Source organism: Micromonospora aridisoli, assembly GCF_056150025.1.
The window spans coordinates 1-56,879 of sequence record NZ_JAXCFK010000013.1; the positions used below are offsets into that span (position 1 = coordinate 1).

Sequence of the window (56,879 nt, forward strand, 5' to 3'; positions counted from 1 at the left end):
GTCGATCGCTGTCCTATCGGGAGCCTCAACCCGACCCACCAGCGGGGCACCCGAACCCACCCTCTACCAACGCAAACCCAGTTGGAAAACGCTCACTGATCAACTTGCCGAAATAGTCTTTTTAAGATCAAGGCACCGCGCTCCGCGCGGTGCGGGGCGGCAAGCCCGGCCGGCGGCAAGCCGCCCCGGCCGCCTACGGCGCCGGGGCGGTGAGCCACCGACAGCCGCCGGGACGCCGCCCCACAGTCGGATCTCAGCCCAGCGCGAGTTCGTCCGGGAAGCGCTCGTGAAGCCCAGCGACCGCATGCCGCAGGCAGTAATCGAGGCTGTGGCCGTCGACCCTGATCGACACGCCATCGAGCCGCTGACCCGAGATCACCACGGTCCAGGGCTTACGCTCCCGTTCCCCGTCAATCTTGACCAGGCCGACCAGGCCCATCTCCCCCAGGTGCTCCAGCAGCTCCGGCACGCACTCGTCCCACCTCATCCACGAATGGGATCACCAAGACCGCTACGGAAGCCAGCGGGTCGGCCTGGTCGTGCGTCGGGGCTTCCGGCTGCCGCGCCAGTCCAAACCCAGGACTGGCTTGCCGCCGAGTCACCGGGGCGCGGCGCCTGCTCCACCGCCAGGACGTGCCCGACCCTCCCCACAGCCGGCGGCCCCGCTTCGGAACGATCGAGCGCCGGCCCCTCAGACGGCCCACAGCGGCACAGCCAGCCCGACCCGAGGAGAGGTCAAATGAGCCAGGGCTCAGGGCGTCTCCAGGGCGTCAGGGCGTCGTCAGGGCGTCGAACGCCGGCCAAAGTTGACCAACGACGACCATCGACACCCGGACATAGAACCAGCTCAGAGCCTTGATCGAGGCTCTGAGCTGGTGGGCGACGGACGAGTCGACCTGTACGCCGGATTCTGTGCGCGACGCGTACCCAGGGGTACGCGTCGGCGGCGGTCATCCATCTCGGCCTGCCGTCGCCGACAGGCTCGTGCGGCCTACCCGCAGACATCGGGCGGGCCGCCCTCAAGCGTCTGCGCGGGCGTCATCATGCGATGGCGCCCTTTCTTGGCCTTGCTCCGGGTGGGGTTTACCTAGCCACCCCGGTCACCCGAGGTGCTGGTGGGCTCTTACCCCACCGTTTCACCCTTACCGTCCCCGATGGGGTCGGCGGTCTGTTTTCTGTGGCACTGTCCCGCGGGTCGCCCCGGGTTGCCGTTAGCAACCACCCTGCCCTGTGGAGTCCGGACGTTCCTCGGCGGCGGGCAGCGGCCCGCCGACGCGACCGCCCGGTCGACTCGTCCGTCGCGCACTCATCCTAACGACACCGGGTCCGCGACTATTGCGCGCCGGTACCGGGGCCGGCGGGCGCGCGGCTCGCGCGTAGGTCACGCGGGCAGCCAGGACCCCGCGGCCTGGACTGGTCGACGAGCAGCCGGCGATCCGTGGCAGTGGAGGTGGCCGACACGCCGGCCAGGAACCACCTCCACTGCCACGGATCGCGCGCACCACGATCGCGGACGCCGTGCGGGGCGCGGCAGCGGGGGCCGCACGGCGGGTACGCGACGGCTCAGGGACGTACGGATAATGGGTTGGTGACGATGCCAGCGTTCCCCGAGCCGACGGCGCCGGCCGACGGGCGGGCCGAGGTGTTCCTGCGCTACCTCGACTACTTCCGGGAAGGCGTGCTGGCGAAGGTGGCCGGGCTGGCCGAGGAGGAGCGGCGGCACAGCCGGCTGCCGTCCGGCTGGGCTCCGTTGGAGTTGCTCAAGCATCTCCGTTACGTGGAGTTTCGCTGGATCGAGTGGGGGTTCCAGGGACGCGACGTCGCAGACCCGTGGGGTGACTGGCGGGACGGCCGGTGGCACGTCACGCCGGAGGAGAGCTTCGCGGAGCTGACGGCCGCGCTGCGGGCGCAGGGTGCGCATACCCGGACGGTGGTCGAGGGCAGCGACCTGGCGGCGCTCGGGGCGCCGGGGCCGCGGTGGGACGGCAAGGATCCGGCTTCGCTGGAGCGGGTTCTGTTCCATCTGGTGCAGGAGTACGCCCGGCACCTAGGGCACCTCGACATCGTGGTCGAGTTGGCCGGTGGCCCGGTCGGCGAGTAGCCCCGGCGAGGGCCGGGCAGCGGCGCGCGTGCCGTCCGGCTAGCCTCCGGATCATGGAATTCGCCGAAGCCGCGTTACTGCTCGCCGCCGGTCTCGCCGCCGGCACGGTCAACGCGGTGGCCGGCGGTGGTTCGCTGATCACGTTCCCGGCGTTGCTCGCGATCGGGCTGCCGCCGGTGCCGGCGAACGTCACCAACTCGCTGTCGGTCGCTCCCGGGTATCTCGCCGCCGTGGCGGGCAGCCGGGTGGATCTGCCCCGGTCTCGGTTGCTGGCCGCGTTGGTGCCGACCACCGTCGTGGGTGCGTTGGTCGGTGCCGGGCTGCTGCTGGTCACGCCGGCGCGGGCGTTCGAGCTGGTCGTACCCTTCCTGGTGCTGGGGGCTACCTCGCTGCTGGCGTTTCAGGATCCGCTGCGCCGGCTGGTCGGTCACCCGCGTGACCTGTCGCCGCGCCGCCGGGCGGTGACGGTCCAGGTCGTGGTGACGCTGGCCGCGGTGTACGGCGGCTACTTCGGCGCGGCCGTCGGGGTGATGCTGGTGGCCGGTCTGGCCCTGGTGCTGGACGCGACCCTGGCCAGGGTGAGCGCGATCAAGAATCTGCTCTCCGCCGTGATCGGTCTGACCACCGTGGTCGTCTTCGCCATCGCCGGCCCGGTGAACTGGGCCGGTGTCGCGGTGGTCGCCCCGGCCACGCTGGTCGGCGGGTACGTCGGTGCCCGCCTGGTCCGCCGCCTGCCCTCGGTGGTCCTGAAGACCGTCATCGTCGCCTTCGGCACGCTGATCGGCGGCTACCTGCTCTGGCGCGCCCTCGCCTGACCACACCGATCTTGCGCTTGGCGTTCCCGCACGATGGGCCAGACGCCGATAGCGGCGACCACAAGTGCAGGATGGTCAGAGCGCGGCCAGGTGGGCGGTCTCGTTGACCGAGCGGACGGCGACACCACCGTCGGGCCAGCGGTCCACCACCGAGACGCCGGCCGCGTCGAGGTAGAGGCGGTGCAGGAAGGCGTCGGTGGCACCGAGCGCGTCGCGCAGCATCAGCTTGATCGGCGAGACGTGCGAGACCACCACGACGGTCTGACCGGGGTACGCGTCGAGCAGTCGCCGCACCACCCGGGCACACCGCCCGGCGACCGCGGCGAACGACTCACCGTCCGGCGGGGCGACCCGGGTGGAGGCGAGCCAGGCGTCGAGTTCCCCGGCCCAGCCTTCGCGCACCTCGGCGAAGGTGCGTCCCTCCCAGGCGCCGAAGTCGCATTCGATGAGCTCGTCGTCGCGACGTACCGGCAGGTCGCCGACGGCCGCGGCGATCGCCTCGGCGGTGGCCGTGCAGCGGGACAGCGGTGAGCTGATCACGGCCGCGGCGTCCGGGGCGAGCGCGGCCACCCGGGCGGCGGTGGCCCGCACCTGGGCCCGACCCTTGTCGCTGAGCGGGATGTCACCGCGACCGGAGTAGCGGCCCTGCTCGGTGTATTCGGTCTCGCCGTGCCGGACCAGGATGAGCCGGGTGGCGGTGAAACTGGGCCGGGGCTCCCACGAGACCGGCGCGCTGGTCAGGTCCGCGCCCGGCGATTCGGCCCGGGCGGCGACCGCCTCCGCTCCGCCGCCGGCGGGCTCCGGGCCACCGAGGCGGCGCGGCGACTCGACCACGCGGGGCGGCTCGACGGTGGGGGTGGCGACGCCGGAGGTGGCCGCGGCGTCCATGGCGGCGTTGGCGAGGGCGTCGGCGTGGGTGTTGCGGTCCCGGGGGATCCAGTTGAACCGTACGGCGGCGAACCGACCGACCAGTTGGGCGGCCTCGGCGGCCAGCGGGCGCAGACCGGGGTGCTTGATCTGCCAGCGGCCGCACATCTGCTCGACCACCAGTTTGGAGTCCATCCGGACCTCGACCTCGTCGGCGCCCAGTTCGGCGGCGGCGGCCAGGCCGGCGATCAGTCCCCGGTACTCGGCGACGTTGTTGGTGGCGGCGCCGATCGCCTCGCTCCGCTCGGCCAGCACCTCGCCGGTCGCCGCGTCGCGGATCACCGCGCCGTACCCGGCCGGACCGGGGTTGCCCCGGGAACCACCGTCGGCCTCGACGAGGACCGTACGCGGGGCCACCGGCTACAGCCCCGACTCGTTGGTGCGGACCATGATCCGCCGGCACTCCTCGCAGCGGACCACGTCGTCGGGGTCGGCCTTGCGGATACGGGCCAGGTCGGCGCCGGACAGGTCCAGCCGGCACCCGCCGCAGCGGCCGGCGGTCAGCAGCGCCGCGCCGAGCCCGGTGTCGGTCCGGATCCGGTCGTAGAGCTGCACCAGATCGGCGGGCAGGTCGTTGGCGAGGGGTTGCCGGGCGGAGCGCTTGAACTCCTCCTCCCGGCCGATCTCGGCGAGACTGTCGTCCCGCCGCTGCTCGGTGGCGGCCCGCCGCTCACGCATCTCGGCGAGTCGCTGTTCCACCCCGTCCAGCACCGACTGGGCGGTCTCCCGCTGCTCCATCAGCTCCAGCTCGGCGTCCTCCAGGTCGCTCTGCCGGCGGTTGAGGGAGGCAAGCTCGTGCTGGAGCGCCTCCAGTTCGCGGGCCGGGCCGGTGCCGGCGGCCAGCCGGTCCTCGTCCTTCTTCTTGCGTGCCCGGACCTGGTCCACGTCCTTCTCCAGTCGAGCGATGTCCCGGTCCAGGTCGTCGACCGCGACCTGGGCCCGGACCCGCTCGTCCTCCAGGGCGGACAGCTCGCGGGCGAGGGACTCCAGTTCGGTCCGCTCGGGCAGCGACCGACGCCGGTGGGCGAGCTGGGCGAGGGCGGTGTCGATCGCCTGGAGGTCGAGCAGGCGGCGCTGGACCTGGGGGTCAGCCTTCACGGTCGGGCTCCTTGTCGTCCGCTGCGGGTGCGGGTTCGTCCGGGTGCGGTGAGGCGGCGTGCACGGTCCACGGGTCGGTGTCCAGGTCGGACACCAGGGTCTCGACGCCGGGCTCGGCCCGCAGTATCGCGGCGAGGTCGTCCAGCCAGGGCCGTTCGGTGGCCCAGTGGGTGGCGTCGAGCAACGCCGGTCCTCCGGTGGCGAGGTGCTCGCCGGCCGGATGGTGGCGCAGGTCCGAGGTGAGGTAGGCGTCCACCCCGGCGGCGGCCGCGTCGGCCAGGAAGCCGTCCCCGGCGCCGCCGCAGACCGCCAGGGTACGCACCACCCGGTCGGGGTCGCCGGCCGCGCGTACCCCGGCGGCGGTGGCGGGCAGCGCGGCGGCGGCCTGGCGGGTCAGCTCGGCCAGGGTCAGCGGCTGCGGCAACCGGCCGATCCGGCCGGCTCCCCGCCCCTGCCCGGCGGCCGGGCTGCCCGGGCGGGCCGGGTGCAGCGGGCGCAGGTCGAGCAGGCCGAGCCGGGCGGCGAGGGCGTCGGACACGCCGGGCACGGCCACGTCGGCGTTGGTGTGTGCGACGTACAGGGCGACGTCGGCCTTGATCAGTTGGTGGACGATCCGGCCCTTGTACGTCGTGGGTGCCACCGAGGACACCCCGCGCAGCAGCAGCGGGTGGTGCGCGATGATCATGTCGACGTCCGCGTCGAGCGCCTCCGCGACCGTCTCGGGTACCACGTCCACGACGCAGAGGACCCGGCGTACCGGGGCGGACGGCTCACCGAGCACCAGACCGACCCGATCCCACTCCTCGGCCCAGGCCGGTGGGTAGTGCCGCTCCACCTCGGCCACCACCTCGGCGACGGTCGGCACGGCTGCGGTTGTGCTCACGGCCGGTGAGCTTACCGGCGTCAGCGCGTCTACCGGACGTCACCCGGCCGCACCGGGCGTTCGTCCGGAGCCGGTGGCCGGGGCGTTCGTCCCGAGACCGTGGCCGCGTCGTCGCAGCCGCCGCCCCGGCCACGGGTACGCCGCGACCGGGGCGGCGGTCCCCGGCGGGACCGGGCGCCGAGGGGACAACTACCGCTCAACCGGTCCGGCAGAGGCGGTCGCGGACGGCGGTCAGCGGCAGCGCCCACGGAAAGGCGTGCTGGTGCCGCTCACCCGTTCCGGGGGCGTGCAGCGGGAAGACGTCCTCGCCGAAGAGCACGCCCACCCCCCATTCGGAGAGCCGGGCGAGGCCGGCCCGGAAGGCCGGGTGGGCGGCCATCGCCGCGTTGGTGTACGGCACCGCCACCAGCGGTATCCCTCGACCCTGCGCCTCCACCAGCAACCCCAGCGCGAGCGTGTCCGCGATGCCGGCCACCCACTTGTTGACGGTGTTGACCGTGGCCGGACACACGATCATGGCATCGGCCGTGGGCAGCACGTCCGGGTCGCCCGGGTTCTTGTAGTGCGTGCGTACCGGGTGGCCGGTCTGGCGGGCCAGCGCGGTCCGGTCGACGAACTTGGCGCCGTCTGGCGTGGTGATCACACAGACGTCCCAGCCGTCCTGCTGGGCCAGGTCGACGAGCCGGCCCACGTCTCGGGCCAGCGGCGAGCCACAGGCGATGATGTAGAGCACCTGGCGGTGCCCGTCATGGCGGTGCGAACCGGTCATGCCGGCTCCGAGGTCATACTCCTACTCCCATGTGCTCAGCCAACTCCGCGATCGGAGAAGGCGGCGCACCACGTGTGCGACGTAGGACGTCCGACATCACCTCGTGGGCGATCGGGCGACAGCGGATCTCCGACGGTGCCAGGCGGTCACTGCGCAGCAGCATCTCGCCGGCGTTGGCCACGTCGCCGATCTGAGCGAACCCGCGGGCCAGGTCGAGCAGGTGGTGCGCCCGGCGTTCGGGCAGCAAGGCGTCGAACGGTGCCGCCTCGATCTTCTGGCGGTGCACCTCGACGGCCCGCCCGCCGTCGCCCAGTTCGACCGCGGCCGCCGCCCGGTGCAGCTCCACGTTGGTCGGACCGAACGAGGTCCAGTAGTGGTTCTGGTCGCCGCCGAGTTCGACTGCCGCTGCGTGGGCCCCGTCGAGCAGATCCTCCACGGTGGCGGTGTCACCGATCCGGGAGGCGGCCATCGCGCCTTGCAGCAGCAGCATCCCGTAGACGGAGAGGCGCTCGGGCCGGCTGTCGTTACCGCCGCCCGGAGCGAGCTGGTTGGCGATCCGCACGTTCAGCTCCAGTGCCGGTCGGGGGCGACCCATCGCCACCAGGGCGTTGCAGACCCGGGTGGTGGCGACCCCGGCGAGCAGCAGGTCGTCGGCGCGTTGGGCGACGGCGATGGAACGGTCGGCGGCGAGCCAGGCGAGGTCGCACTCCCCCAGCTTGCGCAGCACCGAGGAGGCGATCTGGTAGACCTGCCCGAGCAGGTGGGCGGCGCGCTGGGCCTGGTCGCCGTCGTAGGCGGCGTCGGCCGCCTGGGCGTCGCGCAGTAGTTTCGGCAGGGCCCGGGTCAGCATTCCGTAGCGGCCGTACTGGTAGGTCAGCCAGGCGTGGGTGACCGCCTTGCCCATGTCGGCCAGTGGCGGCGGGCTCGGCGCCGCGTCGAAGTACGCGCTGATCGAGTCGTAGCGCTCCAGGGCGGCCCGGATCTCCTCGACCTCGAACTGGTCGATGCAGTTGAGCGCGTCGGTACGGCGCTCAGGGTCCTTGCCGAGCAGCAGTTGCACGTCCACCTGGAGGATGTCGGCGATCTCGTACAGCACGGAGAACTTGTCCAGCCGCCGCACGCCTCGCTCGATCTTGTCGACCCAGCTCTTCGATTTGCCTAACCGGTCGGCGAAGACCTGCTGCGACATTTTTCGCCGGCCACGCCAGTAGGCCACCCGCCGCCCTATGGGTAGCTCGTCCATCTCCCCAGTCCTCCCCTTGCTGGAGCCCTGGCCGGGGGCCGGGGGCCGTTCCGTGGGCGCGGCGATCCGTCCGTATCTCAGGTTTCCGCTGGTCGCACAGGAAGTGCGTCAGCCGTCTGGCCGAACCTCGTACTTTTCGTGCAAGTTGCATCGGCCACTTTGTCAATCCAACGAGGGTGAGCTACGGCAGTGACGGTTCTCGACGTACGAGCTGGCGCCGCTCGGGCGCGGCGAAGGGAGATGGCACCTATGTGGGGGAATGTCGGACCGCAGGTGGCACGTCTGTCGCCGCTGGAACGGGTGCGGCTACGCCGGGTCGCGGTGCGTTACGCCATGCACGGCTGGGAGGTGACCCCGGGTGCCTGCCTGGCGCGGAGCCGCTTCGTCTGCGGGCGGGCCGGCTGCCCGACGGTCGGCTGCCACCCGGCCCTGGAGGACTGGGAGCACGCGGCCAGCGCCGACCCGGCGCGGGTGGCGACATGGTGGCGGTCCCGGCCGCACGGCGTACTGCTGCCCACCGGTCGATCCTTCGACGTGCTGGAGGTGCCCGCGCACCTGGGCAGGTGGGTCCTGGACGCGGTGCGCGCCCATCCGGTCGGTCCGGGGGTACGCGGACCGGTGCTGGTCACTCCGACCGGACGGTGGATGTTCCTGGTGCGCCCGGGCGACCCGCTGCGTCCGGAACTCGAACACTGTTTCCACGTGGTCCTGCACGGGCCCGGTTCGTGGGTACCGGCACCACCGACCCGGCTGCCCGAGGGGCAGGTGCGTTGGGCGGTGGCACCGGAGCAGGCCCGCTGGCGGCTGCCGGACGCGTACCTGGTGCAGAACTCCCTGGTCGACGCGCTGCGCGCGACGGGCGTCACGCTGGCTCCGGCGCTGGTCCCCGGCCACCTGCCGCTGCCCCGCCGAGGTCGCTGACCGGGCGGTGCGACGCGCCGGCAGCGAGACCCCGGACGACCGGCGCTCGTTGGAACCTTCGACGGCGCGCCCGCGCCGGGAGCGGGGATGTGATGTCCACCGACGACACCAGGCACCACCCGGGCGGGGCAGAGCCGCCCCGGCGACACCGACCCGGCCGGCGGTGGGCGGCCACCCGGCCCCCGGGCGCCCGACCCGGCCGTCCCAGGCCGACCGGATCACGCCCGGCGATCACCCACCGGCCGACCCGCTGGCCCTGAACCCGGACGGGCTCCCACCCGCGATCGAGGCGCGGGGAGGGCCCGGGCGGTGGAGGTGGTTGCTGGCCGGCGTGTCGACCAGCCCGGCTGCCACGGATCGATCGATCTCCTCGTGGTCAGTCGACGGGCTCGTCGACCAACGGCAGGTCGACGGAGTACAGGCACCGCGCGTCGTCGGTGACCACCGCGTGCCGGTGCGCGGGCAACCGGTCCAGCCAGCCGATGCCGGCCACGCCCATGGCCACGGCGGCGGTGGCGTACGCGTCGGCCAGTCCGAGGTCGTGGCCGAGCACGGTCACCGAGCGCAGGCCCCGTGCCGGGGCACCGCGCCGCGGATCACGCACGTGGTGGCCGCGTTCGTAGACGCCCGACGTGGCGACCGCCAGGTCGGTCCCGGTGAGCACCAGGCAGACCGCCTGCGGGTTCCACGGGTGCCGCACGCCGATCCGCCACGGCAGTCCCGTCGACGAATGGCCCCGGACCCGGACGTCACCACCGGCGTTCAGGCAGTGGTTGCCGACGCCGGCGGCACGCAACCGGTCCGAGGCGACCTGGACGGCCCAGCCCTTGACGTACCCGGACGGGTCGAGCCCGCCGGTGGCGTACGCGTCGAAGAACCCGTCGGTGGCACCCCACAGGTCGGCGCAGCGTTCCAGCACCCGACGCAGGTCCGCCGACGCCTCGGAGAGCAGCAGCTCGCCCCGGTCGAAGCGGCACACCTCGCTGTCCGGTCGGTACGTGCTGAACCGCGCGTCCACCTCACGCAGCCAGCCGAACACCTGGTCGGCCAGCTCAGCCAGCTCGGTGGCGGGCCGGTCGTCGGCGATGTCGAGACTGATCGGCGTACCCATGACGTGCTCGACGCGGCGCAACCCGGGCCGGCTCAAGGTCCGCACACTCACCGGGCCTGGTCGATCGCTGCCTGCAACGACCGCCGGTAGGAGTCGCTGGTCGCGGTCGCGCCCGAGACGGTGTCCAGGTCGGCGCCCTGCCGCTCCACCACCATTCCGGCCGCACCGCTGTACCGGCTGTCGACCTGGTCGCTGCGCTGGTCGGACTGTGCCGTCTTGCGCGGCAGTTGCAGCGCCGCCGCGTTGACGATCTGGTTGCCGTCGAGGGTGATGCGGACCTGCACGTCGCCGAACTCGTTGGACACCACCGGCCCGGTGACCGTGCGGGTGGCGGCGGCACCGCTCCGGGCAGCGGCGGGGGTCTTCGTGGCCCCGCCCGAGCCGGACCGGCTGGTGCCGGACGCGCTGCGCGTCGGCTTCGGCGACTTGCTGGCCGCCGCCTTCGATTTTTCCGGGCCTCCCGGCTCGGGCCCGTCGGAGGCGGAGGGCGCCGGGGCGGGTACCTCCTGAGCGAGCTGGCCGGTGCCCGGGGCGGCCTTGAACACCACCAGCGCGGTGGTGCTGGCGGCCAGGCCGGTGATCGCGAGGAGCGCGCGGCGCATGCGGTGGGACCTCTCAGAGCTCGAAGGTGGCGAGGTGGATCTGGCGGCGGCGCACGCCGGCCTGGCGGAGCACCCGCTGGCACTGCTCGATCAGTCCGGGCGGGCCGCACAGGTACACGTCGCGCCGGGCCACGTCGGGAACCAGCTCGCGCAGTCCGTCCGGGGTCATCGCCTGCCGTGGACCGGGGTCGTCGCGCGAGCCGAGGACGTACCAGACCCGCAGCCCGCGATTGCGGGCCAACCAGTCCAGTTCCTCCTGCAACACCACGTCGGCGGGGGTCCGGGCCCGGTAGATCAGTGCGGCACCGGGCGGCAGCTCCTCCAGCATCGCCCGAAGTGGAGTGATGCCACTGCCGCCGGCGATCAGCAGCGCCCGTTCGCGGGTGCGATGGGCCGCGGTGAAGGTGCCCGACGGGCCGACCGCCCAGACCCGCACGCCCGGGTCGAGGTTACGCAGATCCTGGGTGTGTCGCCCGACCACCTTGACGGTCAGGCGCAGCCAGCGGTCGTTGGCGGCGGCGGAGACCGAGAACGGGTGCGACTGCCACCAGCAGCCCCGGGTCAGGAAACGCCAGCGGAAGAACTGCCCGCCCAGCATCTCCAGCCGATCGAGGCGTACGCCGGTCAGGTAGATCGAGACGGTGTCCGGGCTCTCGGTGACCACGTCGGCCACCCGCAGCCGGTGCCGCAGGTTGAACACCAGCGGGGCGATCACCCGCCCCCACAGCCACGCGGCGATCACCAGCACGTACAGGGCGATCCATCCGGTACGCGCCGGGCCGGGCCGGAACAGCTGGGAGCCGTTGCTGAACTGGTGTGCGTAGCCGAGCAGCAGCACGGGGTACGCGACCAGATGGGTGGCGTGCCACAGCTCGTACGGCAACACCCGGCGGACCGCCCGCACGCTGGCCAGCCCGACCAGCACCAGCAGCCCGGCGGCGGCGAACGCGGAGACCATGTCCTGGTACTCGCGCAGCATCACATCGGCCTGGCCGAGCAGCGAGCGGCCCTCCAGTCCGGCGTAGCCGACCAGGATCAGGGCGGTGTGTGCGAGCACCGCGACCAGCAGGGTGGCGCCGACGTCGCGGTGCCAACGGGCGATCCGCTCGCCGCCGGCCCACCGTTCGAGGGCCGGTAGGCGGCTCATCATCAACACCTGCACCAGCAGCAGGTAGCCGGCGACCAGTCCGGTGATCTGGCCGGCGGCGGTGGTCATCGCGGTGGCCCCGGCCAGCGAGCCGGCCGGGGTGTCCCGCCACCACGGCAGCACGCTGGCGACGAGACCACCCAGGAACAGCACGACCAGCAGTCGCCGACCACCGGCGCCACGCCGCGGCACGGCCGGCGACGGCGCGGGGGGAGGTGAGCCGCGCCCGGGTCGGAGGTCGGGCCGGGGGTTGGCGTACGGGCGGGGATAGGTCGTCACGCCCGGCCACCGCACTCGTCGAGCTGGTCGGCCATACACCGTTTCCGATTCCTGCCGGTCGTCGACCCAGGACGTGACCGGTCTCCCGAGAGTGCGACGACTGATGCCTGAGGGGGTTTGCCCGGGCAAGGTAGCCAGTGGCGGCCACTCCGACAAGTGGGTCGACGGTCCCGTACGGAGGTACTTAAGGCGGAGTTTCCTCCCGAACCGGCGTCGGGTGCCTTCCGGCCGATCGGGTACCGCACGAGCGCAAGCAGGGCGTTCGCCGGGTGCCGGCGTTCGGAGGGCGATTTCGCGCCGCCCGCAGCCGCCTCCGGGTCCGGCCGGCCGCACAGGCAAATTTAAGGCCCGGATAAGGGGCGGCTCAGCGGGCCACAGCCGCTCTCCCGCGCCGCCCGAGCCAAAGTAGCAGCAGGGAGAGCGCGTGATCCGTCACCGCAGCGGGTATTCCGCCGCACCGTTGCTGAACGCGTGAGGGGAAGGCACATGCTCAGCAAAGAGGATCAGCGCAGGTTCGAACAGATCACCCGCCACCTGCGGGAGAGTGACCCGGCGTTCTTCGCCCGGCTCGACAACCGGGCTCGGGGGCGGCGGGGCCGGTGGCTGCTGTTGTTGACCATCGTGCTCTGGGCGGCGCTGCCGGCCACCACCGTGCTCGCCGGGCGGCTGGCCGGGGCGATCTTCGCAGTGGTGCTGCTGACCAACGCGGCGCTGATGTGGCGGTTCCGCCAACGCTGGCTATGACGGGCACGGTCGCGCTCAATCCAGGATCGAGTGCCCTCGCACCTCAGCGGAAGCCATTCGATCCGGGATCGAGCGTGACCATTCCGCCTGTGGGGAGTGCTAATCGCCCAACTGGCGGTAGGCGTGGCGGAGGCGCTCGACGAGTCCCGGCCCGCCGATGGCCGGCGCGGGCGCGCCCAGTTGCCGCAGGAGCAGGTCCGGCCGGGCGGTCAGGCTCGGTGGGCGGTCCGGCAGCGGCACGGGCGGCAGCCAGAACCGGTCGACCGCCTCGGCCAGCGGCGTGACGGGCAGGTCGTCCAGCACCCGGCCGGCGCCTGCGGCGGGAACCTCCGCCTCGCGGTCACCGGGCCTGCTTCGGTCGACATCGCCCGGCCCGGTCTGCCGCGCGGGCGACGGGCCACTGTGCCCGGTCGCGGCGACGTCACGCTCCGCCGCCGCGCCGGCACGGGCCGCCGCGTCGTCGCCGTGGGCCGACGGCCCGGTGGCCGGGTCGACGGCCGGTGCGCCGGCACGCAACTGCCGCAGCCGGGCGAGCAGCTCCGACCGGCTGCGGCCACGCCAGTGCAGCAGGGTGAACGGGTCCGCGTCGAACGCCTCGGCGAGCAGGTAGAAGGTGGCGGCGAGGTGTTTGCAGGGCACCGCGACGTCCGGACACGAGCAGCGCTGGTCCAGTTCGGTCACCACGGCCGGAAACAGTGGCGCCTCGGCCGCGGCGAACAGTTCCTCCAGTTCGGCCGGTAGGTCGCCGGCGAGCAGCCGGGCGCTGAAGAACGCCTGGGCGGCCAACTCCTCCTCGATCCGTGCCCAGAGCCGCGCCGGAAACGGTGGTAGCGCGACGGTGACCTGGTACGGCTTGACCCGGGAGCCCTGCACCACGGCCGTCACCACCCCGGGGGCGACGTCGAGGCGGAGCACCTGACCGGCACGGGCGTACGACCGGCCCCGGGTCAGCCGGGTGCCGAGCGCGAAGGACTCCAGCACCTCCAGGAACCGGCGGGACCACCAGGAGACCCCGATGACGCCCCGGGCACTGCGGGCCCGCAGACCCCCGTCGACCCGGCGTGGGGGGCCGTACTCGGCGAACCTTCCTGGACCGTCGGCGCTCACTCGGCCACCGCCCCCGCCTCCAGGGTGAACAACTCGCGCAGCTGGGCGGTGGACAGCTCGGTGACCCACTGCTCACCGGTGCCGACCACCGAGGCCGCCAGGTCACGCTTGTCGGCGATCAGCGCGGCCACCTTCTCCTCCACCGTGCCGGCGCAGACGAACTTGCGTACCTGTACCCGTCGGCGCTGTCCGATCCGGAACGCCCGATCGGTGGCCTGGTCCTCCACCGCCGGGTTCCACCACCGGTCGACGTGCACCACGTGGTTGGCGGCGGTCAGGGTCAGCCCGGTCCCGCCGGCCTTGAGGGAGAGCAGGAACAACGAGGGCCCTCCGGCGGACTGGAAGCGGGCCACCATCGCGTCCCGGTCGGCCTTGCCGACGCCGCCGTGCAGGAACAGCACCTCCCGCCCGAACCGCGCCGACAGGTGCCCACGCAGCATGCCACCGAACTCCGCGTACTGGGTGAACAGCAGGGCCTTCTCCCCCGCCGCCAGGACCTCGTCGAGGATCTCCTCCAGCCGTGCCAGCTTGCCGGAGCGTCCGTCCAGCGGTGAACCGTCGCGCAGCAGCTGCGCGGGATGGTTGCAGACCTGCTTCAGGCGGGTCATGGTGGCCAGCACCAGGCCCCGCCGCTCGATGCCGTCGCTGGACTCGATGCGGGCCAGCATGTCGTCGACGACCACCCGGTAGAGCGCCGCCTGCTCGGCGGTCAGGTTGCAGAAGACGTCCATCTCCAGCTTCTCCGGCAGATCGGAGATGATCGACGAATCGGTCTTGAGCCGGCGCAGCACGAACGGGCCGGTGATCCGCCGCAGCCGTTCGGCGGTCTCGGTGTCGCCGTGCCGCTCGATCGGCTCGGCGAACCGTTTCCGGAACGTCGCGGCCGGCCCGAGCAGGCCCGGGTTGGCGAACTGCATGATGGACCAGAGGTCGGCCAGCCGGTTCTCCACCGGCGTACCGGTCACCGCGATGCGATGCCGGGCGGGCAGCAGCCGGACCGCCTCGGCCTGCCGGGTGGCGGCGTTCTTGATGGCCTGGGCCTCGTCCACCACCACCCGGTGCCAGTCGACGCCGGCCAGTTCCGCCGCGTCCCGGGCGGCCACCGAATACGTGGTGAGGACCAGGTCCGCGGCGTGCACGGCGGCGGTGAACTCCGCGCCCCGGGTCCGCTGCGCGCCGTGGTGCACGTGTACGCGTTTGTCCGGCGTGAAGCGGGCGGCCTCCCGCTGCCAGTTGCCGACCAGCGACATCGGGCAGATCAGCAGGGTCGGACCGGCCTGCGGTGGGTCGGCCGCCAACAGCGCCAGCAGCTGCACCGTCTTGCCCAGCCCCATGTCGTCGGCGAGGATCCCGCCGAGCCCCAGCGACTGGAGGAAGGCCAGCCAGGCCAACCCTCGCCGCTGGTACGGCCGCAGCGTGCCCTGGAACGACGGCGGCTCCTCCAGTGGCGCGAGGCGGCGCTCCACGGCCCCGGCGAGCAGGTCGCCGAGCGCACCGTCGGCGCTCACCTCGAGCACCGGCAACGCGTCCGGCTGCTCGGCTTCGGACAGGCCGAGGCGCAGCAGGTCGGCCACGGTCAGCTCGCCGGTGGCCCGCAGCAGTCGCAGACCGGCGGCGAGCCGCTTCGGATCCAGCTCGACCCAGCGGCCCCGCAGCCGTACCAGCGGGGTCTTCAGCTCGGCCAGGCGGGTCAGCTCGTCCTCGGTCAGCGGCTGGTCGCCCAGGGCCAGCTCCCAGCGGTAGTCGACCAGCGCCTCCAGGCCGACCCGGTCACCCGGGCCGGTGACCGCGCCGGGAGCACTGCGGGAGCGGGCCCGCAGCCGGGCACCGAGCCGCGACGCGGGCCGCCGCCACCACGATGGCAGCAGCACCGTGAAGCCCGCCGCGTGCAGCGTCGGCGCGCCATCGCGCAGGAACCGGTGCGCGCCCTCGGTGTCCAGTTCCAGCGCCTCCGGTCGGGCGGTACGCAGGGCGGCGTCCAGCTCCGGCCACAGCCGGCTGGCCCGGCCGAGTTCGGCCAGCAGGACCTCCTGCGGATGGTCACCGGCGACCGTCCCGCCCTCGCCCCGCCACACCTGCCCGGCGTCGACGTGCAGGCCCGGTTCGTCGCTGGCGCGCAGCCCGAACTCCAGCCGCCACCCGCCGGTCGTGGCGACGACGGCCCCGGGGTCGGCCGGCACCACGGTCACCGGCTCGGTGATCTCGTCTGCCGGTGGCTCGATCAGCCGGAAGCTGGCCCGTACCGCGCCGCCGGCGGCGTCCCGTTGCCACTCGTCCAGTTCGGACCGGAGCGTACGCAGGGCCGCCGCCTCGGCGGTGAACTCGCGGACCGGTCCGGTCAACGCGCCGAGCCAGGCCGACACGGCACCGTTCGGTCGCACCCCCCGGGCCAGGGTGGCCGGCGGCAGCACGGCGCGTACGGCGGCGTCGGTGAGCGCGTCCAGTGCCTCGGCGACCAGCGGCCCAGGGGCGTCGACCGCGTCGCTCGACGCGCCCGACGAACCGGTGCGGGGCCGCCGCCCGGGGGCGTGCGGCAGCCGACCGGGGGCCTCCGGCCGGTCGGCTGGCCGATGCCCGGACCGCCCGTCGGGCGTCATCGCCGCCAACTCCGCCTCGACCACGGCTCGGGCGGCCGGTGGCAGTGCCAGTGCCAGCGAACGGGCCCAGGCCGCGTCCGTGCCGGTCAACAGGGGCCGCCACACCGCCCAGCCCGGCACCTCCTCGACGGGATCGCCCTGCTCAGCTCGTACCCCCCGGCTCCCGGCCCGACCACCACGGCGCTGTCGGCCGTCGACGGCGGTGCGGTCGACGAACGTCGGGACGTCCGACGGGGGCGGATCGGCGAGGCTGGGCAGGACGCGGCCACGGGCGGCCAGGTCGGTGGCGAAGGCGGCCAGCTCGGCCAGGTGCCGCAGGCTCGCGCCGTGCGCGGCGGCCAGCCCGTCGACGGTACGCAGCAGCGGCAACGCGGCGTCCGGGGCGTACGCCAGCACCGGGACCTGCCACCCGGCGAGGGTGACCGGGCCACGGAGCGGTTCCACGACGGTGGTCCGGACCAGCTCCGGCGAGTCCAGAGGCGAGCCGGCCCGGGTGGGCAGCCGCAGCAGCGCCGTGCCGAGGTCGTCCGGTTCGGCGGCCTCCGCCAGCAGCGCGACCAGCGTGCCGTGCCCGGCGGCGAACGGGTGCGGGCGGGAGCGTGGCGCGCGGCCGGGACGGCGCGGAGCGTGTGGTGGCAACGTGCTGTCCTCGGCCCAGACCGCCAGCCCTCGACCGGGCAGCCACATCCCGTGGACGACCAGCACGCACTCCCCCTCGCCCGGTAGGGCCGGTCAGTCCTGGTGGCTGCCCGGGCCCCGTCGACACCCGGGCCAGGATAGGCGGCGCTGACCCACTACCGTCGGCGCCATGTACGACCTGCTGGTGATCGGTGGCCTCGGCGTCGACGTTCGGGTACGGGTGCCCGGGTTACCGCTGCCGGTGGTCGACTCCGTCACCGTCGACCCGATCGAGCTGCGGGTCGGCAACACCGGAGCCGGCGTGGTGCTCGCCGCACGGGCGCTCGGGCTGCGGGTGGCGGTGATCGACACCATCGGCGCCGACCCGGCCGGTGACGTCGTTCGGGCCGCGCTGGAGCGCACCGACGTGCGGGCGGTGCTGGCCGACGATCCGGCCGGCACCCGGCGGTCGGTGAACCTGGTCGATCCCGACGGCCGGCGGATGTCCCTGTACGACCCCCGGGCGTCGGACGGTCCGCGGCCGTTCCCGGTGGCCCAACTGGCGGAGCTGATCGGGAGCAGCACCCACGTGCACCTGTCGATCATGGGGTGGGTGCGAGAGCTGCTGCCCGACCTCGGTGCGGTGCTCGGCGAGGGGGTCGGCACATCGACCGATCTGCACGACTGGGACGGGCGCAACCCCTACCATCGCCCCTTCGCCGAGGTGGCCGAGCTGGTGCTGGTCAGCGGCGCGGCGCTCGGCGACCGGGCGGCGGCGGTGGCCGGCACGCTGGCACCACGCCCGGTGCTGGTGACCCGGGGCGCGGAGGGCGCCGACCTGTTCCTGGGCGGCGGCGTCAGCCGGATCCCGGCGGCTGTGCCGCCCGGCCCGGTGATCGACACCAACGGCGCCGGGGACGCCTTCGCGGCGGGCGTCATCGCGGCCCGGTCACGCGGCGCGACCTGGGCGGAGGCCGCCGGGTACGCGTCCCGGGTCGCCGCCGCGGCCGGCACCCACGACGGCATGGAGTATCCACCTGGACTGCTGCCCGGCGACTGACCGACGGGCTGTTCCTGCCCGCCGATCCGCACGAGTCGCCGACTGCGGGTCGGCGGGTTGACAGGCCACTCCGTAAGTCATAACTTACGGTTCGTGGCCACTTACCAGACGGATGACGGATGGGACGCCCTTGGCGATCCCACCCGTCGCGCCATCGTCGCGCGCCTCGCGGAGCGCCCGCGCGCCGTCGGCGAACTCGCCCGGGAGCTACCGATCAGCCGACCCGCGGTGTCCCAGCACCTGAGGGTGCTCAAGGACGCCGGCCTGGTCGTCGACCGCACGGCCGGCACCCGACGGGTCTACCGGCTCAACCCGGCAGGTGTGGCCGCCTTACGCGATCAACTCGACACGTTCTGGAACCGCGCGCTGGACGGTTACCAGGAGGTGGTCGAGCAGCCCACCGAGGAGGACTCATGACCCAGGCAGCAGATGTGGTGGTACGCCGCCAGATCATCGTCAACGTACCGATCGAGAAGGCGTTCACCACGTTCACCGCGCGGTTCGGCGACTTCAAGCCGCCGGAACACAACCTGCTCAGTGCCGCGATCGCCGAGACGGTGTTCGAGCCGAGGGTCGGTGGCCACATCTACGACCGTGGCGTCGACGGCACCGAGTGCCGCTGGGCGCGGGTGCTCGCCTACGACCCACCGGACCGGGTCGTGTTCAGCTGGGATATCAGCCCGCGGTGGCGGGTCGAGACCGAGCCCGACAACACCAGCGAGGTTGAGGTCCGGTTCGTCGCCGAAACCCCGCAGCGGACCCGGGTGGAGCTGGAACACCGCCACCTCGACCGGCACGGCCCCGGCTGGGAGTCCGTCCGCGACGGCGTCGCAGACGACGGAGGTTGGCCGCTCTACCTGGCCCGTTACGCCACCCTGTGCGCCGTGCAGGAGTGATTCCGTCCAGGGCCCGGTGCCGGCACACCGGCGGAGGCTGGTTACCGGCACCGGGCCCGTCGGCGAGCTGCCGTCGGTGGGGTCAGCCGGCTCGCCCGACGGAGACGACGCCCGATACTCGGTCGGGGCGGGATCGTATGGCTTCACCCTGCGGGAGTGCGGTACGCGGGGCAGGATGGGCGCATGGCATCCACGGTTGAGATCCCGCTGGTGGGCGGCACGGCTGACGGGGAACACGTCACCGTCGAGCTGGACCCGAACGACCGGCCCCCGCTGACCCACCATCACCTGGGCCCGGAAGGGCTGGCAGCGGCGGAGATCTACGAGTTGGAGTCCGTCGACGCCGACCGCCAGCAGTGGCGCTACTGCTGGCGGGGACCGGCGGTCTGAGTCGACACCACTCAGGCGCCGACCTCGACCAGGGAGCGGTTGCGCAGGCTCTCCAGCACCGCCCGGGTGACCTGAGAGGTGCCCCGGGCCTCGTCACACACCTGCGCGACCCGCTGGGCGGTGACCTCCGCCCGCTGGTCACGTTCGTCCCACAACTGGTCCACCTCCGCCAGCAGGGGACCCTCCACCTCCCGCTCCACGCCACGCAGCGCCGGCACCCCCAGGCGCTGCGCGAGGTCGAAGACCTTGCCGGCGTACGGCAGGGGCAGGAACGGCGTACCCATCATCGCGGCGAAGATCAGGAAGTGCAGGCGCATGCCGACCGCCAGGTCGAAGTGGCGCATCAACCCGAGCACCTGCTGCGGCGAGTAGGTGCCGTGCAGAATCCGTCCCCGCTCTGCGGCGATCATGTGCGACAGCACCCCGTGCGAGTGCCGGATGTCGTCGCGTTCCATCGGCACGAACAGCACGTGCGCGTCTATCCGGTGCACCAGGAAGTCACCGATCTGCGCCAGCAGCCGGTGGTACCCGTCCACGTCCAGCCGTTCCGCCGCCCGACCCGGCTCCCGTACGCTCATCCCGACCAGCCGTTTGCCGGCCGGCACGCCCTCCTCGCGGAGGAACTGCGCGGGAAAGTCGTCGGGTTCCAGCAGGAACGCCGGGTCGCCGGTGACGGTGATCGGGTTGAGCAGGCCCGCCTCCTCCAGCACCATCCGCGACTCCTGGTCGCGGACGGTCACCTGGACAGCACTGGCCAGCGTCTCCCGGACCATGCCGGTGTCCACCATCTCGCTGAGTGGCCCGACGCCCACGGCGTACGTCAGCAGCGGCAGTCCCCGCTCCTGCGCCACCCGGACCACCCGCAGGTAGCGGCGGGCCTCCTTGTCGTAGAGGATGCCTCCGCCGCCCAGGATGAGCAGGTCGAGCTGGGAGAGCACGAGGGCCGAGTCGGTCCGGCTGACCCCCTCCCAGGGCACCGCCTCCACGTCCGGGTGGGCGACCGCGGTGTGTGCCGGATTCCGCGAGAACACGATGATCCGCGCGTTCGGCTCCTGCTGACGCAGGTCGTTCAGCAGCCCGGTGAGGATCGCCTCGTCGCCCAGGTTGCGCCCACCGTACGAGCCGAGCACACCGATGGTCAGTCCGGCACGCGTCATCCGTCGCTCCTCCCCAGGTGCGTCCGCTTCGACGTTTCCCCGCTGCACGGACGAACAGTCCTCGCGGCCGGCCGGCGCGCACACCGGCGGGAAACGGCTTGCCCGCCCGGGTGCCCGACACGCAGCGTGAACGGCATGGAGACGGGCAGGAGAAATCGGCTGCGGTGGGAGCACTTGCCCCCGATGTCCGATCCGCAGTCGAGAAGATCCTCGCCGACCAGGTGGTCGAGGCGGTGTCGCAGCCGGGCGGCTACTCCCCCGGCACGGCCGACCGGGTACGCACGGGCAGCGGCCGGCGCGCGGCATCCCCACCCTCCGGGCCTTCCAGCACGCTCAGGCCGAAGCCCTGCTCACCTGGCTGGCCGACCGCCTGCGCAGCTGACGTCGGCGGGCCCTGGGGCAGCGACGGTCGAGGCAGCAACTTCCCCGAAGTTGCTGCGGGCTGTGGCGGTCGAGGCAGCAACTTCCCCGAAGTTGCTGGGGGCTGCGGTGGTCGAGGCAGCAACATCCCCGAAGTTGCTGCCTCAGGGCGGGTCGGGTGGCGGTGGGAGGGCCGTCAGGTGGGTGAGGTGGCCGGGTGGGTGAGGAAGGGGAGTACCGCCGCGGGCAGGGCGGGTGAGTCGACGATGTCGTAGTGGGTGAGGCCGGGCAGAACGGCGAGGCGGGCCGCCGGGCGGTCGCTGCCGTCCCAGCCGGCGTCCCGGTGGCCGCCGCCGAGCAGGCCGAAGAACTCCACCATGTGCGCCGGGCGGATCGAGTCGGCGTCGGCGAAGACCAGCATCGTCGGTGTGGTGATCGCGGCGACCTCCGGCGACCAGTCGTACTCGTGGCGCAGCAGCTCGCCCGTCCTGGCCCACAGTCGTGGCCAGTCCTGCGGACGGGGGGCGACGCGTCGATAGAGCTGCTCGGCGGGAGTACCGCGCATCCGTTCGGCGGCCGCCTCGTCGGGCTCGGGCATGCCGGCTAGCACCTCGGGGAACCAGCCCTGCCGACGGCACGGTGCGGAGACCACCACCAACCGGCGGAGCAGCCGCCGGTGCTGGACCGCCAACCGCAGGGCCACCCCACCTCCGAGGGAGAAGCCCAGCACCTCGGCCTCGACCAGCTTGAGGTGGACGATCAGCGCCGCCACGTCGTCGGCCATCGACTCGTAGCGCAGTGGTCGGTCCACGTCCGCGGTGCGGCCGTGACCCGGCAGGTCGACGCTGACCACCAGGCGACGCCGCGCCAGCGCGGGCCGGATCGCGGCGAAGGTCTCCACCGCGCCGAACCCGCCGTGCAGCAGCACCAGCGGTCGACCGGCACCGTGCGTCTCGTACCAGAACCGGACGCCGTTCACCTCGGCAAATGCCACCGGGGCCCCTTCCGATCGGGTTGCGGCCCGGTGGACATCGGCCGCAACTGCACAGGTGGAAGGGGACTGGTGGGCGCGGCAGGTTTCGAACCTGCGACCCCTCGCTTGTAAGGCGAGTGCTCTCCCGCTGAGCTACGCGCCCGGAACGCCGTACGGCGGGCCGGCGGTTGGCAAGCTTACCCTGCCTCCCGCCGGCCCGGACGGACGCCTCGCGCCCGACGACGGGTCAGGCCATGGCCTCCGCCAGGGCCTTGCGCCAGCCCTGCTGGTCGCGGGGATCGCCGGGCATGTTCATCTCGGCGAAGCGGACCACGCCGGACCGGTCGATGACGAAGGTCCCCCGGTTGGCGATGCCGGCGGTGTCGTTGAAGACGCCGTACGCCTGGGCGACGGCACCGTGCGGCCAGAAGTCGGACAGCAGCGGGAACTGGTAGCCCTCGCGGTCCGCCCAGATCTTGTGGGCGAAGACCGAGTCGACGCTGACGGTCAGCACCTGGACGTCGTCGTTGACGTACTCGTTGAGGTTGTCCTGCACCTCGCACAGCTCACCCTGGCACACACCGGTGAACGCCAGCGGGTAGAAGACCAGCAGGACGGTACGCCGGCCGCGGAAGTCGGAGAGTCGGACCTGCTGGTTGTTCTGGTCCTTCAACACGAAGTCGGGCGCCTCAGCGCCAACCTCGATGGGCATGCGGACTCCTCGGATCGGTTCGGGGACGGCCTCGGCACTCGCCGCGGGGCTACTTCTTGCCCTTGGCGCCGCGACGGAGCACGAGACGGGCACCGCTCCAGTCCTTGCCGGCGTTGACCGTGGAGGTCTGCTGGAGGCCGGCGGTGGGCGCCGACTCGGCGATCTCGCTCGGCTCGACGTGTCCCTCGCGGCCGGCCTTGGGCGTCAACAGCCACACGACCCCGTTGTCGGCCAGCGGGCCGAGGGCGTCGACGAGCAACTCGAAGAGATCACCGTCGCCGTCCCGGTACCACACCAGCACCGCGTCGACCACCTCGTCGGTGTCCTCGTCGACCAGATCTCCACAACGGTCGGTCAGGGCGTCCCGGAGATCCTGGTCGACGTCTTCGTCGTAGCCCATCTCCATGACGACCATCCCCGGCTCGATGCCGAACCGGTCCGCCAGGCTGCGTACCCCGTCAGCAGCCTGACCAGCGGTCGCGCTCACTGTCGCGTGCCTCCTCATCTCGTCCGAACCACGGCGTCCACTCGACGCCGTCAAGCAAAGTCCACACAGTTGTGCCCTCCTGCGCAAGTGGCGCACCGGGTGGAACGAAATTTACCGTGCCAGCAGCGTACGGGCACCCTGGGTGATGGCCTCCTCGGAGACCAGGACCTGCCGGGCGGCCGGACCCAACGGCACAAAAGAGTCAACTGCGGCCACCCGCCGGACCGCTCCGACATATCCGGCATCCACCAGCGCGGCGATAACCCCCTCGCCCACCCCGCCGGAGCGGCGTGTCTCGTCCACCACCAGCACCCGGCCGGTGGCGGCGGCCTCCCGGATGAGGTCGGCCACCGGCAGCGGCGCGAGCCAGCGCAGATCCACGACCCGGGTACCGATGCCCTCGTCAGCCAGGGCGGAGGCGGCCCGCAACGACATCCGTACCCCGTTGCCGAAGGTGACGATGGTGATGTCCTCGGCCGAGCCGACCCCGTACACGCGGGCCCTGCCCACCGGCACGTGGCCCCCGGCCCAGGCGCCAGGTTCGGCGTAGCCGGCCAGCCACTCACCGTCGCCGTCGGTGTAGAGGTCACGGGTGTGGTAGAGCGCGATGGGCTCCAGGAACACGCAGACGCTGCCATCCACCGCCGCGCTGGCCAGGCAGGTCCGCAGCATGGCCGCCGCGTCGTCCGGCCGGGCGGGCACGGCGATCACCAGGCCCGGAACGTCCCGCAGTACGGCCACCGAGTTGTCGTTGTGGAAATGCCCGCCGAAGCCCTCCTGGTACGCCAGTCCGGCCACCCGCACCACCATCGGGTTACGCAACGCCCCCTGCGAGAAGAACCGCATGGTCGCCGCCTCGCCCCGCAACTGGTCCTCGGCGCTGTGCAGGTACGCGAGATACTGGATCTCGGGCACCGGCAGCATCCCGGCCAGGCCCGCGCCGAGGCCGAGGCCGAGGATCGAGGTCTCGTCGAGCAGGGTGTCGAACACCCGCGCGGCGCCGAACCGGTCACGCAGCCCCTTGGTCACCCCGTAGACCCCGCCCTTGGCGGCGACGTCCTCGCCGAAGACCGCCATCTGCGGATGGTGGAGCAGCCCGTCGGTGAGCGCCGCGTTGATGCTCTGCGCGAGGGTCAGCGGCCCGGCCAGTTCGGGCGGCTTGCCCCCGAACGCCTCGGCCCGCGCCGCGGCGTTCGGGCCGGCGGCACGGGCACCGGCCTCGGCGACCGCCAGGGCGACCCGGACCGGCCGGCGGGGGGCCAGCGGGGCGATCACCTCCGCGGGATCGGCCAGCTTGGGCTCGTCCAGCACCTCCTCGGCGATCCGGCGGATCTGCCAGCCGATCTCGTCGTACCGGTCCAGCAGCTCCGTGCCGCTGGCCAGACCGGCGTCGACCAACCGGCGCGCGGTGGCGACCACCGGATCCCGGGCCACGTCGGCGGCGATCTCCGTGGCGGAGCGGTACGCGCTCTCGGCGTCCGCGCCGGCATGGCCCATCAGCCGGACCGTGGTCAGGTGCAGCACGGCGGGGCGCCGGTGCCGGCGCACCCAGGCCGCCGCCTCGGTCGCCACCTCGTAGGCGCCGACCAGGTCGGCGCCGTCGGCCTCGAAGTACCGGATGCCGGGCCTGGACCGCAGGGCCGTCGCCACCCAGCCCTGCGGAGAGCGGACGCTGATGCCCAGCCCGTTGTCCTCGCAGACGAAGAGCACCGGGATACGCAGGCCGGTGTGGTCGTACCAGCCGGCGGTGTTGAACGCGGCCGTCGCGCTGGCGTGGTTGATCGAGGCGTCCCCGAACGAGCAGACCACGATGGCGTCGGCCGACCAGGGCGCCGGGGCCGGTTCCGCACCGGGCGGGGTCGTCTCCCCCCGGGCGTCCAGCCGGCGCAGTCGTTCCACGGCGAGGCCCACCCCCACCGCCCTGGGCAGGTGCGACGCGACGGTCGAGGTCGTCGGCACGACCGCGAGGTCGGCGCGACCGAACACCTTGTGCCGGCCGCCGGCGATCGGCTCCCGGCTGGAGGCCACCATGCCGCGCAGCACGTCCCGGGCCGCCTCGGCGTACGCCCGGTGCACCGGACGCTTGACCACCGTCATCCGGACCCCGCCGGGGTCGTCGCCGGACTCACGGCCGTCGGGATCGGCGACCGGCGCGGTCACGCGGAGCGGCCCTGGGCCGGCCACCGGTACGGCTGCGGACCGGTCACCGGAGCCGGGCACGTCGGCGTCGGCACCGTCGGCCCGCTCGACCGCCGCCGGGTCGGGCTCACCGCCGCTCGGGTCCGCGCCGTCGGTCGACTCGCCGGCGCTCACCGGAGCGGTCGCCGGACCGTCCGACGCGCCGGGGGCGGCCTCCGGGTCGGCCACCAGCCGGGCCGGGTCGTGGGGCGGCTCGCCGGACCGGGCGGGCGGAGTCTGGGCGGAAGGGCTGGCCTGGGGGTTCTCGGCCGGCTGGGCGGCCGCAGCGGACTGCCCGACCGGAGCCGGCGGCGCGGCCTGGGCGGCGCGGACGCAGTAGAAGGCGCCGGAACGGTAGTGCAGCAGCGCCGGGTCGGTGGGCCGCAGGGCCGCCGCCACCGCGGCGTTGCCCTCGTGACCGGCGGAACCGATGGTGTAGTAACCCTCGCCGAAGCTGCGCAGCCAGCGGCCGGCCAGGTCGAGTTGCCGGCTGGTGACCTGGGCGTCGAAGAGGTCCAGCAGTTGGTCACCGGTCAGCGCGCTGCCCTCGGCCACCGGTCGCGTCGGGTCGGTGCGGCGCGCCGGGTCGGCGAGGGCGGCCAGGGACTCCCGGAACCGGTCGTCGAGATCCTGCGGGGTGGTCACGTCCGACAGCATTACCGACCGACGCACGCCTCGCACAGTCGAGCGCGTGTCGCGGCTGTCCGGTCGGGCCGCTACGGGTCGCAGTCCGCCGGGCAGCCGCCGTCGGAGACCTTCCAGACCAGGTCACGCAGCACGGCCAGCTCCTCGTCGCCGAGCGGGGCCAGCAGCCGGGAGTCGGAGAGCACCCGGTGGACCCGTTCGCGCATCCGCCGGCCGGCGTCGGTCACCACGAGCGTCTTCTGCCGCCGGTCGGCCGGATCGACCCTGCGCTCGACCAGCCCGGCCTGTTCCAGCTTGTCGACCAGGCCGGTGACGTTCGACCGGTCGCACCGTAGCTGTTCGGCCAGCTCGCGGGCGGGCAGCGGACGGTCCGGGTCGAGCTGGTACAGCGCGCGGGCGACGGCCGGGGTCAGACCCAGCGCGGCGATGTCGAGATCCTGGTGATGCCGCAGGGCGGAGGCGACGTGCATGATCCGGCGCACCGTGTCACCGGCCAACCCGCTGCGGTCGGCCGGATCCGGGCCGGCCGGGGCGATGATCGGCCGTGACATGGCCACATCCTAGGGCTCGCACACCGCGTCCGCCCTGGTCAGCCCGGCGGATCAGCCGGGCAGGAAGGAGAACCGGACCTGCCGGGTGGGGTTGTCGCCGTTGGTGTCGACCAGACAGACCGACTGCCAGGTGCCCAGGGCCAGGCGCCCACCGAGCACGGGGAGCGTCGCGTACGGGGCGACGAAGGCGGGCAGCACGTGGTCGCGGCCGTGCCCCGGCGAGCCGTGCCGGTGCCGCCACCGCTCGTCGGTGGGCAGCACCGCGTCCAGCGCGGTGAGCAGGTCGTCGTCCGAGCCGGACCCAGTCTCGATGATGGCCACGCCGGCCGTGGCGTGCGGCACGAAGACGTGCAGCAGCCCGTCACCCGAGCCGGCGAGGAAGCGCTCGGCCTCGGCGGTGATGTCCCGGACGGTCGGCCGGGAACCGGTCCGGACGGTGATCAGCTCACTGCGCACACGTCGCATTCTCCCCCACCGGGGTACGGTGCGCCGGAACCGCCGTCGAACGACAAAGTTACTGGTGGGTACCTGTGTCGAGCGTCGCCCTTGGACCGGGTGGACGTGACGCCGAGTGCCACGACGGGGCAGGATGGCGCTAGAGACCTATCCCACACACAACCGAGGGAACGCCTGTGGCTACGGAACGCAAGCGCCCGGTGATCACGGCCGGCCTGCCGAGCCAGCTTCCGGACATCGACCCCGAAGAAACCAGCGAGTGGGTCGAGTCGCTCGACGGTGTCATCGACGACCGTGGCACCAAGCGAGCCCGCTACGTCATGTTGCGGCTGCTGGAGCGCGCCCGGGAGCGTCAGGTCGGCGTGCCGTCGCTGACCACCACCGACTACATCAACACCATCCCGCCGGAGCGTGAACCGTGGTTCCCCGGCGACGAGCACGTCGAGCGCCGGATCCGGGCGTACGTGCGATGGAACGCGGCCATGCTGGTGCACCGCGCGCAGCGGCCCGAGATCGGTGTCGGCGGCCACATCTCGACCTTCGCCAGCTCGGCCTCGCTCTACGAGGTCGGCTTCAACCACTTCTTCCGGGGCAAGGACCATCCGGGTGGCGGCGACCACATCTTCTACCAGGGGCACGCCTCCCCCGGCATGTACGCGCGGGCGTTCCTGGAGGGCCGGCTCAGCGAGAACCAGCTCGACGGCTTCCGGCAGGAGCTGTCCCACCCGGGCGGCGGGCTCCCGTCGTACCCGCACCCCCGGCTGATGCCGGACTTCTGGGAGTTCCCCACGGTCTCCATGGGCTTGGGCGGCCTGAACGCCATCTACCAGGCCCGGTTCAACCGGTACCTGCACCACCGGGGCATCAAGGACACCTCCGACCAGCACGTCTGGGCCTTCCTGGGCGACGGCGAGATGGACGAGCCGGAGACCCTCGGCGCGATCGGGGTGGCCGCCCGCGAGGAGCTGGACAACCTCACCTTCGTGATCAACTGCAACCTGCAGCGGCTGGACGGCCCGGTACGCGGCAACGGCAAGGTCATGCAGGAGCTGGAGGCGTTCTTCCGGGGCGCCGGCTGGAACGTCATCAAGGTGGTCTGGGGGCGGGAGTGGGACCCGCTGCTGGCCGCCGACACCGACGGCGCGCTGGTCAACCTGATGAACACCACGCCCGACGGCGACTACCAGACCTACAAGGCGGAGTCCGGAGCGTACGTGCGGGAGCACTTCTTCGGCCGTGACCCGCGCACCCGCAAGATGGTCGAGGGACTGACCGACGACGAGATCTGGAACCTCAAGCGGGGCGGTCACGACTACCGCAAGCTGTACGCGGCCTACAAGGCGGCGACCGAGCACACCGGCCAACCGACGGTGATCCTGGCCAAGACGATCAAGGGCTGGACGCTCGGCTCGCACTTCGAGGGCCGCAACGCCACGCACCAGATGAAGAAGTTGACGCTGGAGGACCTGAAGACCTTCCGCGACCGGCTCTACCTCGACATCCCGGACTCGGCGCTGGAGGAGAACCCCTACCTGCCGCCGTACCTCCGGCCGGACGAGAAGTCCGACGAGATGCAGTACCTGCACGAGCGGCGCAAGCAGCTCGGCGGTTACCTGCCGACCCGGCGGACCAGCGCCAAGAAGCTGAGCATCCCCGGCGCGGAGCGGTTCGCCGACGTCAAGCGCGGCTCGGGCAAGCAGAAGGTGGCCACCACGATGGCCTTCGTCCGGCTGCTCAAGGACCTGATGAAGGACAAGGAGTTCGGCAAGCGCTGGGTGCCGATCATCCCCGACGAGGCGCGCACCTTCGGCCTCGACTCCATCTTCCCGACCGCCAAGATCTACTCGCCGCACGGTCAGCGGTACACCTCGGTCGACCGGGAGTTGTTCCTGTCGTACAAGGAGTCGACCGTCGGGCAGATCCTGCACGAGGGGATCAACGAGGCCGGCTCGGTCGCCTCGTTCACCGCGGCCGGCACGTCGTACGCCACCCACGACGAGCCGATGATCCCGATGTACATCTTCTACTCGATGTTCGGGTTCCAGCGCACCGGCGACGGCTTCTGGGCCGCGGCGGACCAGATGACCCGGGGTTTCGTGCTCGGGGCCACCGCCGGGCGCACCACGCTCAACGGCGAGGGGCTCCAGCACGAGGACGGGCATTCGCTGTTGCTGGCCGCCACCAACCCGGCGGTGGTCGCGTACGACCCGGCGTTCGCGTTCGAGATCGCGCACATCATGGAAGACGGCCTGCACCGGATGTACGGCGCGGAGCAGGAGAACGTCTTCTACTACCTCACCGTCTACAACGAGCCGATCCACCAGCCGGCGGAGCCGGAGGGGGTGGACGTCGAGGGCATCGTCAAGGGGATCTACCGCTACTCCCCCGCCCCCTCGCTGGACGGGGACGCCCCACGGGCGAACCTGCTGGCCTCCGGCACCGGCATGCAGTGGGCGCTCAAGGCGCAGCAGTTGCTGGCGCAGGACTGGGGGGTGGCCGCCGACGTCTGGTCGGTGACCTCGTGGACGGAGCTGCGCCGCGACGCGGTGGAGTGCGAGGAGTACAACCTCCTGCACCCGGGCGCCGAGCAGCGGGTGCCGTACATCCAGCACAAGCTGGCCGACGCCGAGGGCCCGAAGGTGGCGGTCAGCGACTGGATGCGCGCCGTACCCGACCTGATCTCCCGCTGGGTGCCGGGCGACTGGACCTCGCTGGGCACCGACGGGTTCGGGCTGTCCGACACCCGGCACGCGCTGCGGCGACACTTCCACGTCGACGCCGAGTCGGTCACGGTCGCGACGCTGCGCCAGCTCGCGCTGCGCGGAGCGGTACCGGCCCACGTGCCGGCCGAGGCGGCCAAGAAGTACGCCATCGACGACGTGAACGCCGCCCCGGTCGGCGAGACCGGCGGCGACAGCTAGTAGGGAGTACGGCCGAAGGGGCCCGGCGTGGTGGACACCATGCCGGGCCCCTTGCACTTGCCTCGGTATGACCCTTCCGGTATCGATGGATATCTTCTTCCTGTAACACAACGCATCCACAATTGCCGATAGGTGTTTCAGGTAGACCCAGGGGCACCAGGTCGGCCCGGTGGCCTCCACCCCGTCGCGCCCGTCCACCGCCGGCCGGGACGCCACGCCGATCGGCGCGCGACGGGAGGGAGCGCACATGCGAATCGTCCGGATCGGCCTCGCCCTGGCCGTCGGTGCCCTGGTGGTGTCGATGGTCCCGGCCAGCTCGCCGTCGGTGGCGCACGACCCCGCCACCCCGGCCGGGCGCGCCTCGGCCCAGGAGTTCATGGCCCAGCGCGAACCCACCCAGCAGATGGCCGCGGCCGCCGCCGCGACCTGCACCAACGGCCAGGCGGCGGGTTACCCCTGTCGCAACGTGGACCTGCTGTCGTTCATGCCGCTCTCCAGCATCGGCGGCAGCCAGGCCAACGACATCTGGGGCTGGACCGACAGCCAGACCGGCAAGGAGTACGCGCTGGTCGGCCGCCGTAACGGCACCTCCTTCGTGGACGTGTCGAACCCGACCGCCCCGGTCTACCTGGGCAACCTGCCCGCGTACCAGAACCGCACCGCGATCTGGCGCGACATCAAGGTCTACCGGGACCACGCGTACGTGGTGGCGGACGTCTCCGGGCACGGCATGCAGGTGTTCGACCTGACCCGGCTGCGCGGCGTCACCGCACCGCAGACCTGGACGGCCAACGTGCACTACGCCCAGTTCGGCAACTCGCACAACATCGCGATCAACGAGCAGACCGGCTACGCGTACGCGGTCGGCACGAACACGTGCAGCGGCGGCCTCCACATGATCGACATTCGTACCCCGAAGTCTCCGGCGTACGCCGGCTGCGTCAGCAACGACGGTTACACCCACGACACCCAGTGCGTGGTCTACCGGGGCCCGGACACCGCCTACACCGGCCGGGAGATCTGCGTCAGCTCCAACGAGGACACCGTGACCGTGGTCGACGTGACCACCAAGTCGGCTCCCCGGCAGCTGGCCCGCATCGGCTACAGCGGGCGGGCGTACACCCACCAGGGCTGGTTCACCGAGAACCAGCGATACTTCCTGCTCGACGACGAGCTGGACGAGACCCGGCGCGGGGTGAACACGCAGACCTACATCTGGGACCTGGCGGACCTGGACGCACCCCGGCACATCGGCACCTACAGCGCCCCGTCCGGCGTGCTGGCCACCGATCACAACCAGTACGTCAAGGGCAACTACAGCTACCAGGCCAACTACCGGGCCGGGCTGCGCATCCTGGACCTGCGCAACGTGGCCAGCGGTCAGGCCACCGAAGCCGGGTACTTCGACATCTACCCGTCGAGCAACAGCGCCTCGATGAACGGGGCGTGGAGCACCTACCCGTACTACCCGAGCGGCATCGTGGTGGTCAGCGGCATCGAGCAGGGGCTGTTCGTACTCCAGCCCCGCTTGTCGTGACCGCCACCGACCACCGGCCGGCGACGGCCACCAGCCAGGTGGAGGGGGCGTCCCACCCGGGGCGCCCCCGCCCCGGCGAGGTGGTGCCGCCACCGGTCCCGGCGGGCGGCCCGGTGTGGCGGTACGCCGCCGCCGCGCTGGTGCTCGGCCTGACCCTGACCGTCGGGTTCTTCGCCGGACGGGCCGGGGGACCGGCGTCCGGCCCGGCACCGGCGGCAGCCCCGAGCGCACACGTCGGCCACGGCCCGGGTGGGCTGGAGGTGTCCCGTGACGGCTGGACGCTGACCCTGGACACCCCGGAGCTGGCCGCCGGCAGCCCCGGCGAACTGGCCTTCCGGATCACCGACGCGACCGGCGCCACGCTCACCGCGTTTCAGGAGAACCACGAACGCCGGATGCACCTGATCCTGGTCGGCCGCGACCTCAGCGGCTACCAGCACGTGCATCCGGAGATGTCGGCGGACGGGACCTGGCGGGCGACCGTCACCCCGACCGCGCCCGGCCCGCTGCGGGCGATCGCCGACTTCTGGCCCGAGGGGGCGCCGGCGGGCGTCACGCTCGGGGTCGACGTGCCGGTCCCCGGTCGATACGCCGCCGGTCCGCTCGCGCCGCCCGAGGAGACGATCCTGGTGGACGGCTACACGGTCACCCTCGATGGTGGGCTGCGCGCGGGCGAGTCCAACCAGGTGCTCGTCTGGCTCGGTCGCGACGGTCGGCCGGTGAACGACCTGCAACGGCACCTGGGCGCGTACGGACACCTGGTGGCGTTGCGCCAGGGCGATCTGGCGTACCTGCACGTGCACCCGGCGGCGGCCAGCCAGCCCAGCTCGGTCGTGGCGTTCGGCGTCACCGTGCCGTCGGCCGGCACCTACCGGCTGTTCTTCGAGTTCCGGCACCTCGACGAGGTACGCGTCGCCGCGTTCACCGTGATCGTGTGAGCGCGGGCCGCGACGAGTGGTGGCGGCCCGGGCGCCCCTGGCGGGGACACCGGGGCCGCCACCGTCGCGGGTGACGCCGGGACGCGGCCCGTCAGCCGACGGCGGCCAGATCGGTCAGCCGGGCCAGCGAGTCCTCCAGGTCGGCGCCGACCCGACGCAGGCCGAGTCGGAGCAGGGCGGCCTTGACCGGGCCGGCCGGCCAGCGTACGACGATGAGCCGCACGACCGTGCCGCCCTCCTGTTCGTCGGGCGTGAGCTGGACGTATATCTCGGTGCGCGCCTCCGCTCGAGCACCGGCGCCCTTGGCGCGTTCGCGCCAGCCGATCAGGGTCGGCTCCTGATAGGCGATCACCTCAGCCTCATGCGCGGCACCGCGTCCGGCCTGGACCAGCTGCCGCCGACCGAAGCCCTCGCCCGAGAGGACCTCCGCCGCACGTACCCCGGCCAGCCAGGCCGGCAACTGCTCGGCCCGCTGCACCACGTCCCAGACCGCTTCCACCGGCGCCGCCACGTGCGCGCTGCGTTCCACGAGGATCATTTCCGTCTTCCTCCAGTGAGGACATCCCACGATATTCGGCACTCTATGCGCAAAAACGGACGTATATGGACGGGTTCGTAAAAGACACGCCGAAAGGTATTGCTCTCCGGCGCTCTCCCGCCTATGGCGTCCAGCGACGACGCCCCCTAGAGTTCCGAGCACGTTTCGCGTTTTTCGGGAGGGCGCATGCCGACCGCTCCGATGCCCGACTTCCCCGCCGATTTCCGCTGGGGCGTCTCCACCTCCGCGTACCAGATCGAGGGCGCCGCCGGTACCGACGGACGCGGACCGTCCATCTGGGACACCTTCGCCCGCACCCCGGGCCGGATCGTCGACGGCAGCAGCGGTGACGTGGCCTGCGACCACTACCACCGGTACGCCGAGGACGTCGCCCTGATGTCCGGGCTGGGAGTCACCGCGTACCGCTTCTCGATCGCCTGGCCCCGGGTGCTGCCCAGCGGCACCGGCCGGGTCAACCAGGCCGGACTGGACTTCTACGAACGACTGGTCGACGAACTGCTCGCGCACGACATCGACCCCGTCGCCACCCTCTTCCACTGGGACCTGCCCCAGCCGCTGGAGGATGCCGGGGGTTGGCTGAACCGGGACACCGCACACCGCTTCGCCGAGTACGCCGACCTGGTGGCCGCCCGCCTCGGCGACCGGGTCAGGCTCTGGATCACCCTCAACGAACCGTTCATCCACATGAGCCTCGGGCACGCCACCGGCCTCCACGCCCCCGGCCGCATGCTGCTCTTCGACGCGTTCCCGGTCGCCCACCACCAGTTGCTCGGCCACGGTCTCGCGGTGGCCGCGCTGCGCGCCCGCAGCAGCAGCCCGGTGGCCATCGCCAACAACTACTCTCCGGTGCGCGTCGTCGGCGGCAGCCGGGCCGACGCCGCCGCCGCGACGGCCTACGACGCACTGCACAACCAGCTCTTCACCGATCCGCTGCTCGGTCGGGGCTATCCACCGGAACTGGATTTCGACACCGCCGTCGTCCGCGACAGCGACCTGGACGTCATCGCCGCGCCGATCGACGTGCTCGGCGTCAACTACTACAACCCCACGGCGGTGCGCGCCCCCGAGGAGGGCTCACCGCTCCCCTTCGAGTTGGTGCCGCTGACCGGCTACCCGCGTACCGCGTTCGACTGGCCGGTGGTCCCGGACGGGCTGCGTGAGCTGCTCGGCCGGCTGCGCCGCCGCTACGGCGCGGATCTGCCGCCGATCCAGATCACCGAGAGCGGGTGCGCCTACGACGACGCGCCCGACCCCGGGGGACGGGTGTCCGACCCGGACCGGATCACCTACCTGGACGGTCACCTGCGGGCCGTCCGCGCCGCGATCGACGACGGGGTCGACGTGACCGGCTACTTCGTCTGGTCGCTGCTGGACAACTGGGAGTGGGCCGAGGGCTTCACCAAGCGCTTCGGCCTGGTGCACGTCGACTTCGACACCGGCCGGCGCACGCCGAAGTCGTCGTACGCCTGGTTCCGCGAGGTGATCTCGGCGGCCCGGCGGGAACCGCCGCGGTGACCACCGTCGACCCCACCCCGACCTCGCTGCCGGCCGCGCTCGCCGAGCCGACCGTGCCGGTCCGGCGGGGGTGGATCGCGCTGCTGTTCGCCGCCAACCTCGGCGTCTGGATGGCCTTCTTCACCCCGATCCAGGTGCTGCTGCCGCAACAGATCGGACAGATCGCCCCGACGAACAAGGAGTCCATGCTGGCGGTGGTCACCGGTTTCGGCGCGCTCGCGGCGGTGCTCGCCAACCCGCTCGCCGGTGCGCTCTCCGACCGCACCTGCCTGCGACTGGGCCGGTGGGAGTTCGGCCGCCGGCACGTCTGGACGTTGGGCGGCGCGGTGCTCGGCGCGCTGTCGCTGGCGTTGCTCGCGCAGGCCCGCACCGTGCTCGGGGTGGCCGTCGGCTGGGTCGCCGCCCAGGTCTGCTTCAACGCGATGCTGGCCAGCCTGACCGCCGCGGTGCCGGACCGGGTTCCGGTCGCCCAGCGGGGCGGCGTCTCCGGCTGGGTCGGCATCCCGCAGGCGCTCGGGCTGGTCCTCGGCGTCGTACTGGTCACGGTGGTGGTCACCGGCAACACCGCCGGCTACCTGGCCGTCGCCGCCGCCGTGCTGCTGCTCGCCCTGCCGTTCGCCCTGCGCACGACGGACGACCCGCTGCCCCGTACACACCGGCCGGCGTTGCGCGGCCTGCTCGCCGGGATGTGGGTCTCACCGCGCCGGTACCCGGACTTCGGCTGGGCGTGGATCACCCGCTTCCTGGTTCAGCTCGGCAACGCGTTCGGCACGCTCTACCTGCTCTACTTCCTCACCGACGAGGTCCGGGTCGCCGACCCGGAGGGTGGGCTGCTGGTGCTGATCCTGCTCTACACCGCCGGGCTGATGGCCACCACGGTGATCGCCGGCCGGCTCTCCGACCGGTCCGGCAAGCGGAAGGTGTTCGTGATCGCCGCGGGCGTGGTGATGGCCGCCGCCGCGCTGCTGCTGGCCGCCGCCCCCACCTGGCCGGTGGCGGTCACCGCCGCCCTGGTGCTGGGCGCCGGGTACGGGGTGTACCTCTCGGTCGACGCCGCCCTGATCACCCAGGTGCTGCCGAGGGCCACCGACCGGGCCAAGGACCTGGGCGTGATCAACATTGCCAACTCCGCGCCACAGGTGCTCGGCCCGGCCGTCTCCGCCCCGATCGTCGTATACCTGGGCGGATACCCGGCGCTGTACGCGACCACCGCCGCGGTCACCCTGCTCGGCAGCGTCCTGGTGCTGAAGATCCGCTCGGTGCCCTGAGCCGTACCCCTTGACCGAATGCGGTAGCGCGCCGCCGTAGGCTGGAGGCCGTGACGGTACGTGTGCGCTTCGCCCCTTCCCCGACCGGTATGTTCCACGTCGGCGGCGCCCGCTCGGCGCTGCAGAACTGGATCTACGCCAGGCAGCAGGGCGGGGTGTTCGTGCTGCGCGTCGAGGACACCGACGCGGCCCGTAACAAGCCGGAGTGGACCGAGGGCATCCTCTCCGCGCTGGACTGGATCGGAATCGAGCGGGGCAGCTACGAGGGGCCCTACTTCCAGTCCTCCTACGCCGGCGAGCACCGGGCCGCCGCAGGGCGGCTGTACGAGGCGGGCCGGGCGTACTACTGCGACTGCACCCGCGAGGCGGTGCAGGCCCGCACCGGTAACCAGTACACCGGCTACGACGGCTACTGCCGCGACCGCGGGCTGCCGCCCGGCGAGGGCCGCGCGCTGCGCTTCCGTACGCCCGACGAGGGCACCACGGTGGTCACCGACCTGATCCGGGGCGAGCCGACCTTCGAGAACAAGCTCATCGAGGACTTCGTCATCGCCCGGGGCGACGGCTCGCCGGTCTTCCTGCTGGCCAACGTCGTGGACGACATGACGATGGGGATCACCCACGTGATCCGGGCCGAGGAGCACCTGCCCAACACCCCGAAGCAGCAGCTGCTCTGGGACGCGCTCGGGGTGAAGCCACCGGTCTGGGCGCACGTGCCGGTGGTGGTCAACGAGAAGCGGCAGAAGCTCTCCAAGCGCCGCGACAAGGTGGCCCTGGAGGCGTACCGGGACGAGGGCTATCTCGCCGACGCGATGCGCAACTACCTGATGCTGCTCGGCTGGGCTCCCTCCGGCGACCGGGAGATCGTGCCCTGGTCGGTGATCGAGGAGGAGTTCCGGCTGGAGGAGGTGAACCCCTCACCGGCGTTCTTCGACGAGAAGAAGCTGCGCGCGTTCAACGGCGAGTACATCCGGGCACTGCCGGTGGAGGAGTTCGTCGAGGCGTGCCAGCCGTGGCTGACCGGCACCGGCACCATCGCGCCGCCGCCCTGGCAGCCGGCGGAGTTCGACGCGGCCGTGTTCGCCGCGGTGGCCCCGTTGGCGCAGACCCGGATCGCCGTGCTCAGCGAGATCGTGCCGAACGTCGACTTCCTCTTCGTGGCCTCCCCGCTGATCGACGAGGCGGCCTGGGCGAAGGCGATGAAGGAGGGGTCGGCGGAGCTGCTCGACGCGGCCATCGCCGCCTTCGAGGCGGTCGAGTCGTGGGACGCGGAGACGCTCAAGTCCACCCTCGAGGCGGTCGGCGCGGAGCGCGGGCTCAAGCTCGGCAAGGCCCAGGCTCCGGTGCGCGTCGCGGTCACCGGCCGTACCGTCGGGTTGCCGCTGTTCGAGTCGTTGGAGGTGCTCGGCCGCGAGCGGACGCTGACCCGGATGCGCGCGGCCCGGGTGCGTCTGGTCTGACGTCCCCGCCGGCCCGGCACCGAGCCGGCGGGCGCGGCCGGGCCGGGTCGGGACCGGTCAGCGGCGACGAGCGGCGCGGCGGCGGATCAGCCGGGCCGCGGCCAGGATGGCCAGCAGTGGCAACGCCGCGACGGCCGCCCACCACCAGGCACCGCCGGACGACTCGTCCGACCGGGGTACGGGGGTGACGGCCGGGGACGCAGTGTCCTCCGCCGGCACCGGGGTCGTCGGATCGGCGGCGGTGGGTTCCGGGGTCGGGTCGGCGGGAGTGCCGGTGGTCAGGGTGAACCGCACCTCGCCGGAGATCGGATGGCCGTCGGCGGAGACCAGCCGGTAGCCGACGATGTACAGGCCCGCGCGGGCGGGCGTGAACGGCACGCTGACCCGGGCACCGGAGAACCTCGGTGGCCCGCCGACGGCGTCGACATTGTCCGGCCCGGTGATTGTGATCTTCGTCGTGTCCTCGTCGACCCGGGCCAGGAAACGCAGCTCGATGCGCTCCGGCGCGGCGGCCACGCGAGCGCCGTCGCGAGGGCTGCTACCCGTCAACTGGTTGTGCGCGGCAGCCGGAGCGATCGGCATCAGCAGCGACACGCCGAACGCCACGCCGATCACCACTGCCCAGGAACGCGACGCGCGCGTTATCCTGCCACCCATCATGGCCTCCGCACAGGTAAAATCCGCCCGCTGCTTCGCGGCCGGCCGTCGGTCGGGTCGCAATCGCAGATAGTTCCAATTAGTGTTCCATCAGCTGCAACCGATCGGCATTCCGCGGAGTCTCTAAGGTGGGTACCTGTCCTGTGGGCACGGTTCGCCACCGTCGGCCTTCAACGTGTGACCCCTGCAGCACAGCCAGCCATCGAACGGGGCGAGGAGGCGGCATGGTCCGACGGATGAGGCGACTGGCCACGGTGGCGGCGGGAGCGGTCGCGGCGGTGCTGTTGTCGCTCACCACCGCCGAGGTCGCCGCGGCCGCACCGAAGACGCCGCCGGCCGGCGTGGACATCACCGGACACGGGCTGTCCGAGCCGTTGCGGCTCCGCGCCGACACCCACCCCGCGCATGTCGTCGCCGTCATCGAGCAGGTCAACCACCGGGGTCTGGTCCGCCAGTCGGGCGGGCCGAAGAAGGACGACCTCGGTCCTAAGTACACGGTCGTGGTGCTGGCGGGCGACGTTCCGAAGCAAACCTACGACCTGTACCCGAAGGCGGTAGGCGGGCCGCGCGTCTTCCGCCCCGCCAAGCAACCGGACCGCAAGGTCACCGCATCCTGGTACCTCGGTCGGGTCAGCATGTCCGAGACGCTGCGGACCGCCGGTGTGCCGTTGGAACGGACCTACGAGGCGGTCAGCGGAGGTGTCGGCGGGGGTGAACGCATCATCCCGGAGGACGCGCTCAACCCCGCCCAGGACATCAACGAGGCGTTCGGCGAGTTGCGGCGCCTGCTCCTGTTGAACGTCGCGGTGGTGTTGGTGATCACCGTCGGACTCGCCGGGATCGCGCTGCTGATCCGCCGCCGTACCCACTGAAACCCTCGCCACCCGGATCGCGCGCCGCGCGACGCTGGCGACCCTGCGGTCCTACGGGTGGCGGGAGAGACCGACGGGGAACACCGATCCGCTCAGCACCACCGACCCGGCGGGCGTTCCCGCCGCACGCTGCGGTGGGCCGGGCGTACCGGTCCGTGCCGGTGCGCACCGGCCCAGCCGGGCAGGTCGCTGCGGCAGCCGCCGGCCGTCGGCGCGGGTTGCCCCGCCGCCGTGGGCTCGGCGGCGCGCTGCCGGGGCACCGGCGACTCGCCACGGGGCCACGCGGGTGCCCCGTCGTCCTCCGCGCGTTCGGGCACCCGACCGGCGGCCGGCTCGACCGGGTGCGCCAGGCCGGGCGGGCGACGGTGGGGCCTGGCGAGGGCCGGCTGTTCGTGCGGACCCGGTCGGCACGGCTCCCCCTGGGCACAGCCGTGATCGGCCTCCCCGTACGCCATCGGCGTCTCCTCACACTCGCCCTCACCCGCCAGCGCCCACCCGACGTGCCCTGTCACCGTACTGGCCGGTTCTGACCGGCCGCGCAGCGCCGTACCGGTTCACCAGCCGCCGGTGGGGATCCCCGCAGCCTGCCGTCGAGAACCAGGTCAGGCCATGTCAGGCTAGGCGGGTGAGCGAGTCGGGCGGCACGGACCTGTCGGCCACGCTGCGCCGGATCGAGCGGGCGGCCGGGGCGCTGGCCACCGCGAGCGTGGCCCGGATGGACGAGACCCTGCCCTGGTTCCGGGAACTGCCGGCCGATCAGCGCTCGTGGGTGATGCTCGTCGCCCAGGCCGGCGCCCGCTCCCTGGTCCAGTGGTTGCGCTCCGACGGCGCGGCCGGCGAGGGCACCCAGGAGGTCTCCGACGAGGTGTTCGCCACCGCGCCGCAGGCGCTGGCGCGGTCCATCACCCTCCAGCAGACCGTCGCGCTGATCAAGGTGACCATCGACGTGGTGGAGGAGCAGGTCGGCGATCTCGCCGCCCCCGGTGAGGAGCCGCAGTTGCGGGAGGCGGTGCTCCGGTACTCCCGGGAGATCGCGTTCGCCGCCGCCCGGGTGTACGCCCGGGCCGCCGAGTCGCGCGGCTCCTGGGACGCCCGCCTACAGGCCCTGCTGGTGGACGCGCTGCTGCGCGGCGACTCGCCGGACGTGCTGGCCAGCCGCGCCGCCGCGCTCGGCTGGACGGACGCGCCGCCGGTGGCGGTGGCGGTCGGCCCCTCCCCCGGCGGGGAGGTCGCCGCCGTGCTGCACACCGTCTACCGGCAGGCCCGGCGGATCGGGGTCGAGGTGATCGGCGGGGTGCACGGCGACCGTCTGGTGATCGTGCTCGGTGGGGCGGCCGACCCGGTCGCGGCAACCGGCAAGCTGCTCACCGCCTTCGGCGACGGACCGGTCGTGGTCGGTCCGGCGGTGCCGAGCCTGGACGAGGCGACCGAGTCGGCCCGGGCCGCGCTGGCCGGTTACCGGGCCGCGCCGGCATGGCCGGCGGCCCCCCGCCCGGTGCACGCCGGTGACCTGCTGCCCGAGCGGGCTCTCGCCGGCGACGCCGAGGCCCGGCGGCGGCTACGCCATGACGTGTACGCGGTGCTGGTCCGCGCCAGCGGTGAGCTGCTGGAGACCTTGGACGCCTTCTTCGCGGCGGGCGGCACGCTGGAGAGCGCGGCCCGGGCGTTGTACGTGCACCCGAACACCGTGCGCTACCGGCTGCGGCGGATCTCGGAGGTGACCGGGTTCAGCCCGCTGGCGCCCCGGGACGCGTTCGCCCTGCGGGTCGCGCTGACCGTCGGCCGGCTCGATCCGGTGGTTCCGACCCAGACATTGGCCCCACCGGTTAGTAAAAGATCACAGCATGGTGATGACCAACGTCAGTCTTTGTAGGATCCCTCCAACTGACCTAGTGCGGTTTGGTGCCAGCCGGCACAGCGCAACCCATGGGTATCCAGGAGAGTCATAGACGTGCTCGCCGTACTCTGCCCCGGCCAGGGCGCCCAGAAACCTGGCTTTCTGGCCCCCTGGCTCGACCTGACCGACGCCGAGGCCCGACTGCGTGCGTGGTCCGCGCTGGCCGGCGTCGACCTGGTGCACCTGGGCACCGCCGCCGACGCGGACGAGATCCGCGACACCGCACGCACCCAGCCGCTGCTGGTCGCGGCGGCGCTGCTCGCCGCCGAGCATCTGCCGATGCGGGAGGTCACGCTGGTCGCCGGGCACAGCGTCGGCGAACTCGGCGCGGCCGCGCTGGCCGGTGCGCTGCCACCGGACGCGGCGATCACCCTCGCCGGCGTACGCGGCCGGGAGATGGCGGCCGCCTGCGCGCTGGAGCCGACCGGCATGGCCGCCGTGCTCGGTGGCGACCCGGACGAGGTACTCGCCGCCATCGGTGGACATGGGCTGCACGCCGCCAACCGCAACGGCCGTGGCCAGGTTGTCGCCGCCGGTGCGCTCGATGGGCTGGAGAAGCTGGCCGCCGAGCCACCCGAGCGGGCCCGGGTCGTCCGGTTGCAGGTGGCGGGGGCGTTCCACACTCCGTACATGGGGGCGGCGGAGGAGGCGCTGGCCGGCGTCGCCGCCGGGATCACCCCGCGGGACCCGGAGCGGATCCTGCTGTCCAACCTCGACGGGACGGCGGTCGAGAACGGCCGCGAACTGCTCGGACGACTGGTCCGCCAGGTCACCGCCCCGGTCCGCTGGGACCTGTGCATGGCCACCATGGCCGACCTCGGCGTGACCGGCGTGATCGAGCTGCCGCCCGCCGGCACGCTGGCCGGGTTGGTGAAGCGCGAGCTCGCCGGCGCCAACGCGCCGGAGATCGTCACCCTGAAGACCCCCGACGACCTGCCCGCCGCCCGGGATCTGATCGCACGGCACGGCACGACGGCGGGCGGGCCGGTCGACGGAAACAGTCCGCACACGTCTCGCGACGAGACCGACGCTGGGGAGGCCTCGTCATGACGGGCAGCCGGATCCTGTCCCTCGGGCACTACCAGCCGTCCCGGGTGGTGACCAACGACGAGATCGCCCAACTGGTGGAGACCAACGACGAGTGGATCCGCGACCGGGTCGGCATCGTGACCCGCCGGATCGCCGGTGACGAGACGGTCGCCGACATGGCCGCGGCCGCCGCCGACAAGGCGCTGGCCAACTCCGGCCTGACCGCCGCCGACATCGACCTGGTCGTGGTCGCCACCTGCACCTCGATCGACCGCAGCCCGAACGTGGCCTGCCGGGTCGCCGCCAAGCTGGGGATCAACGCCCCCGGGGCGTACGACGTCAACACCGCCTGCTCCGGCTTCGCGTACGCGCTGGGCACGGTGGACCACGCGATCCGCGCCGGTGCGTCGCGCAACGCCCTGGTGATCGGCGCGGAGAAACTCTCCGACTTCACCGACTGGACCGACCGCTCCACCTGCATCATCTTCGGCGACGGTGCCGGCGCGGCCGTGGTCACCGCCGCCGCGGCCGACGAGCCGGCCGGCGTCGGGCCGGTGGTCTGGGGCTCGGTGCCGGAGCGCGGCGACGCGGTACGCATCGAGGGTTGGCGCCCGTACGTCGCCCAGGAGGGCCAGACGGTGTTCCGCTGGGCCACCACCGCGCTGGCACCGCTGGCCCTGCAGGCGTGCGAACGCGCCGGTGTCGACCCGTCGGAGCTGGCCGCCTTCGTCCCGCACCAGGCCAACGCACGGATCATCGACGGCATCGCGAAGCGACTGAACATCCCGCAGGCGATCATCGCCAAGGACATCGTCGAGTCCGGCAACACCTCCGCGGCCAGCATTCCGCTGGCGTTGTCCAAGCTGGTGGAGCGCCGTGAGGTGCCCTCGGGCTCCCCGGTGCTGCTGTTCGGCTTCGGCGGGGGCCTGACCTACGCCGGGCAGGTCGTCCGCTGCCCCTGATACCCCCACGGCGCGCGGCGCCGAGGAGCGACGGGTGGCGTCGCCGCCCCGTCGAGAGAACCCGATGAGAGGAACCCACCGCAATGACCCGTGACGAGATCACCGCCGGCCTCGCCGAGATCCTCGAAGAGGTTGCCGGGGTGAACCCGGACGACGTGGCTGAGGGGAAGTCCTTCACCGACGACCTGGACGTCGACTCGCTCTCCATGGTGGAGGTCGTGGTGGCGGCCGAGGAGAAGTTCGGCGTCAAGATCCCGGACAACGAGGTGCAGAACCTCAAGACCGTCGGGGACGCCGTGAGCTACATCGAGGCGCAGTCCTGATCATGAGTCGCATCGACGTCGTCGTCACCGGGCTCGGCGCGACCACCCCGCTGGGCGGGGACGTCGCGTCGACCTGGGACGCCATGCTCGCCGGCCGCTCCGGGGTGGGACCCCTCACCCAGGAGTGGGCCGCGCAGCTGCCGGTCCGGATCGCCGCCGAACTGGCGGTGGACCCGGCCACCCTGCTGGACCGGGTGAAGCTGCGTCGGTTGGACCGTTCCGAGGCGATCGCACTGATCGCCGCACACCAGGCCTGGGCGGACGCCGGGCTGGCCGACTCCGGGCTGGACCCGGAGCGGTTGGGGGTGAGCATCGGCTCCGGCATCGGCGGCGCGGTCACCCTGCTCGCCCAGGACGACATCCTGGAGGCCTCCGGCCCCCGCCGGGTCTCCCCGCACACCGTGCCCATGCTGATGCCCAACGGCCCCGCGGCCTGGGTCGGCCTCGAACTCAAGGCGCAGGCGGGCGTGCACTCGGTGGCCAGCGCCTGCGCCACCGGTGCCGAGGCGATCGCGCTGGGCCTGGACATGATCCGCGCCGGCCGCGCCGACGTGGTGGTGGCCGGCGGCACCGAGGCGGTGATCCACCCTCTGCCGATCGCCGGCTTCGCCTCGATGCGGGCCATGTCGACCCGCAACGACGAACCGGAGCGTGCCTCCCGGCCATGGGACAAGGGGCGCGACGGGTTCGTCCTCGGCGAGGGTTCCGGCATCGTGGTGCTGGAACGCGCCGAGCACGCCGCGGCCCGGGGCGCCCGGGTGTACGCGCGGCTCGCCGGCGCCGGCATCACCTCCGACGGCTTCGATATCGTCCAGCCACACCCGGAGGGCGCCGGCGCGATCCGGGCGATCGCGAAGGCGATCGCCGACGCGGACGTGGCGAAGTCCGACATCACCCACGTCAACGCGCACGCCACGTCGACCCCGGTGGGCGACGTGGCGGAGATCACCGCGTTGCGGACCGCCCTCGGCGACCACCCGGTGCTCACCGCCACCAAGTCCATGTCGGGTCACCTGCTCGGCGCGGCCGGCGCGCTGGAGTCGATCGCCGCCATCCTGGCGATCCGCGACAGCGTGGTGCCGCCGACGATCAACCTGGACGACCCGGACGACAGTCTCACCCTGGACGTGGCGGCCAACAAGGCCCGGCACATGGACGTGCCCGCCGCGCTGAACAACTCGTTCGGCTTCGGCGGCCACAACGTGGCGCTGGTCTTCACCCGGGTCTGACCAGCCGAGACGGGACAGCCCGGGGCGCGACGTCCCGGACAACACGCACCGGCCCCGCCGACGTCACCGCGCGTCGGCGGGGCCGCGTCGTGTTTCCGGGCTCTCAACCTGCCATCGGCTGGCCCGTTGAGGCGTCTCGGCTATCGGCAGGTGGTGGCGGGCAGCCCGGGGACCTTGACCGGGGAGCGTCCGCGGGGGGCGGCCTTGCCGGCAAGCACGTCGGCGAGCGCGGTCATCGAGGCTCGGCTCGACGAGTAGGTGGCAAGCAGCGTCGGCGAGGTCGCGCTGGCGAGCACGTACGGGGTGTCCATGGCGACGGTGACGGCGGCGTCGGACCGCAGGTCGTCGGCACCGTCGCCGTAGCCGACCAGGTGGACGATCGTTCCGCCGCTGGGCACCACCTTCACCCCGGCCGAGGTCAGCGCCTCGGTCAACGCCGCCCGGGTGTGCGCCCGCCCGCCCGACGAGGTGACGGTGACCGGACCACGGATGCCGGTGGTGTCGCACCGCCCGCGCAGCGCGGTGACCGCTCCGGCGGCCAGCGCGTTGGCGGCCTCACGGTGCGCCGCCGCGCCCACCGTGGACAGCTTCGGCGCGGGCGCGTCGCCCAGGGTGAACTTCATGGTCAGCACCCGGGTGGCCGCCTCGACCAGCCGGGTCCGGGGCAGCGTGCCGTCCCGCAGCGCGGTCAACAGCCCGTCGTACGCCTGCCCGACGTGCGGGGGCATGAGGATCAGGTCGTTGCCGGCCTTCAGCGCCCGCACCGCCGCCTCGCCCGGCTCGAAGCGGCGGGCCGGCGGCATGTTCATTCCGTCGGTGATCACCACGCCCTGGAAGCCGAGTTCCCCGCGCAGCACCTCGGTGAGCAGCTTGTACGAGAAGGTCGCGGCCACGCCCGGGTCGACCGAACGCACGTCGAGGTGGGCGGACATCACGGCCAGCGCCCCGGCCTCGATGCCGGCGCTGAACGGTGGCCAGGCCTCGGCCGCCAGCTTGCCGCGGGACTGACCGAGCACGGGCAGGTCCTTGTGCGAGTCGACGGCACTGTGGCCGTGGCCCGGGAAATGCTTGAGGGTGGCGGCCACGCCGGCGGACTGCAGCCCGCGTACCGCGCCGCCGACCTGCTCGGCCGCCCGTTGCGGATCGGAGCCGAACGAGCGGGAGCCGATCACGGTGCTGCGGGTGACCAGCACGTCGGCCACCGGCGCGAAGTCCACGTTCACCCCCATGGCGGCCAGCTCGGTGCCGGCGGCGCGCCAGGCGGCCTCGGTCAGCTCCGGGTCACCGGCGGCTCCGGCGCCGAGCGCGCTGGGCAGCATGGTGACGCCGTCGGTGATCCGGGTGACCACCCCGTACTCCTGGTCGGTGCCGATCAGGAAGGGTGCCGTGCCGGCGGGGAGCCGCCCGGCGGCCTCGCGCAGCCCGGTGGTCAGCTTGCGGACCTGTTTCGGGTTGTCGACGTTGGTGGTCTCCTGGTTGCCCTGGGTGGGATCGTCCGCGCTGAAGCCGACCAGGATCAGCCCACCGAGCCGGTACTTCTCGATCATCTCGGCCGGCGTGTCCACCCCGGCGAGCGCCCGGTTGCCGGCCACCGAGCCGGCCGACACCTTCGTCGCCTGGTCGCCGTAGGCGTACGGCATCAGCACCTGGCCGACCAGATCCTCGTCGGCGAGTTCGGCGACCAGGTTGGCGGCCAGGGTGGCCGGGTCCTCCGGCGGGGTGCTCGACGGCGGCGGCGCGGACTCCGTGACCGGGGTCGGGGCGGGGCTCGACCCGGGACGCTGGCCGGCCCCGGAGCAGCCGGCGACGAGCAGCGCGGTCACCAGGACGAGCGCGGCGGCGACGCGCCGAGGGGTAGTCGACACGCGGACCATCCCACCAGCTCACCGCGTACCGGGGCAACTCGACCTTGCCGGCGCGGCCGAGGGCACCGGCGGTCAGCCGACCCGGGTGAGCAGGGTCACCGGCGCACCGTCCCCGGCGTGGCGGTACGGCTCCAGTTCGGCGTCCCACGCGGTGCCGAGCGCCTTGTCGAGGGCGTGCGCGAGAGCCTCCGGTGCCCGCGCACCGGCCATGATGCTGCGCAACCGGTCCTCGCCGAGCTGGATGTCCCCGGCAGCGCCCACGGTCGCCCGGAACAGCCCTCGGCCCGGCACGTGCATGAAGCGCTCGCCGTCGACCCCCGGACTGGGCTCCTCGGTGACCTCGAAACGGATCATCGGCCACTGCCGGAGGGCAGCGGCCAGCTCGGCGCCCGTCCCCGGGCGACCGGACCACCCGCACTCGGCCCGGCGGGCGCCAGGATCGACGGGCTGGGCCGTCCACTGCAGGTTGACCGGCGCGGCGAGGACGCGCGCGATCGCCCACTCGACGTGTGAACACACGGCGAGCGGGGTCGAGTGGACGTATACGACGCCACGCGTTGGCACGGTGACCTCCCGGAGTGCGAGGTGCGTCTTCCCCTACGACCTCGCCCGACCCGGGCTTGTGCAACACATGATGACTGGTGTGACGGATGGTACGCCAGGGAATCGGAAAATCCGCCGCCCGGAATACCCGGACAGGTGACCGCGGTTCCACCTCGTGACGCCGCGATGACCAGCCGGCATCGTGGGTCGTGTACAGTTCCATCGGCGGCCTGTGCCGCGTAAGCCTCCGCGGGTCTCGCCTCAGATGGCGCCGCCCGCAACAGCCCCCGGACGTTCCGTCCTCCGTACGTCTTGCAAGGAGTACCTCCGTGGCGAGCAACACCTCTAAGACCGCGCGCGCGTCAGTCCGGGCCGGCCAGGCTGGCCAGGGTGGCGCCCTCAGCGTGCTGGGCGAGTTCAAGTACCTGATCCCGCTCAACGGCGGCAAGCACGCCTACGTGCGGAACCTGACCAACGGCAAGACGGCGCACCTGCGCACCGACTCCGAGGCCTTCATCGAGGAGATCCGGGTGCTGGCCGCCGCCGGTCACGCCGCCAAGATCCGGGCGGAGATCAACGGTCTCAACGCCGCTCACCCGGGTGACGGCTGGGACGCCACCGAGAAGCGCCTGGTCGAGGCCGGCGTCTTCGAGGCCTGATCCGCCGAGGGCGACGCGCCCTCTCCGTACCACCAGTGAACGCCCGTCGGGTCACCCGGCGGGCGTTCGCGCGTCTCCCACCTGCGCCGCCCGAGGTGCGGTCACGGCGGGTCGAGCAGGGCCACCTCGCCGGTGGCGAGGTCGTAGAGGGCCCCGGTGACCGCGACCCGGCCGGCGCCGACCGGTGGCGCCAGCCGTGGGTCGGCGCGCAGCGTGGTCACCGTACGTGCCACGTGCCGCCGGACCGCCAGGGGCACCACCTGTGGATCGTCCAGACCGGCCTGGGCGACCGCGGGCGCGATCCGGTCGACCAGATGGGCCAGCGCACCCTCCGGACGCCGGCCGGTGCGCATCGACTCGACCGTCGCCCGCACCGCGCCGCAGCGCTCGTGCCCCAGCACCATCACCAGCGGTACGCCGAGCACCTCGACCACGTACTCGATCGATCCCAGCACCGCCCGGTCCAGCACGTGCGCCCCGGTACGGATCACGCAGATCGAGCCGAAGGTCTGGTCGAAGATCGCCTCCAGCGGCACCCGCGAGTCGATGCAGCCCAGGACGACGGCGTACGGCTGCTGGTCGCCGGAGGCGGTCGCGGCCGCCGCGGTCACGTCGTGGCCGTGCACCGGCTGGCCGCTGACGAAGCGCCGGTTGCCGGCAAGCAGTTCGGCCAGGGCCGCGCGGGGAGTGCCCCCGGGGGCCCGCCCGACGAGCGTCGGACCTGCCGGTATCCCACCCGTCACCGCCATGCTCCAAGCTTGGCCGGGGCCGCCCTCGGCGCGGGGCCGATCGACGAGATCTTCTCAACAGCATGGTTCGCGTGTTGTCATGGCGGGTAGCCGGTGTTACCACCGGGTATCCCCGGTGTTACGCATCCGTGCGCCGTGGGGAGGTGGCTGATGCCGGAACCGACCGAGGTACGGCTGGGCGACGACGTACGCCTGCACGTGGAGACCGACGGCCCGACCGACGCCGAGGTCACCGCCGTGCTGCTGCACGGCTGGACGCTGGACGGACGTAGCTGGCACCGGCAGCTGACCGCCCTCCGCGAGACGTTCGGCTCGGTCCGGGTGGTCACCTACGACGCGCGCGGGCACGGCCGTTCCAGCTGCATGGCCCTGCCCACGGCCACCCTGGCCCAGTTGGGTGACGATCTGGCGGCGGTGCTGGACGCGGTGGCCCCCACCGGGCCGGTGATGCTGGTCGGCCACTCGATGGGCGGCATGACGATCATGGAGTACGCGCACCGCCACCCGGAACACTTCTCGCGACGCACCGCCGGCCTGGTCTTCATCTCCACCACCGCGGAGGGGCACACCCACACCGTCTACGGACTTTCGCCCCGGATCGCCCGGATCATCCGGCTGGCGGAGACCACCGGGGCCGGGGTACTGGCCCGCTGCGGCTCCTGGCGACCGCCCCGGGCCCTGCTGCGGGCGCTGCGCCCGAGCATCCGCTGGATGCTCTTCGGCGACCGCTGCGACCCCACCGACATTCGGCTGGTCACCTCGGCGGTGGCCCGCGCCTCGCTGCGGTCCATCGGCGGGTTCCGGGCCTCCATCGGCACCCAGCACCGGCTGGCCACCCTGGCCGAACTGGCGCACCTGCCGGCGGCGGCGCTGGTCGGCGACCGGGACCGCCTCACCCCGCCGCCGTGCGCGGAGTCGATCGCCGCCGCCCTGCCGGCCACCGAGCTGACCGTCTGCCCCGGGGCCGGGCACATGCTGATGATGGAGCGTCCCGAAGAGGTCAACGCCGCCCTGGCCGGTGTGCTGCGCCAGGTCCTGAACGCCCTCCCGGCCCGGCAGCGCGTGCACCACTGACCGCCGCCCGCTCCGGCCGAGGTGCCCTTTCGCAGGGGGCCGTCGCCGGCCGGCGAAGATCCGGGAGAAACACCCTCGGACGTGGGGCGTAATCTCGTGCGGTTGGCCGGGCGGCGTCACGAGGAGAGCGAGCGGTGGACCAGAGCACCCTGGATCAGGAGATCGCCGCCGAACAACGGCATCTCGACCGGGTGTACGCGCGACTGGCCGAGCTGCGCCGGTCCGCGGTTCGCGCGGAGCGGGAGGGCTACCGGCTCGCCCGGGTCGGCACCTTCGGCGCGCTGGTCGAGCGCGACGCCATGGTCTTCCACGCCGCTCAGCGACGTCACCTGCTCGACGCCGAGTACGAGGGGCTGGTCTTCGGCCGGCTCGATCTGCGCGACGGACAGACCCTGTACGTCGGGCGGCTCGGGATCCGCGACGAGGACGCCACCACGCTGGTGGTGGACTGGCGGGCCCCGGCCGCCGCCGCGTTCTACCGGGCGACGCCGGCCGAGCCGCTGGGTGTCGTCCGGCGCCGGACGATCCAGTCCAGCGGTGAGCGGGTCACCCGCATCGAGGACGACCTGCTGGACCCGGACGCCGCCCCGCCGGACATGCCGGTCGTCGGCGACGGTGCGCTGCTGGCCACCCTGTCCCGGACCACCGGTCGCGGCATGCGCGACATCGTGGCCACCATCCAGCGCGAGCAGGACGAGGCGATCCGCTCCCCCGGCTCGGGGGTGACCCTGGTCTCCGGTGGCCCGGGCACCGGCAAGACCGCGGTGGCGCTGCACCGTGCGGCGTACCTGCTCTACGCCGACCGCAGCCGGTACGCCGGCGGCGGCATCCTGGTGATCGGCCCGTCCTCGGTCTTCGTCGAGTACATCGCCTCGGTGCTGCCGTCGCTCGGCGAGGACACCGCCACCCTGCATTCGCTGGGCACGCTGTTCCCCGGGGTGACCGCCACCCGCACCGACCCGCCGGAGGTCGCGGCCGTCAAGGGTTCGCTGCGGATGCGTCGGGTGCTGGAGCGGGCGGCCCGGGACGCGGTGCCCGACTCCCCGACCGAGCTGCGCCTGCTGTACCGGGGCAAGCTGCTCCGGCTGGAGCGGGCCGAGCTGGACGCCATCCGGGACCGGGCGCTGCCCCGCGGCGCCCGTCGTAACGAGGTGCGCCGGGCCGGCTTCGACGGCGTGCTCGCCGCGCTCTGGTCGCAGGCCCGCCAGCTGGGCATCGCCGGCCTGCCCGAGCAGCGCGCCTTCGAGGACGAGCTGATCGACCGCACGGACTTCCGCGACTTCCTGAAGGCGTGGTGGCCACGGCTGCATCCACGGCATGTGCTCGCCTGGCTGGCCGATCCGCAGCGGCTGCGCCGGTACGCCGGCGGCATCCTCTCCGGCGCCGAGATCCGGCTGCTCGGCGCGGCGTACCGGGAGTTGGCCGTGCACGGTCCGACCGTCGCCGACGTCGCGCTGCTGGACGAGTTGGACGCGCTGCTCGGCAAGCCGATGCGCCCCGCCCGCAGGAAGCGGGATCCGTTCCAACTCGCCGGTGGGGTGCGTGAGCTGAGCACCTTCGCCGACCGGCAGCGGGCTGCCCGGCAGGCCGCCCGGGAACGTCCCGAGGACTACCGCGACTACGCCCACCTGGTGGTCGACGAGTCCCAGGACGTCTCGCCGATGCAGTGGCGGATGGTGGGCCGGCGTGGACGACTGGCGTCCTGGACCGTGGTGGGCGACCCCGCGCAGACCGCCTGGACGGGGAACCCGCAGGAGTTGGAGCGGGCCCGTGACCAGGCGCTCGGCCGCCGTCGCCGGCACCGGTTCACCCTCACCACGAACTATCGCAACTCGGCGGAGATCTTCGCGGTGGCGGCGGCCGAGATCCGCCGGGTGTACCCGGACCTCGCGCTGCCTGTCGCGGTCCGCTCCACCGGGATCGACCCGGTCCAGCTGGTGGTGCCGGCACAGGAGCTGGAGGCCACCGTCGTGACGGCCGCCTGCGCCCTGCTCGGCAAGGTCGAGGGCACCGTCGGCGTGATCACTCCGGTGCCCCGCAGGGATCAGGTCGCGACCTGGTTGGGCGCGATCGGCGACGAGCGGCTGCAGGTGGTGACCAGCCTGGAGGCCAAGGGCATGGAGTACGACGGTGTGGTGCTGGTGGCCCCGGGCGAGATCCGGGCGGAGCCGGGCGCGGGCGTCCGTACCCTCTACGTCGCACTGTCCCGGGCGACCCAGCGGTTGACCACCGTCGACCCGACCGGTTGAGCCGACCGCACAAGAATGCATACATAGCGATGTCGGCATAGATCCTTCCCCGGACCGGCGGACGACGGAAGGTGTCTGGGTGGGCTCCGGCCATGACCACCACCACGCCGCGGTGTCGAACGCCGCACACCGCCACTCCGGCCGAATGTGGGCGGCGTTCGCCCTGCTCAGCACGCTGATGCTGATCGAGGCGGCGACCGCCCTGCGGACCGGTTCGCTGGCTCTGCTCTCCGACGCCGGGCACATGTTCACCGATGTGCTGGGCATCGGGATGGCCCTCGCGGCCATCGCCGCCACCCGCCGGACCGACAGCGATCCGCAACGCACCTTCGGCCTCTACCGGCTGGAGGTGCTCGCGGCGCTGGCCAACGCCGTACTGCTCTCCGGCGTCGCGGTGTACGTGCTGGTCGAGGCGGTCCGCAGGTTCGACGATCCGCCCGAGGTGGTCGCCGGCCCGGTACTGGTGGTGGCGGCACTCGGCCTGTTCGCCAACGTCGCCGCGTTCGCGTTGCTGCGCCCCGGGGCCCGGGAGAGCATCAACCTGCGCGGGGCCTACCTGGAGGTGCTGGCCGACCTGCTCGGCTCGCTGGGCGTGATCGCGGCCGCCCTGCTGATCGTCGTAACCGACTGGTGGTGGGCCGATCCGTTGGTGGCGGTGGGGATCGCCACGTTCATCCTCCCCCGGACCTGGCGGCTGGGCCGGGCGGCGGTACGCATCCTGGTCCAGGCCGCCCCGGAACACCTCCAGGTCACCGCGGTGCACGACCGGCTGGCCACGGTTCCCGGGGTGGCCGGCGTCCACGATCTGCACGTCTGGACGTTGACCTCCGGCATGGAGGTGGCCTCGGCGCACCTGACGATCAGCCCCGGCACGGACGTCGGTGCCGTGCTGGCGGCCGCCCGCGCCGCGCTGCACGAGGACTTCCAGATCGAGCACGCGACCCTCCAGATCGAGCCGCGAACGGATCCCGGAGACTGCGGGACGGTGCAGTGGTGACGGTGCGGCCTGGAGAAATGGGCTTATTGCCGGCTTTGACCTGCTTTACTAGTCAGCAACTCAACACCACGAGTAACACCAGCTGCACCGGTCACGTAGGCACCGGTAGGCTCGGACCCGGCCTCCGCCAGGCGGCACCCACCGGTGCCGGCGGCGGCCGCCGCCTAATCGCCCGCCAGGGCGAACCGGGGAACCATGTTCCTGGGGTGCATCCGCGTCAGCGGTAGGGATCTTCCGTCCCGAACCCGTCAGCTAACCCGGTCGGCGGCTGACGGAAGGACATGTGCATGCCAGCAGTGGCAACCGTGAGACCGGCCGCCCGTACGGCGGCCCTGATCGCCGCCGCGCTCGCCCTCATCCTCGGCGTCGCGCTGGCCCCCTTCGCCCCCGCCGCCGCGGCACCGCAGGGACTGCGTGCGGCGGCCCCGGACGACGTGGACGACGAGGGCGGCACCCCGGCGCTCCGGGCCCAACTGGAGGCCGCCAGCAAGGGCTACCTCGACGCCAAGACCGCGCTCGACCGCTCGGTCAAGCGGCAGAAGCAGCTCGCCGAGCAGCTCAAGACGACCGAGAGCCAGCTCGCCGAGCGCACCACCAAGGTCGCCGAGATCGCCGCGCAGGCGTACCGCACCGGCCGGCTGGGCGCCGCGTCGGCGTTGCTCAACAGCGGATCACCCGCCGGGTTCATGGACCGGGCGGCGGCGCTGGACGCGGTGGCCGCCAACGAGGATCGCGCACTGCGCGAACTCCAGGCCGCCCGCGACGAGGTCAGCACCACCAAGCAGGCGCTGGACGTGGAGGTCCAGGAGCAGCGCAAGCAGGTGGCAGTGATGGCCAAGCGCAAGGAACAGGCCGAGCGGGCGTTGACCGTGGCCATCGAGCGGGACGAGGCGGCCGAGCGCGCCGCGGCCGCCGAGCGCGCCAACCGCGCACCGACGCGCAGCAGCAACAGCAGCAGCAGCGGCGGGTCGAGCCCCACCGCCAAGCCCGCGCCCCGTAACTCCGACGGGTCGTGGCCGGCGGAGTCGTGCAGCGTCAACGACCCCACCCCGGCCAACGGCTGCATCACCCCGCGCACCCTGCACGCGCTGAACCAGGCCAAGTCGGCCGGCTTCACCCGGTACGTCTCCTGCTACCGCTCCGGCGGTTCGGGTGAGCACCCGAAGGGCCGGGCCTGCGACTTCGCGGCCCAGAAGAACGGCTTCGGCGGAGACGCGACCGGCGGCGACCGGACCTACGGCAACAACCTGGCGGCGTACTTCGTCAACAACGCCGACCGGCTCGCCGTGCTCTACGTGATCTGGTACAGGCAGATCTGGCTACCCAGCAGTGGCTGGAAGTCGTACAGCGGCGCTCGGGGCGACCCGTCCAGCGATCACACCAACCACGTACACCTGTCGGTCTACTGATCCGCCACGGCACCGGGTGAGCCGTCCTGCACGGACGGTTCGCCCGGTGCCGCGTTTCCACCCTTCGCCAGCGGGGCACCGTCCCTTCGGCGCGCACCGACACGTCTGCACGGTTACGGTCGTACCAGGAAGCGGACATTGCTCCGTTAACGGGAGGAACGTGCATGAGTGAGCGCAGCGAGCGGATCACCAGGCTCAACGTCGGTACGGACCACGGCGGGGTGCGGCGATGAGCGGTCACGTGATGGTCTTCGCGCCGACCCCGCTGCTGACCGTCACCGTCGACCAGCCGAGTGACGCCCCGGAGCTGCATCTGCACCCGGGCGGCCAGGGAGTGTGGCAGGCCCGGATGGTGCTCTCCCTCGGCGTCGACGTGGTGCTCTGCGCGGCGCTCGGTGGCGAGATCGGTCAGGTCCTGGAGCCGTTGCTGGTCAGCGAGGGGGTCGACCTCAAGGTCGTGGCCCGCGACTCCGGCGGCACCGGCGGGTACGTGCACGACCGTCGCGAGGGCAGCCGACGGGAGATCGTGGACGTGATCGGCCAGCCGTTGAGCCGGCACGAACTCGACGAGCTGTATAACCTCGCGCTCGGGGAGGGCCTGCGGGCCCCGGTGAGCGTGCTCAGCGGACCGAACCATCCTTCACTCGTCCCCGCCGACCTCTACCGGCGCTTCGCCGCCGACCTCGGCGCCAACGGCGGCCGGGTGGTGGTGGACCTCTGCGGCGAGCATCTCACCGCCGTCCTGGAGAGCGGGGTCTTCTTCCTCAAGATCAGCCACGAGGAACTGGTCGCCGACGGGCGGGCGGAGGGTGACGACGAGGAACAGCTCACCCGTGCCATGTACGACCTGCATGCCTCCGGCGCCGAGAACGTGGTGGTCAGCCGCGCCGACCGGCCCGCGTTGGCGCTGGTCGACGGAGAGGTGTTCGAGGTGCGGATGCCGCGGCTGGAGGCGGCCGACCCACGCGGTGCGGGCGACTCGATGACCGCCGGTGTGGCCGCGGTGGTGGCCCGCGGTGGCGACGTCCGCACCGCGATCCGCACCGGCGCGGCGGCCGGCGCGCTGAACGTCACTCGGCACGGCCTCGGTACCGGCCGACTCGACTCGATCAACGGCCTCGTCGACCGGGTCCGGCTGGAGCCCGCGGGCAGCCGCCCGCAGGAGCGCACCACCCCTGACGAACTGGCCCAACGGGCAGGTGACCGATGACGCTACGGGTGCTGATCACCAACGACGACGGGATCGCCGCGCCCGGCATCCAGGCCCTGGCCCGGGCCGCCGTCGACCGCGGCCTGGACGTGGTGGTGGCCGCCCCACTGGAGGAGGCGAGCGGCACCAGCGCTGCGATGAGCGCCCTGGAGGAGGACGGGCGGGTGGTGGTCCGCGAGCATCCGCTGCCGGAGCTCGACGGGGTGCCGGCGTTCGGCGTCGGCGGCTCGCCCGGATTCATCGCGCTCATCGCCGTGCACGGCGCGTTCGGGCCGCCGCCGTCGGTGCTGCTGTCGGGAATCAACCGGGGCGCCAACGCGGGACGCGCCGTGCTGCACTCCGGCACCGTGGGGGCCGCCTTCACCGCCGCCGCCAACGGCTGCCGGGCGATGGCGGTGTCGCTGGACGTGCTCTCGGCCGGTGAGGCCACCGCGGCCAGCGGGGGCGCGGCCGTGGCAGCCGCCGCCCGGGTACGCGACGCGGAACGCAACTGGGCCACCGCGGCCCGGGTCGCCCTGGACCTGCTGCCCCGGCTGACCGCCGGGCCGACGGAGAGCGTGCTCAACGTCAACTCGCCCGATCTGCCGCTCGCACGACTGCGGGGCGTACGCCGGGCCAGCCTGGCGACCTTCGGCCAGGTGCAGATGACCGTCGCCGAGTCGGGGCACGGCTTCGTGCGTACCTCGTTGGAGGAGCCCGGCCAGTCGGTGCAGCCGGGCACGGACCTGGCCCTGCTCGCCGACGGATACGCGTCGGTGACCGCGGTCCGGGCGGTCACCGAGGTGGCCGACGTGGACCTCTCCAACCTCGACGGGGACTGACCGGGCCGATCCCGGCGCCGGTCAGGCCCCGGGAAGCACCTCGGGCGCCGTGGCGGCGCCGGCGTAGTAGGGCTCGGGTGCGCCGAAGAGGCCGAGCAGGCCGGTCACCCAGAGCTGCCGGTGCACGAACCGGCTCGGCTCGGTGACGACCAGCTTCACACCGCTGACCTCGGCGGTCTGGAAGCCGGCGACCATGGCGCTGATGCCTACCGAGTCGATGAAGGTGACCAGCCGCATGTTGAGCTCGATCCGGGCCGGCCGCCCCTTGGCCAGCACCTCGGCGATGGCCTCTTTCACCTCGTACGCGGTGTCGACGTCGATCTCGCCCCTCGGGGCGATCTCGATGACACCACCGGGCCGAACCGTCTGCAGGATCGACAGGCTCACGCGAGCACCTCCACTCGCCCGTACGACGGGCGCCTCATCAGTACGCGGGCCGCGACCGACAGTATTCCTTCAACTGCCTCGGTCGCCACCCCTCGGGATGAGCAATTCACGGACACGGACGCGCCAAATCGCCCTTATCCGTACTTATTGGTCTTATTGCACAGCGCTCAGCCGCCGCCGACGCCGCTGGTCCAGCGTAGCGGGCCGGCGCCACCACGTCGTGTCTCACCGCTGTCCGGCGTGCCCGCCGCAACCGGCTCTGAGCTGCGCTCGGCATGCGGCGTTCGCGTGGTGTGCCTAGCATCACCGGGTGACCCCGTGTGCTCAGCCTCACGGGGACCCATCGACGGAAGGACCGCATCATGATCCGGAGACTGGCCCAGCTGGCCGGCGTCGGCGCCCTGCTCGCCCTCGTGCTGGCCTGCGGGTTCGGCGGCGGCGGAGATGACGACGGCGATGACGATGAGGATGACTTCGCCCGTGCTGCGGTGGTAGCGGTCGTCGCCCGCTGACCCTGCGGTCGCGCGCGTCGACCCGGTTCGCGGACGTGCCGCCGGGCCAGCGCCAACGCGACGCGTACGAGTGGCCTTCGGGGCGGGTGGAGGCTCTGGTGGTTTGCGGCCGGGCCGGTGCGGGCACAGCCTCCGATGCGAACCGCCACGGTCGGGAAGCGCCGCCGCCAGTGAGGTGGCCACCGGCTCCGGCACTGTCGAGGAGGGAACCACCATGTTCGGAACGAATCTGCTGGAGCGCCGCAGCAAGCCGGAGCGGATCGCGGACCAGGCGTGGCATCACCTCGTCTCGGCGGTGAACAACGCGGGCGACAGCATCCGCGACACCGCCCGCACCGCCCGGCACAGCTCCGTCGGCTTCGCCGGTGACGCCGGTGACCTCGTGGAGTCGGCCGCCGAGGAGGCCCGCC

The 56,879-nt window shown here is 72.7% G+C and carries 54 protein-coding genes, 1 tRNA gene, 1 other RNA gene and 1 riboswitch (1 of these 57 running past the window's edge); of the genes, 29 read left to right on the top strand and 27 right to left on the bottom strand.

Annotated elements, in window-relative coordinates:
- Positions 1-253 precede the first annotated feature (253 nt).
- The gene (locus SM447_RS24175) at positions 254-469 is read right to left on the bottom strand and encodes a hypothetical protein (RefSeq protein ID WP_474575154.1); all 216 of its coding nucleotides are present in this window, start codon (positions 467-469) and stop codon (positions 254-256) included.
- Between the two features lie 414 nt (positions 470-883).
- Positions 884-1,294: RNase P RNA component class A (gene rnpB / locus SM447_RS24180), an RNA gene on the bottom strand.
- 300 nt (positions 1,295-1,594) lie between these two features.
- Between rnpB and SM447_RS24185 the strand changes: the two genes are divergently transcribed.
- Both SM447_RS24185 and SM447_RS24190 read left to right on the top strand, forming a co-directional pair.
- The gene (locus SM447_RS24185; protein ID WP_474575292.1) at positions 1,595-2,101 is read left to right on the top strand and encodes a mycothiol transferase; all 507 of its coding nucleotides are present in this window, start codon (positions 1,595-1,597) and stop codon (positions 2,099-2,101) included.
- Positions 2,102-2,154: 53 nt separating this feature from the next.
- Complete coding sequence (locus SM447_RS24190; protein ID WP_474575155.1) at positions 2,155-2,916, top strand: sulfite exporter TauE/SafE family protein; 762 nt, start codon at positions 2,155-2,157, stop codon at positions 2,914-2,916.
- 75 nt (positions 2,917-2,991) lie between these two features.
- Here the strand turns inward: SM447_RS24190 and SM447_RS24195 are convergent, their stop codons facing one another.
- The 5 genes from SM447_RS24195 to SM447_RS24215 all read right to left on the bottom strand — a co-directional run bounded on the left by SM447_RS24195 (position 2,992) and on the right by SM447_RS24215 (position 7,836).
- Positions 2,992-4,200 carry a bifunctional RNase H/acid phosphatase gene (locus tag SM447_RS24195; RefSeq protein WP_474575156.1) on the bottom strand — a complete coding sequence of 403 codons (1,209 nt, stop codon included), beginning with the start codon at positions 4,198-4,200 and terminating at the stop codon, positions 2,992-2,994.
- A 3-nt stretch (positions 4,201-4,203) separates the two neighbouring features.
- Complete coding sequence (locus SM447_RS24200) at positions 4,204-4,941, bottom strand: zinc ribbon domain-containing protein (protein ID WP_474575157.1); 738 nt, start codon at positions 4,939-4,941, stop codon at positions 4,204-4,206.
- Positions 4,931-5,824, bottom strand: coding sequence for a Nif3-like dinuclear metal center hexameric protein (locus tag SM447_RS24205; RefSeq protein ID WP_474575158.1), 894 nt, complete (start codon positions 5,822-5,824; stop codon positions 4,931-4,933). The genes SM447_RS24200 and SM447_RS24205 overlap by 11 nt, the downstream gene beginning before the upstream one ends.
- A 196-nt stretch (positions 5,825-6,020) precedes the next feature.
- On the bottom strand, positions 6,021-6,593 hold the full coding sequence (locus SM447_RS24210; RefSeq protein WP_474575159.1) for a flavoprotein: 573 nt from the start codon (positions 6,591-6,593) through the stop codon (positions 6,021-6,023).
- Between the two features lie 13 nt (positions 6,594-6,606).
- On the bottom strand, positions 6,607-7,836 hold the full coding sequence (locus SM447_RS24215; protein WP_474575160.1) for a helix-turn-helix domain-containing protein: 1,230 nt from the start codon (positions 7,834-7,836) through the stop codon (positions 6,607-6,609).
- Positions 7,837-8,085: 249 nt separating this feature from the next.
- On the opposite strand from SM447_RS24215, the gene SM447_RS24220 reads away from it, so the two are divergent.
- Positions 8,086-8,757, top strand: coding sequence for a bifunctional DNA primase/polymerase (locus SM447_RS24220; RefSeq protein ID WP_474575161.1), 672 nt, complete (start codon positions 8,086-8,088; stop codon positions 8,755-8,757).
- A gap of 376 nt (positions 8,758-9,133) precedes the next feature.
- Here SM447_RS24220 and SM447_RS24225 read toward each other — a convergent pair whose 3' ends face one another.
- The 3 genes from SM447_RS24225 to SM447_RS24235 are packed head-to-tail and all read right to left on the bottom strand — an operon-like array spanning position 9,134 to position 11,896.
- A complete protein-coding gene (locus SM447_RS24225; RefSeq protein ID WP_474575293.1) occupies positions 9,134-9,868 on the bottom strand; it encodes an FAD:protein FMN transferase in 735 nt (244 codons plus the stop codon).
- A 47-nt stretch (positions 9,869-9,915) separates the two neighbouring features.
- Positions 9,916-10,470, bottom strand: a complete 555-nt coding sequence (locus SM447_RS24230) for an FMN-binding protein (RefSeq protein ID WP_474575162.1) — start codon at positions 10,468-10,470, stop codon at positions 9,916-9,918.
- Between the two features lie 13 nt (positions 10,471-10,483).
- A complete protein-coding gene (locus SM447_RS24235) occupies positions 10,484-11,896 on the bottom strand; it encodes a ferredoxin reductase family protein (protein ID WP_474575163.1) in 1,413 nt (470 codons plus the stop codon).
- Positions 11,897-12,382: 486 nt separating this feature from the next.
- Between SM447_RS24235 and SM447_RS24240 the strand changes: the two genes are divergently transcribed.
- Positions 12,383-12,640 (top strand): DUF3040 domain-containing protein, encoded by a 258-nt coding sequence (locus SM447_RS24240; protein ID WP_474575164.1) that lies wholly within the window; start codon positions 12,383-12,385, stop codon positions 12,638-12,640.
- A gap of 99 nt (positions 12,641-12,739) precedes the next feature.
- Here SM447_RS24240 and SM447_RS24245 read toward each other — a convergent pair whose 3' ends face one another.
- Complete coding sequence (locus SM447_RS24245; RefSeq protein WP_474575165.1) at positions 12,740-13,747, bottom strand: SWIM zinc finger family protein; 1,008 nt, start codon at positions 13,745-13,747, stop codon at positions 12,740-12,742.
- Positions 13,744-17,049 (bottom strand): SNF2-related protein, encoded by a 3,306-nt coding sequence (locus SM447_RS24250; RefSeq protein WP_474575166.1) that lies wholly within the window; start codon positions 17,047-17,049, stop codon positions 13,744-13,746. The genes SM447_RS24245 and SM447_RS24250 overlap by 4 nt, the downstream gene beginning before the upstream one ends.
- Positions 17,050-17,152: 103 nt before the next feature.
- Here SM447_RS24250 and SM447_RS24255 point away from each other — a divergent pair, with 103 nt between their 5' ends.
- The 4 genes from SM447_RS24255 to SM447_RS24270 all read left to right on the top strand — a co-directional run bounded on the left by SM447_RS24255 (position 17,153) and on the right by SM447_RS24270 (position 19,308).
- Positions 17,153-18,022: a carbohydrate kinase family protein gene (locus SM447_RS24255; RefSeq protein WP_474575167.1), complete on the top strand. Its 870-nt coding sequence runs from the start codon at positions 17,153-17,155 to the stop codon at positions 18,020-18,022.
- A gap of 93 nt (positions 18,023-18,115) precedes the next feature.
- Positions 18,116-18,439 (top strand): ArsR/SmtB family transcription factor, encoded by a 324-nt coding sequence (locus SM447_RS24260; RefSeq protein WP_474575168.1) that lies wholly within the window; start codon positions 18,116-18,118, stop codon positions 18,437-18,439.
- A complete protein-coding gene (locus SM447_RS24265) occupies positions 18,436-18,918 on the top strand; it encodes an SRPBCC family protein (RefSeq protein WP_474575169.1) in 483 nt (160 codons plus the stop codon). The genes SM447_RS24260 and SM447_RS24265 overlap by 4 nt, the downstream gene beginning before the upstream one ends.
- A 183-nt stretch (positions 18,919-19,101) precedes the next feature.
- Entirely contained in the window at positions 19,102-19,308 is a 207-nt protein-coding gene (locus tag SM447_RS24270) for a hypothetical protein (protein WP_474575170.1), read from the top strand.
- A gap of 11 nt (positions 19,309-19,319) precedes the next feature.
- On the opposite strand, the gene SM447_RS24275 is transcribed toward SM447_RS24270, so the two are convergent.
- The 8 genes from SM447_RS24275 to SM447_RS24310 form a co-directional block, all read right to left on the bottom strand.
- The gene (locus SM447_RS24275) at positions 19,320-20,465 is read right to left on the bottom strand and encodes a polysaccharide pyruvyl transferase family protein (protein WP_474575171.1); all 1,146 of its coding nucleotides are present in this window, start codon (positions 20,463-20,465) and stop codon (positions 19,320-19,322) included.
- Between the two features lie 556 nt (positions 20,466-21,021).
- Complete coding sequence (locus tag SM447_RS24280; RefSeq protein WP_474575172.1) at positions 21,022-21,819, bottom strand: alpha/beta fold hydrolase; 798 nt, start codon at positions 21,817-21,819, stop codon at positions 21,022-21,024.
- A 67-nt stretch (positions 21,820-21,886) separates the two neighbouring features.
- Positions 21,887-21,961 (bottom strand) — tRNA-Val (locus SM447_RS24285).
- Between the two features lie 84 nt (positions 21,962-22,045).
- Positions 22,046-22,510: a peroxiredoxin gene (locus tag SM447_RS24290; protein WP_474575173.1), complete on the bottom strand. Its 465-nt coding sequence runs from the start codon at positions 22,508-22,510 to the stop codon at positions 22,046-22,048.
- Positions 22,511-22,559: 49 nt separating this feature from the next.
- Positions 22,560-22,997: a DUF3052 domain-containing protein gene (locus SM447_RS24295; RefSeq protein ID WP_474575174.1), complete on the bottom strand. Its 438-nt coding sequence runs from the start codon at positions 22,995-22,997 to the stop codon at positions 22,560-22,562.
- A gap of 111 nt (positions 22,998-23,108) precedes the next feature.
- The gene (locus SM447_RS24300; RefSeq protein ID WP_474575294.1) at positions 23,109-25,607 is read right to left on the bottom strand and encodes a thiamine pyrophosphate-dependent enzyme; all 2,499 of its coding nucleotides are present in this window, start codon (positions 25,605-25,607) and stop codon (positions 23,109-23,111) included.
- Positions 25,608-25,891: 284 nt separating this feature from the next.
- Positions 25,892-26,371 carry a MarR family winged helix-turn-helix transcriptional regulator gene (locus SM447_RS24305; protein ID WP_474575175.1) on the bottom strand — a complete coding sequence of 160 codons (480 nt, stop codon included), beginning with the start codon at positions 26,369-26,371 and terminating at the stop codon, positions 25,892-25,894.
- Between the two features lie 51 nt (positions 26,372-26,422).
- Positions 26,423-26,827, bottom strand: coding sequence for a YjbQ family protein (locus tag SM447_RS24310; protein ID WP_474575176.1), 405 nt, complete (start codon positions 26,825-26,827; stop codon positions 26,423-26,425).
- A 176-nt stretch (positions 26,828-27,003) separates the two neighbouring features.
- Here SM447_RS24310 and aceE point away from each other — a divergent pair, with 176 nt between their 5' ends.
- From aceE to SM447_RS24325, 3 genes are all read left to right on the top strand, one after another.
- Positions 27,004-29,748 (top strand): pyruvate dehydrogenase (acetyl-transferring), homodimeric type, encoded by a 2,745-nt coding sequence (aceE, locus tag SM447_RS24315; protein WP_474575177.1) that lies wholly within the window; start codon positions 27,004-27,006, stop codon positions 29,746-29,748.
- 247 nt (positions 29,749-29,995) lie between these two features.
- On the top strand, positions 29,996-31,285 hold the full coding sequence (locus SM447_RS24320; RefSeq protein WP_474575178.1) for a choice-of-anchor B family protein: 1,290 nt from the start codon (positions 29,996-29,998) through the stop codon (positions 31,283-31,285).
- A complete protein-coding gene (locus tag SM447_RS24325) occupies positions 31,282-32,223 on the top strand; it encodes a hypothetical protein (RefSeq protein WP_474575179.1) in 942 nt (313 codons plus the stop codon). The genes SM447_RS24320 and SM447_RS24325 overlap by 4 nt, the downstream gene beginning before the upstream one ends.
- Positions 32,224-32,314: 91 nt before the next feature.
- On the opposite strand, the gene SM447_RS24330 is transcribed toward SM447_RS24325, so the two are convergent.
- Positions 32,315-32,761, bottom strand: a complete 447-nt coding sequence (locus SM447_RS24330) for an SRPBCC family protein (RefSeq protein ID WP_093401307.1) — start codon at positions 32,759-32,761, stop codon at positions 32,315-32,317.
- A 186-nt stretch (positions 32,762-32,947) separates the two neighbouring features.
- Here SM447_RS24330 and SM447_RS24335 point away from each other — a divergent pair, with 186 nt between their 5' ends.
- The 3 genes from SM447_RS24335 to gltX are packed head-to-tail and all read left to right on the top strand — an operon-like array spanning position 32,948 to position 37,025.
- The gene (locus tag SM447_RS24335; RefSeq protein WP_474575180.1) at positions 32,948-34,297 is read left to right on the top strand and encodes a GH1 family beta-glucosidase; all 1,350 of its coding nucleotides are present in this window, start codon (positions 32,948-32,950) and stop codon (positions 34,295-34,297) included.
- Positions 34,294-35,565 carry an MFS transporter gene (locus tag SM447_RS24340; RefSeq protein ID WP_474575181.1) on the top strand — a complete coding sequence of 424 codons (1,272 nt, stop codon included), beginning with the start codon at positions 34,294-34,296 and terminating at the stop codon, positions 35,563-35,565. The genes SM447_RS24335 and SM447_RS24340 overlap by 4 nt, the downstream gene beginning before the upstream one ends.
- Before the next feature lie 50 nt (positions 35,566-35,615).
- Entirely contained in the window at positions 35,616-37,025 is a 1,410-nt protein-coding gene (gene gltX, locus SM447_RS24345; RefSeq protein WP_474575182.1) for a glutamate--tRNA ligase, read from the top strand.
- A 57-nt stretch (positions 37,026-37,082) separates the two neighbouring features.
- Here the strand turns inward: gltX and SM447_RS24350 are convergent, their stop codons facing one another.
- Complete coding sequence (locus SM447_RS24350; protein WP_474575183.1) at positions 37,083-37,631, bottom strand: copper resistance CopC family protein; 549 nt, start codon at positions 37,629-37,631, stop codon at positions 37,083-37,085.
- Positions 37,632-37,906: 275 nt separating this feature from the next.
- On the opposite strand from SM447_RS24350, the gene SM447_RS24355 reads away from it, so the two are divergent.
- Positions 37,907-38,554: a hypothetical protein gene (locus tag SM447_RS24355; RefSeq protein ID WP_474575184.1), complete on the top strand. Its 648-nt coding sequence runs from the start codon at positions 37,907-37,909 to the stop codon at positions 38,552-38,554.
- 92 nt (positions 38,555-38,646) lie between these two features.
- On the opposite strand, the gene SM447_RS24360 is transcribed toward SM447_RS24355, so the two are convergent.
- Positions 38,647-39,009, bottom strand: a complete 363-nt coding sequence (locus tag SM447_RS24360) for a hypothetical protein (protein WP_474575185.1) — start codon at positions 39,007-39,009, stop codon at positions 38,647-38,649.
- Between the two features lie 170 nt (positions 39,010-39,179).
- Between SM447_RS24360 and SM447_RS24365 the strand changes: the two genes are divergently transcribed.
- From SM447_RS24365 to fabF, 5 genes are all read left to right on the top strand, one after another.
- Entirely contained in the window at positions 39,180-40,427 is a 1,248-nt protein-coding gene (locus SM447_RS24365; RefSeq protein ID WP_474575186.1) for a PucR family transcriptional regulator, read from the top strand.
- Positions 40,428-40,505: 78 nt separating this feature from the next.
- Positions 40,506-41,501 carry an ACP S-malonyltransferase gene (locus SM447_RS24370; RefSeq protein ID WP_474575187.1) on the top strand — a complete coding sequence of 332 codons (996 nt, stop codon included), beginning with the start codon at positions 40,506-40,508 and terminating at the stop codon, positions 41,499-41,501.
- On the top strand, positions 41,498-42,442 hold the full coding sequence (locus tag SM447_RS24375; protein WP_474575188.1) for a beta-ketoacyl-ACP synthase III: 945 nt from the start codon (positions 41,498-41,500) through the stop codon (positions 42,440-42,442). Before SM447_RS24370 ends, SM447_RS24375 begins: the two co-directional genes overlap by 4 nt.
- Positions 42,443-42,525: 83 nt before the next feature.
- The gene (locus SM447_RS24380) at positions 42,526-42,765 is read left to right on the top strand and encodes an acyl carrier protein (protein WP_007072348.1); all 240 of its coding nucleotides are present in this window, start codon (positions 42,526-42,528) and stop codon (positions 42,763-42,765) included.
- Positions 42,766-42,767: 2 nt separating this feature from the next.
- The gene (gene fabF, locus SM447_RS24385) at positions 42,768-43,994 is read left to right on the top strand and encodes a beta-ketoacyl-ACP synthase II (RefSeq protein WP_474575189.1); all 1,227 of its coding nucleotides are present in this window, start codon (positions 42,768-42,770) and stop codon (positions 43,992-43,994) included.
- Positions 43,995-44,134: 140 nt separating this feature from the next.
- On the opposite strand, the gene SM447_RS24390 is transcribed toward fabF, so the two are convergent.
- Together SM447_RS24390 and SM447_RS24395 are read right to left on the bottom strand one after the other, a co-directional pair.
- Positions 44,135-45,868 carry a glycoside hydrolase family 3 protein gene (locus tag SM447_RS24390; RefSeq protein WP_474575190.1) on the bottom strand — a complete coding sequence of 578 codons (1,734 nt, stop codon included), beginning with the start codon at positions 45,866-45,868 and terminating at the stop codon, positions 44,135-44,137.
- Positions 45,869-45,931: 63 nt separating this feature from the next.
- The gene (locus SM447_RS24395; RefSeq protein WP_164449338.1) at positions 45,932-46,423 is read right to left on the bottom strand and encodes a DUF3145 domain-containing protein; all 492 of its coding nucleotides are present in this window, start codon (positions 46,421-46,423) and stop codon (positions 45,932-45,934) included.
- 308 nt (positions 46,424-46,731) lie between these two features.
- Here SM447_RS24395 and SM447_RS24400 point away from each other — a divergent pair, with 308 nt between their 5' ends.
- The gene (locus tag SM447_RS24400) at positions 46,732-47,061 is read left to right on the top strand and encodes a hypothetical protein (RefSeq protein WP_309223601.1); all 330 of its coding nucleotides are present in this window, start codon (positions 46,732-46,734) and stop codon (positions 47,059-47,061) included.
- A gap of 101 nt (positions 47,062-47,162) precedes the next feature.
- Here SM447_RS24400 and SM447_RS24405 read toward each other — a convergent pair whose 3' ends face one another.
- On the bottom strand, positions 47,163-47,810 hold the full coding sequence (locus SM447_RS24405; RefSeq protein ID WP_474575191.1) for a carbonic anhydrase: 648 nt from the start codon (positions 47,808-47,810) through the stop codon (positions 47,163-47,165).
- Positions 47,811-47,960: 150 nt separating this feature from the next.
- Here SM447_RS24405 and SM447_RS24410 point away from each other — a divergent pair, with 150 nt between their 5' ends.
- From SM447_RS24410 to surE, 6 genes are all read left to right on the top strand, one after another.
- Positions 47,961-48,884: an alpha/beta fold hydrolase gene (locus tag SM447_RS24410; RefSeq protein WP_474575192.1), complete on the top strand. Its 924-nt coding sequence runs from the start codon at positions 47,961-47,963 to the stop codon at positions 48,882-48,884.
- A gap of 134 nt (positions 48,885-49,018) precedes the next feature.
- Positions 49,019-51,133: a HelD family protein gene (locus tag SM447_RS24415; RefSeq protein ID WP_474575193.1), complete on the top strand. Its 2,115-nt coding sequence runs from the start codon at positions 49,019-49,021 to the stop codon at positions 51,131-51,133.
- 79 nt (positions 51,134-51,212) lie between these two features.
- On the top strand, positions 51,213-52,130 hold the full coding sequence (locus SM447_RS24420) for a cation diffusion facilitator family transporter (RefSeq protein WP_474575194.1): 918 nt from the start codon (positions 51,213-51,215) through the stop codon (positions 52,128-52,130).
- A gap of 151 nt (positions 52,131-52,281) precedes the next feature.
- A riboswitch (cyclic di-AMP (ydaO/yuaA leader) is annotated at positions 52,282-52,413 on the top strand.
- Positions 52,414-52,417: 4 nt separating this feature from the next.
- Positions 52,418-53,539 carry a coiled-coil domain-containing protein gene (locus SM447_RS24425; RefSeq protein ID WP_474575195.1) on the top strand — a complete coding sequence of 374 codons (1,122 nt, stop codon included), beginning with the start codon at positions 52,418-52,420 and terminating at the stop codon, positions 53,537-53,539.
- 229 nt (positions 53,540-53,768) lie between these two features.
- Positions 53,769-54,749, top strand: a complete 981-nt coding sequence (locus tag SM447_RS24430) for a 1-phosphofructokinase family hexose kinase (protein WP_474575196.1) — start codon at positions 53,769-53,771, stop codon at positions 54,747-54,749.
- The gene (gene surE, locus SM447_RS24435) at positions 54,746-55,570 is read left to right on the top strand and encodes a 5'/3'-nucleotidase SurE (RefSeq protein ID WP_474575197.1); all 825 of its coding nucleotides are present in this window, start codon (positions 54,746-54,748) and stop codon (positions 55,568-55,570) included. Before SM447_RS24430 ends, surE begins: the two co-directional genes overlap by 4 nt.
- Before the next feature lie 21 nt (positions 55,571-55,591).
- On the opposite strand, the gene SM447_RS24440 is transcribed toward surE, so the two are convergent.
- Positions 55,592-55,957 carry an STAS domain-containing protein gene (locus tag SM447_RS24440; protein WP_099850669.1) on the bottom strand — a complete coding sequence of 122 codons (366 nt, stop codon included), beginning with the start codon at positions 55,955-55,957 and terminating at the stop codon, positions 55,592-55,594.
- Positions 55,958-56,319: 362 nt separating this feature from the next.
- Between SM447_RS24440 and SM447_RS24445 the strand changes: the two genes are divergently transcribed.
- Both SM447_RS24445 and SM447_RS24450 read left to right on the top strand, forming a co-directional pair.
- Positions 56,320-56,469, top strand: a complete 150-nt coding sequence (locus SM447_RS24445; protein WP_474575198.1) for a hypothetical protein — start codon at positions 56,320-56,322, stop codon at positions 56,467-56,469.
- 214 nt (positions 56,470-56,683) lie between these two features.
- On the top strand, positions 56,684-56,879 hold the start of the coding sequence (locus SM447_RS24450) for a hypothetical protein (protein WP_474575199.1). 218 nt of this gene lie beyond the right edge of the window; the window shows 196 of its 414 coding nt (coding positions 1-196); it begins with the start codon at positions 56,684-56,686; the stop codon falls past the right edge of the window.

Excerpts from the sequence above, each read along its gene's own strand:
- SM447_RS24405 (WP_474575191.1), bottom strand. The coding sequence starts at position 47,810 with ATGGCGGTGACGGGTGGGATACCGGCAGGTCCGACGCTCGTCGGGCGG.
- SM447_RS24190 (WP_474575155.1), top strand. The coding sequence starts at position 2,155 with ATGGAATTCGCCGAAGCCGCGTTACTGCTCGCCGCCGGTCTCGCCGCC.
- SM447_RS24230 (WP_474575162.1), bottom strand. The coding sequence starts at position 10,470 with ATGCGCCGCGCGCTCCTCGCGATCACCGGCCTGGCCGCCAGCACCACC.
- SM447_RS24185 (WP_474575292.1), top strand. The coding sequence starts at position 1,595 with ATGCCAGCGTTCCCCGAGCCGACGGCGCCGGCCGACGGGCGGGCCGAG.
- SM447_RS24425 (WP_474575195.1), top strand. The coding sequence starts at position 52,418 with ATGCCAGCAGTGGCAACCGTGAGACCGGCCGCCCGTACGGCGGCCCTG.
- SM447_RS24380 (WP_007072348.1), top strand. The coding sequence starts at position 42,526 with ATGACCCGTGACGAGATCACCGCCGGCCTCGCCGAGATCCTCGAAGAG.
- SM447_RS24225 (WP_474575293.1), bottom strand. The coding sequence starts at position 9,868 with ATGGGTACGCCGATCAGTCTCGACATCGCCGACGACCGGCCCGCCACC.
- SM447_RS24215 (WP_474575160.1), bottom strand. The coding sequence starts at position 7,836 with ATGGACGAGCTACCCATAGGGCGGCGGGTGGCCTACTGGCGTGGCCGG.
- SM447_RS24255 (WP_474575167.1), top strand. The coding sequence starts at position 17,153 with ATGTACGACCTGCTGGTGATCGGTGGCCTCGGCGTCGACGTTCGGGTA.
- SM447_RS24290 (WP_474575173.1), bottom strand. The coding sequence starts at position 22,510 with ATGCCCATCGAGGTTGGCGCTGAGGCGCCCGACTTCGTGTTGAAGGAC.
- SM447_RS24390 (WP_474575190.1), bottom strand. The coding sequence starts at position 45,868 with ATGGTCCGCGTGTCGACTACCCCTCGGCGCGTCGCCGCCGCGCTCGTC.
- SM447_RS24220 (WP_474575161.1), top strand. The coding sequence starts at position 8,086 with ATGTGGGGGAATGTCGGACCGCAGGTGGCACGTCTGTCGCCGCTGGAA.
- SM447_RS24265 (WP_474575169.1), top strand. The coding sequence starts at position 18,436 with ATGACCCAGGCAGCAGATGTGGTGGTACGCCGCCAGATCATCGTCAAC.
- SM447_RS24445 (WP_474575198.1), top strand. The coding sequence starts at position 56,320 with ATGATCCGGAGACTGGCCCAGCTGGCCGGCGTCGGCGCCCTGCTCGCC.
- SM447_RS24360 (WP_474575185.1), bottom strand. The coding sequence starts at position 39,009 with ATGGCGTACGGGGAGGCCGATCACGGCTGTGCCCAGGGGGAGCCGTGC.
- surE (WP_474575197.1), top strand. The coding sequence starts at position 54,746 with ATGACGCTACGGGTGCTGATCACCAACGACGACGGGATCGCCGCGCCC.
- SM447_RS24320 (WP_474575178.1), top strand. The coding sequence starts at position 29,996 with ATGCGAATCGTCCGGATCGGCCTCGCCCTGGCCGTCGGTGCCCTGGTG.
- fabF (WP_474575189.1), top strand. The coding sequence starts at position 42,768 with ATGAGTCGCATCGACGTCGTCGTCACCGGGCTCGGCGCGACCACCCCG.
- SM447_RS24410 (WP_474575192.1), top strand. The coding sequence starts at position 47,961 with ATGCCGGAACCGACCGAGGTACGGCTGGGCGACGACGTACGCCTGCAC.
- SM447_RS24430 (WP_474575196.1), top strand. The coding sequence starts at position 53,769 with ATGAGCGGTCACGTGATGGTCTTCGCGCCGACCCCGCTGCTGACCGTC.
- SM447_RS24240 (WP_474575164.1), top strand. The coding sequence starts at position 12,383 with ATGCTCAGCAAAGAGGATCAGCGCAGGTTCGAACAGATCACCCGCCAC.
- SM447_RS24375 (WP_474575188.1), top strand. The coding sequence starts at position 41,498 with ATGACGGGCAGCCGGATCCTGTCCCTCGGGCACTACCAGCCGTCCCGG.
- SM447_RS24335 (WP_474575180.1), top strand. The coding sequence starts at position 32,948 with ATGCCGACCGCTCCGATGCCCGACTTCCCCGCCGATTTCCGCTGGGGC.
- SM447_RS24270 (WP_474575170.1), top strand. The coding sequence starts at position 19,102 with ATGGCATCCACGGTTGAGATCCCGCTGGTGGGCGGCACGGCTGACGGG.
- SM447_RS24355 (WP_474575184.1), top strand. The coding sequence starts at position 37,907 with ATGGTCCGACGGATGAGGCGACTGGCCACGGTGGCGGCGGGAGCGGTC.
- SM447_RS24210 (WP_474575159.1), bottom strand. The coding sequence starts at position 6,593 with ATGACCGGTTCGCACCGCCATGACGGGCACCGCCAGGTGCTCTACATC.
- SM447_RS24305 (WP_474575175.1), bottom strand. The coding sequence starts at position 26,371 with ATGTCACGGCCGATCATCGCCCCGGCCGGCCCGGATCCGGCCGACCGC.
- SM447_RS24275 (WP_474575171.1), bottom strand. The coding sequence starts at position 20,465 with ATGACGCGTGCCGGACTGACCATCGGTGTGCTCGGCTCGTACGGTGGG.
- SM447_RS24330 (WP_093401307.1), bottom strand. The coding sequence starts at position 32,761 with ATGATCCTCGTGGAACGCAGCGCGCACGTGGCGGCGCCGGTGGAAGCG.